Below are 55316 nucleotides of genomic sequence, written 5' to 3'. Positions count from 1 at the left end.
GCGCCGTTGCGGATGATTTCTTTGTTGGAAAGCAGGCTGTCAAAGGCTTCCTCATCCATGAAGGCATTGCGTGCAATCTCGAACCCGTGGAATGCCGCTTCGAATCCAGACCATTTGGCCTCTATCACTTTCCAGCTAAAGCCAGCCTGAAAAATGCAGCGCGTCATATGGGCCAGCCAGCGATCCTCTGGCAGTTTGGAGACCTTCGGATCTGGCTTTTGCAGTTTGGCTTCCAGAGCGTCAGTGCCGCCATGACGGGCGGCAGAAATTTCAAAAATTTCATCAAAACTGCGCATGTTAAGGGCCTTTTTCCAGGATCAGGTGGCTCTAGGGCACAAAGAAAGTGGCGGTTGCGGTGGCAACCACTTTGCCACTATCTTCCTCTTCCATCGCTGCGCGGGCAAAGACCAGGGATTTTCCGGCCCGCACAACCTCAGCACCACAGAGGATGGCTGTACCGGTGCCGGGACGCAGGAACTGCGTATGCAGATCCGTTGTAGCAAAGAGCTTCATTTCACCTGCATGGGCAACGGCAGAGAGGACCATGGCCGTATCTGCAAGGGCGGCAAGAGCTTGGCCTGAAACGATGCCACCGACCCGCGCCAGATGCGGGGCCAGCGGCATGCGCAGCACTACGGCTTTGGGCGTGAAGCTCTCTATCGAAAGGTCGAGTGCTTTCACCCATTCAGCAAAATTGTCCTGGAGGAGCTGTTCAGCATCCTGAAGGGGCAACTCGCTCTGTTCCGTCATCTGCTCTACCTCCTGGGGTTTCAAACAGACTAGCGACGGAAGGGTCGCAACTCCACCAGGGATTTACCCAGACGAAAGGGGGCGGCAAAGGCTACAAGGCAAAGGGCAAAAAGCTGCAACATCAAGATGTAGGCGTTTTCCTGAAGATATTCCCATTCTTCCTTAAGTCGGCGGATCTGCTCGATTAACTCGTCATAGGCCCGTGCCAGGATCAGGAAATCACCGGCGATTGTTGGAACTTTGCGCCGCATGGTCTCTACCGCGGCCTGGGTCGGCTCATCCAGCGCCGCAAAGACCAGAAAGGCCTCCGGGTCAAAGGCCTCGGCCTTTGCTGCCATCTCTTTCATTTGGTCCGCGTCATTGCGACCGCCAAACAAGAAGCTCAGCCCCTGCAGCGGTGAAACCTCATCCGTGACAGCAACAAAGAGTGGCAGTTCCGCATTGCCTGCGGTCGAGGCCGAGAGAAACTCGATTTTCTCGCATAGGACCGCGATGTCGCCATCATAGGCCGGGTCGCAAAACCGCAGGCGAAAGCGGGCAGCATCCCGGTCAAAGGCGGCGATGGCGGCATAGGCCACATCAATCTGGCGTTCCAGATGGCTACTGTCGGATTTATAGATCCCCGCGATGACCGCCACCAAAGCGCCAAAACCCCCTAGGATCACCCAGACCAGGTCTGCAAGTTTCCAGGCTCTGTGTCCGGCGGGTTTGCGAAACAGGAGCGCTGTGCCGCCAAGACCCGCCAGAAAGAAAGCCAGAATCAAAACCAACTGGTTTTCGGCGATAAAACTCATGATGTGCTCCTGGCTGAGGCTTTGCCCCTCAGACTAGGAAGCACATCTCTATCGAGCAACAGGCTTCACAGCAGTGTTAACTGCAGTCTTGGTCTATTTGTGGCCCCAGTCATCTGGATTCTCAGAGTTATTTGGGCTCAACCCCAGGACATCGCCCTTGGTGGAACAGCCCAGGCCCAGGACGGTGCGGTTGGCATAAGAGAAATAGGCAGTCACCTGGTTGATCTCCAGGATTTCACCATCGTCATACCCGGCCGCACGCAGCGCCTTCACATCCTCCTCATGGAGAGAGGCTGGGGCCTCGGTCAGTTTGCGGGCATAGGCCAGCGCGCATTTCTGCGCGGCATCCAGAGGCGCCTTCTCAGGGGTGCGCTCTTCGATTGCGGATCGGATTGCCAGTCCTTTCTCCTCATCTCGCAAGAGGCGCTGCAGCCCGGCAAAGTGATGTTCGACGCAATAGGCGCAGTCGTTCAGTGAGGAGACCCAAACCCCGAGAACCTCTAGGAACCACTTGGGGATCTGATTGCCGGTGTGATGCAGCACATTCTTATAGAGAGCCATATGGCCCTCCATCGAATGTGGCCGCAGCGAGTGCATCATCATGATGTTGTCGACATTGCCACCCGGCCCGGTCACCCGGTCATAGAGTTTTCTCAGCTTCCCGGTGGCTTCCTCAAACGGAACGGTTTTGATCCAGGCCATGTGGTTCTCCCTTTGTTATTCAAGCGAGAATACGCAAAGGTAGCGCGTGAAGAAGCAAAAACGGCACGTCATCTGCTGTTTGATCAATAGCAATTGCGTTTATAGATTTTGGGCATTGCCGGAGTAGCCGGATATTGGGGAGAAAACGCAGTTGATGGAGAAAATGCACATCCGGCTTCCAGAGGATGCCTGGCATGGCTATTCGATGGAAAGCTTATGGGTGACGAGGCTCGGTCCCGATCGCTTTAGGCTGGAGAATTCACCCTTTTTCGGCAGAGGCTTGAGCTATAAAGATCAGGTTCAAGCCATAAAAGAAGATGATGCTTTGGTGTTTGAGCGCATCTTGGCCCCGTCGGGGCATTCGACGTATCGGATCATTTTGCTTGAAGAGGCTGAAAAAGATCTCTTCCATCGGTATTGGGCCCCGATTGCGGCGGAGGGCTGCACCTATGAGCAGGGAAGTTTTGGCTACGATCTCTATTCGGTGGATGTCCCAAAGAACACTGACTTAGAGAAGGTCTTTGTCTTTCTTGAAACGGGATTCCGAAACAAAGTTTGGGATTTCGAGGAGGGGCATTCCGGTCACCAGAACTAGCGAACTTCTATCCTGCGCAAGTGTCTGGAAGTTGCAGATCGCTTGCCTCCCTTGAAACCGCAGCGATGGCGGCGCGGATATCGCTTTCCCGGGTGCGGTGGTTGGCGATGGCGGCGCGCAGGACCTGAACCCCTCCTGCGCGGGTGGTGGAGAAGACGGCCTCGCCGCTTTCCTGCAGGTTTTGGGCAATCTCCGAATTCAGGCGCGACTGAGCCTCCGGCGGCAGATCGCGGCGGGCGGTGAAGGCGCAGATATTTGAAACCACCGGATGGGCCAGGGCCATATCCGGTTCAGCGGTGACCAGATCAGCCATCAGCGCCGCCTGACGGCAGTTTTCAGTGATGGCGCGGGCAAAGGCCTCTTCGCCGAACATTTCCAGCGCGGCCCAGACCTTGATCGCCCGGTTGCCCCGGCTGAGGTCGATGCCGTAGTCGCAGAACCAGGGCTCGCCCCCGGCCAGCCCCCGGGCAGCCCCTTCCAGATAGGCTGGGCGGGCGGCAAAACCGGCGCGGTGCTCATCCTCGCTGCGCATCAGGCACAAGCCGCAGTCATAACCGACGTAAAACCACTTGTGGAAATCCAGTGCGATACTGTCAGCACGCCCGATCCCGTCGCTCAAACCCCTGTAGGGCTGTTCCGCCAGCCGGGTCCAGGCGCCAAAGGCACCGTCCACATGCAGCCAGAGTTTCTCCTCTGCCGCGGCATCCGCAAGCGCGTTCAGATCATCGAACAGACCGAGGTCGACCGAACCCGCTGTGCCGACCAGCAGGAAGGGCAGGGCGCCGGCCTTGCGGTCCTCCTGCACCATGTGCCGCAGCGCCTCGGAGTCGATCCGGCCGTCAAGCAGCGGCACGCTGCGCAGGTTCCCGCTGCCAATGCCCAAAAGCTCCAGCGCTTTTGAGGTGGCATTATGCACCCCGGCACCGGCGTAGGCGGTGAGGCGGCGTCCGTCTTGGCCGTAGCGGCGCAGGCCCTCTAAAGCCCGCACCCGGGCGGCCTGGAAGCTCAGCACCGTTGCCTGAGAGGTGCCGGTGACAAAGACACCGCTGGCCCCCTCCGGCAGGCCCATCCTGCTGCGTGTCCAGTCAATGACAACCCGCTCCATCTCATTGGCGCCGTGATTGCGGCCGCCGAGATTGGCATTCACCGCCGCCGAGGCCATCGAAGCCAGCAGGTCAGAGGCCAGGCCGGTGCCCTGCACCCAGCCCCAGAAGCGCGGATGGATATTGCCGCCGTGATGCGGCAGCACGTCCTCCGTTAGGCGCTTGACCAGATCGCCGGACTGTCCAATGGCGTAGCGGGTTGAGAGATCCTCCGGCAGCGGCTGCCAGGGTCGCCCGGCGGCATCGGCCATCTGATCCACGGCCGCATCCAGCATCTGATGCGCCTTGGCCCGGAACGCCTCCCAATCCTGCGGGTCCAGTCCTGAATACGCCATGCTATGCCCCTTTGTTCAGCCGCGGCTGCCTCTTGCCATAAAAGCGGGGAGTTTTCCACAGGTCTTGCGGAGCCCTTTCCCATAGGCACAACACCTGCCATAATGACGGCAATCAAAACTAAGGAAGAGAGCAGCTCCCGCCGATGGCCAACGACCTTCTCAGCACGCCCGCATCCGAGACCTATGACGCCTCCTCAATCGAAGTGCTTGAGGGGCTGGAACCGGTTCGCCAGAGACCTGGCATGTATATCGGCGGCACCGATGAGCGCGCGCTTCACCATATGGTGGCGGAGATCCTCGACAACTCGATGGATGAGGCGGTCGCAGGCCATGCCAACCGTATCGAGGTGACGCTGCATTCCGATTTCTCGGTGACCATCTCGGATAACGGCCGCGGCATCCCGATCGATCCGCACCCCAAGTTCCCGGACAAATCTGCGCTGGAGGTGATCCTCTGCACCCTGCATGCAGGCGGCAAATTCTCAGGTAAGGCCTATCAGACTTCTGGCGGTCTGCACGGTGTCGGCTCTTCCGTCGTGAACGCGCTGTCGGATTCCATGGTGGTTCAGGTCGCCAAGAACAAGGAGCTCTTTGAGCAGCGCTTCTCCCGTGGCCTTCCACTGGGTGGGGTGGAGAAGATCGGCGCTGCACCGAACAAGCGCGGGACATTTGTGACCTTCCACGCGGATGAGGAAATTTTCGGCCATCATCGTTTCAAGCCCAAGCGCCTCTTTACCCTGGTGCGCTCCAAGGCCTACCTGTTCTCTGGCGTCGAAATCCGCTGGAAATCAGAGATTGACGATAATGAGACCCCGACCGAGGCCACTTTCCACTTCCCAGGCGGCCTCAAGGACTATCTGACAGAGGTGCTGGGCAAATCCTCCATCTACGCAGACCAACCCTTTGCCGGTAAAGTGGAATTCCGTGAGAAATTCGGCGAGCCGGGTTATGTGGAATGGGCGATCAACTGGACGCCATCGCGCGACGGGTTCACCCAAAGTTACTGTAACACCGTCCCAACGCCCGAGGGCGGGACGCATGTCGCGGGTTTCTGGTCTGCGATCCTAAAGGGCATCAAGGCCTATGGCGAGCTGGTCGGCAACAAGAAGGCGGGGCAGATTACCCGTGACGACCTGATGGCGGGCGGCTGCGCGCTGGTCTCCTGCTTTATTGCTGACCCGGCTTTTGTCGGCCAAACCAAGGACCGCCTCTCCACCGAATCTGCTAGCAAGATGGTCGAAAACTCGGTTCGTGACCATTTCGACAACTGGCTTGCGGCGGATACCAAATCGGCCGGCGCCATCCTCGATTTCCTGATCCTGCGCGCCGAGGAACGCCTGCGCCGCAGGCAGGAGAAGGAAACTCAACGCAAGAGCGCTACCAAGAAACTACGCCTGCCCGGCAAGCTCACTGATTGCACCTCCAAGGACCGCTCGGGCACTGAACTGTTCATTGTGGAGGGCGACTCGGCCGGTGGCTCTGGCAAGGGCGCGCGCAACCGGGTCAATCAGGCGCTCTTGCCGCTGAAGGGTAAAATCCTGAACGTGCTGGGTGCGGCCTCCAACAAGCTGGGCTCCAACGCTGAGATCAACGATCTTTGTGAGGCGCTGGGCGTTGGGCTGGGTACCAAGTTCAACCTGGACGATCTGCGCTATGACAAGATCATCATCATGACCGATGCGGATGTCGACGGCGCCCATATCGCCAGCCTGCTGATGACCTTCTTCTTCACCCAGATGCGGCCCCTAATCGATGGCGGCCATCTGTATCTGGCCTGTCCACCGCTGTTCCGCCTGACCCAGGGAGCCAAGCGCGTCTATTGCCTGGACGAGGCTGAGCGCGACAAATGGTTAGAGAAAGGTTTGGGCGGCAAAGGCAAGATTGATGTCTCCCGCTTCAAGGGGCTTGGCGAAATGGACGCCAAGGACCTGAAAGAGACCACCATGGACCCGACCACCCGCAAACTGATCCGCGTCACAATTGATGAGGATGAGCCCGGCGAGACAGGTGATCTGGTCGAGCGCCTGATGGGCAAGAAACCCGAACTCCGCTTCCAGTATATCCAGGAAAATGCGAAGTTCGTGGAGGAGCTGGATGTTTGATACCTCAGGAAAACAAAAGAGACGAAGATGTTTGATTTAAAGGCGCTACCACGAAAACCAGAAGACGCGCTAAGTGAGCTATTAATCGCGATGCTTGAAGTAGTTCCACACACCAACGAAAAAATAAGAGAACTAAATTACAAGCAAACTTCGGAAATTCGTTTATTGGCGCGCGCCGCCGCCATAGTAATTCAAAGAATAGATGACGAGGATTTACAGGAAATTGCGAAAGGCAATCTGGAATTTGAAGATCAGCAATCCGCCAATGAATATCGAGAAGATATTGAAAGAGTTCAAGAATCGCTGTATCTTTCGGGTTTTGAAAAACACTTCCTAGATCAAGATTGCATTTCCTCTTTCGATCAAGCTAAGTTATCTGATAGCGAAAAGGGAAAAATAAGAGATCTCCTCTCAAAGGCACGGATATTAACCGACGAGGCCGACTTTTTATCCCAAGATCACAAACGCAGAATCAATCATAGAATTTCTGATGTGGAGAATGAACTCTACAAGGAGATATCCGGTTTCAAAGCGTTTCTAGCTGCGGCGGCTGATGTATCAGGCTTGGTAAAAAAATTTGGCGAGGATGCGCAGCCGATTGCGGAAGCGATTGAAACAGCCAGGACAGTTACCGAAAGGAAAGTAGACGGATACAAAAAAATTGCTGAGCAAGAAAAGCCCAAGTCTCTTCCCAAGCCGGACAGCAAGCCTCTCCAATAACTATTCCTTGTTGAGGTGGGTTGAGACTTGCAGGGAAACTTTCTAAGGAACATTTTTCAGGCGGAGCCCAAGACACGCTTTCTTGCCTCCTTTCCCCGCAACAAGGCTCGTGCCTGACCTTTGGGGAGGCGTGAAGCGCCTTCGCCATGCTGGAAGCATGCCTCCGGCATGACGGGAAGGTCAGGCGCGGGCCGTGCGGCTAGCGCCTCACGCCCCAGGGGACATCCTGCGAGCGCCGCTCTTCGAACTGCATGGTTGGATGCGAAGGGCTCCGCCCGTCCGAACCTCAAACGCTCCCCCGGAGCGTTTGCCGCTGCGCGGACCGGTTCGAACTCCCGGACCGAAGGTCAGGCTGGGGCCTGACACACAGGGGATCGCTCGCAATAGTCACCGTCCAAAGCTTTGGCGTCAGCGAAGGGCCTGGCCTTTCTGAGCCCATCCCGCTTGGGCAGGCCTCGATTGGCCGAACTAACGCAGTTCAGTCAGGCATTGAGTTTGGGAAGGGGGTCGGGTGGTCCCCATCTTTCCATTGGGCAAACTTGGGCATGATCTCGGCAAAGACCTCTGATTCCAGAAAGCGCTGCAACCAGCCTTGCAGATCTGGCCAGGCTTGGGCGTCGAACCAATTTTTGTCGATAAAAGCGAATTGGCGCACAAAGGGCAGCAGGGCGAAATCCGCCAGCGTTGGCCTGGCAAAAATCCAGCCACCGGGATCCTGGCGCAGCTGTTGGTCCAGATCCGTAAGAAAGGCAGCGGCTTTGGCGCGGGAGACCTCCGGATCCTGATCCGGGTAGCGGCTGGCGTATTTGGTTTGATCCAGCGCTTTCTTGAAAGGCCCGTCTCCCTTGGCAATCCAGTCCCAACCCGCCTCTGGCATATCCAGCCAATACTGGGGGTCATTGCGGCGCAGGGCCCAGATCATGATGTCGAGGCTCTCATCAATCGCGCCCTCGTCGGTCACCAGACAGGGAATCGTGCCGCTGGCAGAGGCCGCCAGAAAGGCCGTGGGTTTGTCGCGCAGAGCAACCTCGCGCAGTTCTACCTGCTGTTTTGCCACATAAAGCGCCAGCCGGGCACGCATGGCATAGGGGCAGCGGCGGAAGGAGTAGAGGATGGGGCGCATGGTTGATTTTACTTGTGAAGCTGGGCGGATCCTATTGGGACAGAGCAAAGGCGGCAAGAGGTCGAGCACGGACCGGGGCAGTTTTGCCGGGAGAAAGGGTTTTCGCCGCTCCGCTGGTGGCTGGGGCTTTTCATTGCGGCTGTCGGGCGCTACCACTTGCGCAATTGTGCTAAAAGCAGGAGGCCTCTGGCCATGGCCCACTTCCCAAAAATCTGGTTTTTGCGTCATGGGCAGACGGAGTGGAATGCGGAGCGTCGCATTCAGGGACAATTGGAATCGCGGCTGAGCCATCTAGGTCTGGAACATGCGCGGCGACAGGCCGACCTTATGGCGCCGATTTTGCAGCAAAACCCTGCTTGCTATGCCTCACCCTTGGGACGGGCACAGCAAACCGCGGAAATTGCGCTTCGGGGCCTTGGGTTTCGAACTGATGCCCGCCTGGCAGAGGCCGATGCGGGATTGCTTCAGGGCATGACGCTGGACGAGGTGGAGCGCCGCTATCCGGACATTTACCGGGCAAACCCTTGTCATCTGGATTTGTTTTGCGCCGCACCCGAGGGGGAGGGCTTTGACAGCTTTTTCAACCGTATCCATGATTTTATGACTACGCTTGAAGGGCCGAGCGTGGTGGTAGCCCATGGTTTGCTGGGGCAGGTTATGCGTGGGATCGTTTTGGGTTTGCCCCGGTCTGAAATGGCCAAACTGAGCAATGAACAGGGCTGTATCTACCTTTTGGAAGAGGGTTCAGAGCGGCTTTTGAAGTAAAGGTATTTTTCTTTGAAAAAAGTGCCTTCCCCCTCTTGCGCCCGTTCCCGTCTTTGTCTAAATCCCACGTCAACGGGTCGTTAGCTCAGTTGGTAGAGCGCTTCGTTTACACCGAAGATGTCGGGAGTTCGAGCCTCTCACGACCCACCATATATTTCCCTGAAAATGTTGATACTTGTTCAGATGGATGGGGCATTTGCAAAGTGTTTCCTAGTTCGCTGAACCTAGGCCAGCTTTAGCGGGCTTGCCGAATTTGGACGAAACCCAGAATGTCTGCTGCATTTTGAAGGTGGTCAGGAGCGAATCTGGCATATGTCTGGCAGGTGATCGCCACATTGGAGTGGCATTGTGCAGAATCCAGCAACGGGGCGAGTTTCCCCTTTTCCATTGCGTTCAGGCCACGCATTCGATCTTGGCCATGCCGAGTTCGTAGAAGCGGTTCATGAGAGCGATGGGGATGTGGATTTCGGCGGCCTGGCGGTCTGGGTCTCGTGAGCCGATGCGTTCGCCGAAGGGTTTCGTGCATCGCATCCACTGCCCGGCAGTGCTTTGCAGAGCGAGGTCACGAAAGGGTTGGCCCCGACCCGACTTCGGGCACGATAGTCGGTCCATCGCTTCCAGATGGCTTGCCCAGGGTGCCGGGTGGCGCGCCAGATCTCGTTCTGAGCCATCGCGGCCGAACAGTCTTCTTTTCAAAGGCGCCCGTTCTTGCGGATGTGGATAACGACGGCGGCGCCTCGATCCAGGATGGCCGCAGGGCAGCGGCGTGTGTCCTAGGCGCTCTCGCCGGTAAGGGTGTTGATCTATTCCTCTTGCGGCACCTGGCTCAGCGGTTCGGGCAGGACCGGACTGTCGCACTTGTCGCTGGAGGTGAACTCCACCGTCCAGATGCCGCCGGTGCCGGTGTTCATCAGGTTCAGCGTGCCTGCCGCGCGATGGCCCGCCACCAGTCCTCCAGATGGCCACCGGGAAAACCGACCACCACATATCTGACACAGGCCAAATCAACGGCGATGACAAACACCTAATCCTAGGTGTGAAATCGAGTGGCACGAGTGATATTCTCCAGGGTGCCAAGGCCAACAAACTTATAGGCGGTGTTGTTTCTCGAACAGGACGATGGGATTTCGTTCCGGTATTGGGGCTAGCAGAGTTTAGATAGTCTGATCATTTCAGTATGAATGGTCTATATTGCAGTGCGAAGCGACACCTTCGCGGAGGCAGCGAATATCAGCTTGTCTCTCTGGCGCTAGGAAGGTGATGACCGCTTTGCGCTGGCTGGTTTCATCTGGCGGTTGCGACCAGGCGAGGTTTCGCCGCAGCCGTGCAGCCGCATCGCCGCAATTCGGCTCAGAGCCCCTTTTACCGAATGCTGCGCTCGGCACGTATGGCAACTTCCCCAAAACGGTTTCGATAGTCCGTCGGCAATATGCCTAACAGCTTCACGAAACTACGCCGCATTTTCTGTTCAGTTACAAACCCTGAAAGGGCTGCGATCTCCTTGATAGACTTTCTACTGCCCTCCAAATACACCCGAGCAACAGCAAGCCGTCGCTCCTCCACAAAGCTTGCGGGTGTCTTTCCAAATTCTTGTGTGAAATCACGATGCAGCGTACGTTCCGTCACCCCTGCGATCTCGGCCATTCTTGACACGCTCTATAAAGCAGTAGGGTCTTGTTCGATTTGACAATAGAGGTCGCACAGGCGCTTGCTTGTTGTCGCTTGTGCCTTGAGTGGTTCCGAGTACTGGGATTGTCCTCCCTGCCTTTGCATGAACACTACCATTTCGCGGGCCACACTGAGAGCAACACGCCTTCCGTGATCTGCTTCAACAAGCGAAAGGGCTAGGTCGATGCCTGTCGTCACACCCGCCGAACAATGAAACTTGCCGTCATGGGTGAAAATCTCGTCCAGATGCCAATCTACACTTGGAAACCGCTCGCGAGCGAGGTTAACGCGCTCCCAATGCGTCGTGGCCTTCCTACCGTTCAAGAGGCCAGCGGAAGCGGTGAGGAGGCTACCTGAGCAGATCGATACGAAACGCTCCATATGAGGTGCCACCCGCTTCAGAAAACGCTGCAGTAGTGGATCATCAAGCCGTTGATCGATGCCGGGGCCGCCAGGAACAATAAAGACATCCGCGCGAGCAACCGTGGCGAAGGAAACATCAGCGCACAAGGTCAAACCGGTGTCCGTCGCAACATCTCCGCCGTCCTCGCTCCCAATTGCAATGTCGTAGGCTTTCCAACCCAGGACCTTGTTTGTGGATGCGAACACTTGAGCAGGACCGGCCACATCCATGAGCAGGACGCCATTGAAGCCCATGATGAAAACAGATTGAAGGCGTTTTGTCTGATTTTGAAGGTTTGCGATCATACCCGACATCAGTCATGGAGTATAGGCTGCTGTCAACAGATCCCAGCAAAACGATAACCATCACATGTCGCGTAAGTATATCAAGAAAGTTCCGGGCGTTCCCGCGTCGCCGTCTCCAATATCCAACGCTGTTGTCGTCGGAAACACTTGTCACATCTCGGGCCAACTGGCTGTATACGATGACGGCTACCGATCCGGCAGCGCAGGCGCGGAGGCTGATCGTGCCTTTGATCTGGTGTTCAAGATTGCTGCCGCAGCCGGTTTCTGTTCGGAAGACATCGCTTATGTCGATATCGCATTTTCCGACATTGAACGCGACCTGGCGGAGGTAAATGAAGTCTGCCGAACGCGGTTCTCACAATTTCCGGCAAGGACGGTCTACGAGGCCGCGAAGCTGCCCTTTGGTGCGAAAATAAAGATACAAGCCATCGCCATGAAAGACAGCGTGTGATGGCGGGTATTTCTGACCTGTCCGTCATACTTACGGTTCTCGCACTCTACGTCGCAATTGTCGTTAGCCCAGGTCCAAACTTCGCGCTTGTGTCGCGCTTGGCTCTAAGCAGAGAAGATAAGGCCGCATGGGGAGCGACTCTTGGCTTGGCTATGGCGGCTACTTTTTACGGGATGCTGGCGATGGTCGGGTTGTCGGCGTTCCTTCAGCAGGTTGGCTGGCTGACGCGGATGGTGCAGATGGGCGGTGGGCTCTATCTCATTTGGTTGGGTGTTCAGGCATGGCGCAACGCGGGCGCGGTGGCGAACACTGCCGAGACGGGCGAGCTCAGTCTCATTGCCGACCGACGCGAGACGTGGCGCGGCGTGCGCCTTGGCGCGCTGGTGAACCTGTCCAACCCCAAGGGGATTGCCTTCTTCGTCAGCCTTTATGCTGTCGCCGTTCCGCCCGACGCGGCGCTGTGGGCGAAGGCGACAATCCTTGTGTCCTCTTTCGCCATCGAGATCGCATGGTATGGGCTCGTAGTCGTTGCGTTGTCAACCGGCCGCGCGAGGCGCGTCTATGACCGATGCAGAGCCTGGATCGCGCGCGCGATTGGGGGCGTGTTGATTGTGTTTGGTATGCGCCTCGCAACCGAGCGAAACTGAAGTAGATACCGACGGCAAAGTGCAAGACACGCTAAGGAATTGGAAGACAATGACCGATAGAACGGGCGACGCCAATGCACAACAGGCATCATCGGCGGCTGCGGTACCCCGCGCGATCGAGCGAAACGGTCCGACATCTTTTCTCTTATGCCGCTTGACGGCTTACCAAGACCACGCCGTTCTACGTCTTGTTCGAAACCCGGGAAGTCTCGATTGAACTTTATGTTCGGGTAGGCACAGATAAGCAGCAGAATCATGATCGGGATAAACCTACATCGTCGCGACGGGCAGCGGCACCTTCTCGCGTAGCGATGACATTATGATCCTGCGCGGCGTGAATGTCTTCCCCAACCAGATCGAAGAGCAGCTCCTGGCCACTGGCGGCTTGGCGCCATACTACCAGATCGAGCTCTATAAATCCGGCCGAATGGATGCGATGCGGGTCTTTGCCGAGGCCGGTTATGATCGGGCTTCGATGACCCAACTGGCGCGCGAGTGCGGGATCTCCAAGGCCAATATCTACCACTACTATGACAGCAAGGATGCTGTGCTTTTCGGCCTCCTTGATACCTACCTCTCTGACCTGCGCGACCGGGTCTGCGGTGTCGAAGTCGCCCAGCTTGCCCCAGATGAGGCGCTGCGCCAGGTGGTGGCGGAGATCCTGCTCGCCTATCAGGGCGCCGATTATGAGCACAAGGTGCAGTCGGGCTCTATGGGGGCGTTGCCGGAGGATCAGCAAAAGCTCCTGCGCGGATACCAGCGCGAGATGGTGCAGTTCCTCCGCAATACACTGCAGGTCGTCGCGCCAGAGGTTTTTGCGAATGATGCGGAGAAACTGCGCTCTGCCACCATGTCGGTCTTTGGCATGCTGAACTGGTATTATATGTGGAACTCTGGCGCCGGTCCCAAGGCGCGTGAGGACTACGCCGAGCTGGTCGCCAACCTGACCCTGAACGGGGTGCGGGGGCTGTAGAGTAAAAACTGCTTCGTGTCCTGAGTTGCCATTCTAAAACTGGCAAAAGCGCTACGGATGTGCGATGGAGCTAGTCAAATTCAACTCAATCTATCCTTGAGGCGTAATTGACCCATAAGGCATTTCAATCAGTGGCGAATAGAATGGTTGGAACAAGTCTAAGCCACATTTGGATGGGGCAGGGGTCTGCTCTTTTTCTAGAGTTTGGGAACCTTTCTCACACGGGACAACGTCTGGGCGGTTCCTTCAAAAATCCTCGTGGTGTTTGGGGAGTCATGATCGAATGGAGTTGGCGAATTGACGGTAAGAAGAGTATAATCTGCGGGAGCTGGTCTGATGAAGAAGATTGGCAGCGTGGGTTTTCAGTGATTGGTGGGCAATCTGTTTCGGGCATTTCATTGCTTGGTAAGCTTCCAGAAATCCAAATCGACTTCGCAAATGGGGCGTCTTGCACTTCATTCATGACGGAAAAAGGCCAACCGTCTTGGGCTATTTTTGACAGAACAACAGATGAGTCCAAGACGGTCTTCTGTTGCTACGGCCGAATTGAAGTTGAGTGATCTTGCTAAGCGCAACTACCTCGAATGCTCCCCCATTGACGGCTCGAAGAGCGGCTGCGAAGTCCGCAGCAATCAGTCCATACGCCAGTTGTTATGGCTCCGCTTTGGCAGCGCCCGAACCGCCCCCACGGGGCGGGCGCTTTGCTTCCCGCACCTCGGTTCGGACGTGGTGATTTTCTGGAAGGTACAGTTTAAATAATGGGCTTTGTTACAGGCCTGTATTGTCGCCCTTCTGTTTAAGCGCCCTAAAAGCGCTATTTCGTCAACGATGCGCGCAGCACCTCCCATTGCCGCCGGGAAATGCGCTCTTTGGAGGCCAGCAGCCAATAGCTTTCATGATGTGGCATCACCTCTGTGCTCATCTGGATCAATGCACCACTTTCCAGATCGGCCTGACAGAGAGGTAGCGAGCCCAGCAAGACGCCCAGTCCCGCGCGAGCCGCGGAGAGGGCCGAAGCAAAGGTGTCATAGCGCAATGCGGTGGGCGAGGTGGTTGGCTGGCCGGTGAATTCGCGCCAGTTGCGCCAACTGGGGCGGGGGCCAGAGACGGACAGACGGGGCAGGTCGCGCCAATCCTCAGCTTTTTGTAAAAGGGGGGGCGCGGCCATGGGCGTGATACGTTCCTCAAACAGGGGCGCCTTATACAATCCCGGCCAATCGCCTGCGCCATAGCGGATCTTGACGGTGCCATCCTCTTCGGCGGCATCCCCCGACAGAACCATTGTATTGATGGTCACTTCTGCGCCGCTGGCTTCCAGCAGGGCGGGCAGGCGCGGTGTGATCCAGTGCTGCACAATGGAGGAACTGGCGGAGATCACGATCTTGTTCCGTCCGACCCCAAACAGCGCTTCGGAACTGTCGCGCAGGGAGTTCAGCGCGGCCTGCACATGCGGTAGCCAGGCCTCGCCTTCAGTTGTCAGATGGATGGCGCGGGTCTTGCGCACAAAGAGCTTGGTGCCCAGCTGATGCTCCAGATTGGCAATGCGCTGACTGATCGCGGGTTGGGTCAGCCCGGTTTCACGGGCGGCCGCTGTGAAGCTGCCCAGCCGCGCTGTGGTTTCAAAGGCCCGCACCCATTCCAGTGGAATAGAGTCAAATTTCGAGTCACCCGTCTTGGAATTATGCATAAGTAAATCTGAGTCTCATCTGCCTTTTTGCTGATTTGATTTTATAGGCGCAAGGGCGGAAACTGTCACCTGTGAACAGATCAGCTAGGACACCTCAAGCGATGACTTCCGTAACCCTTTCCCCCAATGGCGACTTCCTGACCTTTGATGCCGAGGGCCAATCCCGACGCTTCCACGCCATCTGGCTGCGTGACAATGCCTGGGACACAGAGACCCGCGCACCCGGCAATGGTCAGCGACTGATTGCCCTGCGCGACATTCCGGCCGAGACCAAGCTGGTGGCAGCAGAGATTGCAGATGGGGCATTGCGGGTGAGCTTTGCACCCGAAGACAAAACCGTTGATTTTGACCTGAACTGGTTGGCGGAAAACGCCTATGACAAACCGGCTCCTGCGGAATTGGGTTGGCTGGGAGAGGCTGTCACCCCCTGGAACAGCAGCCTGATGTCGGATGTGCCAGTTGGCGATTTTCAAGAGCTTGCAAAGGGCGGTGAGGCCCTGCGGGATTGGCTGGGAAAGGTCACCCGCTATGGTTTTGGCAAGGTCGAAAACGGCCCGACAGAGGATGGTTCGCTTTTCAGCGTCGTGGACCTGTTCGGTTATGTGCGTGAGACCAACTACGGTCGCCATTTCGAAGTGCGCACTGAAGTGAACCCTACAAATCTGGCCTTCACCGGTCTTGGCCTTCAGGCCCATACCGATAACCCTTACCGTGATCCTGTTCCGTCGATTCAGGTGCTCTATTGCCTCGAAAGCTCTGCCGCAGGAGGCGAAAACATGGTGGTTGATGGTTTCGCCGCAGCCCTGCGCCTGCGCGAAGAGAACCAAGACTATTTCAATGTTCTGGCCAAGTATTGCGCCCGGTTTGAATATGCTGGCGACGCAGACACGTGCCTGCAATCGCGCCGCCCGATGATTGAACTGGCCCCGGATGGAGAGTTGATCGCTGTGCGCTTCAACAACCGTTCGCTTGCAGCGGTGAATGATGTGCCATTTGACGATATGGCGACATACTATGCTGCCTATCGCCGCCTGGGTGAGATCATTGATGATGAAGCGATGGAGGTGACTTTCCGCCTGGAGCCTGGTGAGAGCTTTGTTGTCGATAACACCCGTGTTCTGCATGCGCGCAAGGCCTATTCGGGCACCGGCACGCGCTGGCTGCAGGGATGCTATGCGGACAAGGATGGTCTGCGTTCCAAGTTTGCAGCGCTTTCTGCGAAATAAAGGGTAGGACTATGAGCAAGCCAGATATCGCCAGCCTCGATCGCGACAATATCGTTGAGTTTCTTGGCTCAATCTTTGAACGCCGCGGCGGTGAGGAATACCTGGGAGAACCTGTGACCATGGGGGAGCATATGCTCCAGGGGGCTACAATCGCCGAACAGAATGGGCAGGCCGAAGAGATCATCGTTGGCGCGCTGCTGCACGACATTGGCCACTTCACTTCAGAGTTCGGAACCTATCACCCTGATGACACCGAAGACCGTCATCATGAGGATGCAGGCGCCGAGGTGCTGGAGCAGTTTTTCCCAAGCGTGATCACCGATTGCTGCCGGTACCACGTGGCGGCCAAGCGGTATCTCTGCGCGACCAAACCGGAGTATTTCAAGCGTCTTAGCCCGGCCTCGGTGCATACGCTAGAGCTGCAGGGTGGGCCGATGAACGCAGAAGAAGTGGCGGTTTTTGAAGCCAACCCAAATCTGAAAGAGATCATCGCCGTGCGCTATCTGGATGAAGCGGGCAAGCGTGCGGGCATGGAAACGCCGGACTACTGGCATTTTGCCCCAATGGTGCAGCGCATGGTGGACCGGCACTGTCCACCAGCGTCAGAATGATCATTTGTTCACAGAAAAAGCAAAGGCCGCCGGATCAGGTTCTGGCGGCCTTTTTTTGTTTCTGAAACTCCCCTGGCTCAGAGTTCGACTGGAGGCACCATTCCGATGATCTCATAACATTGGCGCAGGATCGGTGCGGTAATGGCACGGGCACGCTCGGACCCGCGCGCAAGGATCTTGTCGATCTCATCCTGATGCTGCATCAGGCGGGCCATTTCTGTGGAAATAGGGGCGAGTTTCTCAACCGAGAGATCGACCAGCATGGGCTTGAACTCGGAGAATTGCTTGCCGCCTACTTTGGCCAGCACCTGGTCCACGCTTTGCTCGCTAAGAGCAGCATAGATGTTGACCAGATTGCGGGCTTCGGCGCGCTCTTCCAAACCTTTGGCTTCTGAGGGCAGCGCGTCGGGATCTGTCTTGGCCTTGCGGATCTTCTTGGCGATGGTATCGGCGTCATCGGTCATATTGATGCGGCTGGCGTCAGAGACATCGGATTTCGACATCTTCTTGGAGCCATCTCGCAGGGACATCACGCGGGTCCCGGCACCTTCGATCACGGGTTCGGTGATCGGGAAGAAATCAACGCCGTAGTCGTGGTTGAATTTGGTGGCGATGTCGCGGGTCAGTTCCAGGTGTTGCTTCTGGTCTTCGCCAACGGGCACATGGGTGGCGTGATACACCAGAATGTCCGCCGCCATCAGCGCCGGGTAGGCGAAAAGCCCAAGCGAGGCATTTTGTGCGTTCTTGCCCGCTTTGTCCTTGAACTGGGTCATCCGCTGCATCCAGCCCATACGGGCGACGCAGTTAAAGACCCAGGCCAACTGGGCGTGCTCGGGCACCTGGCTCTGGTTGATCAGGATTGATTGTTCTGGGTCCAGACCGGCCGCGATGAAACCTGCGCAGAGTTCGCGGGTGGACTTCATCAGATCCTTGGGATCCTGCCAAACGGTGATCGCATGCAGGTCGACCATGCAATAGATGGTTTCCGCGTCGCGGGCTTGCCAGTCGACAAAGCGCTTCAGGGCACCAAGGTAGTTGCCCAGGTGCAGGTTGCCGGTTGGCTGAATGCCGGAAAAGACGCGCGGCGTGAATGCAGTGTCGCTCATATTGGCGTAACTCCCGTCTGGAATTATGGGTCTTAGTCGCTTACCCATGGGCCTAGGCATCGTCAACAGGTGCCGCACCGAAAGCCGCCGGAAAGCGCTTGCGCCTTAGAAAAACCCCTGACAACCGGCCCAAGACCAGGAGCAAGAACAGATGAGCAGTGATCCAAACCCCTCTCCGGTGAATCCCTTGCCAGCGGCGGTTGTCGCCCTTGTGCTTGTTGTGATGGGGATTGAGGCCGCTTTTTCCCTTGGTGTCCGTGGCATCATCGGTGGGCCAGAAGCGGTGGGTTGGCGATTGGAGGCCTTCCAGTCCTACGCCTTCTCATCACAGGTTTTCTGGTGGATGCAGGAAACCGGGCAATGGCCTGCGGAGCATCTGATCAGGTTTCTCTCCTACGCCTTTGTGCATGGCAGTTTCACCCATGCGCTTTTTGTCTGCGTCTTTATCCTGGCCATGGGCAAAATGGTCGGAGAGGTCTTTGGGGATCTGCCAATGGTGATCATCTTTGTCTGTTCCGCCATTGGCGGCGCGCTGGGCTATGCAATCTTCCTGGATGCCGAGGTGCCCCTGTTTGGTGGCTTCCCTGCGGTCTACGGCCTGATCGGGGCATTTACCTATATCCTGTGGCGACAGCTAGCCCTGGTGGGTGCTCAGCAAAGCCGGGCTTTTTCCCTAATCGCGTTTCTTATGGGAGCGCAGTTGCTCTTTGGTCTCATATTTGGCGGGCAAAAGGACTGGGTGGCAGACCTAAGTGGTTTTGCTACCGGGTTTGGGCTGTCCTTCTTTCTGGCGCCCGGTGGCTGGGCCAGCATTCGCCGCAATATCCGACGAGACTGAGACCCGCCTCAGGTCGCGGTCACGGCAAGATCAGCTCTTGCCGCGCCGCAGGTTGTTTTTGAACTCCGCCAGTCTAAAGGCGCCGATGAACTGACCAAAGGCAAAGTAGCTGACGATGCCGCTCAGAACCAACAGGGCCAGTGCCAGGTAGCGAAGCGGGCTGCCAAAGAGCCAGGGCTCCAGCGCCCAAGACAGGCCAACCAGGAAGGCGCCCATGACGAGGGAGGCCGCCAGAATGCGCCAGATGCGGGTTTTAAACCGTGCATCAAACCTGGCGCTATCCCCCATTGCTCCACTGCCGCGCAGCAAAAGGGCAACCATGCACCAGCCCGCAAAGGTGGTGCCAAAGGCTGCCCCGGTAAAACCGAACAGATAGGCACAGCCAATGGCTACCACAGCATTCACCAGCATAGCGATTAGCGCATATCTGAACGGGCTGCGCGTGTCCTCGCGAGCAAAGTAAAGCGGTTGAAGAACCTTCTGCATGACAAAGGCAGGCAGGCCGAGCCCATAGATCGCAACCGCTAGGGCGGTGGCTTGGCTGTCTTCAAAGTCGAATGCACCGCGTTCAAAGAGGACAGAGACCAATGGCAGCGGAATGACCATCAGGGCGACAGCTGACGGGATGGTTAGGGCAAGAGAGACCTCTCCCGCGCGGCTGAGCGCTGTTTTGGCACCGCTGGTGTCCTCAGCAGCCAACCTGCGTGAGAGGTCTGGTAGTAAGACAATACCGACGGCAATGCCCACCACGCCAAGAGGCAATTGATACAGCCGATCCGCATAGCTGAGCCAAGCAATTGCTCCGTCAAAGAAGCTGGCGACCTGACGTCCAACAAGCAGGTTGATCTGCACAACACCGCCCGCCAGCATTGCTGGACCGGCAATGATGGCAAGGCGTTTCAGATCCGGGGTCAGGCGAGGGCGGCGTGGGAGCAGAGCAAAGCCTGCCCGTTTTGCAGCAATCCAGACCAGAGCCATCTGTGCCAGACCCGCGATCAAGGTCCCCCAGATCAAGAGGATGCCCTGGGAGTACCCCTGCAGACCCGGTTCTGGTGCTTCGCCCAGATTTCCGAATAGCCCCGTTTCCCCCAGCAAGAGGGCCGTGACGAGGACTATGTTTAGCAAAACTGGTGCGGCGGCGGCGGCAGCGAACCGCCCCGAAGCATTGAGCACACCAGAGAGCAGCGCAGCCAGCGAAATGAACAGAATATAGGCAAAGGTAACCCGGCCAAAATCAACAGCCAGATCAAACCTGATGTCGCCTTGAAACCCGCTGGCCATGGCAAGGACCAGCCAGGGCATGATCAGTTGGGCCAGCAGGGTAAAGAGGATCAGAAGGGTGGCAAGACCCGAAAAAGCATCGCGGGCAAATCCAATCGGATCCTCATCCTTTTGAAGCTTCTTGGAAAACAGCGGCACAAAGGCCGTGTTGAACGCGCCTTCGGCAAAGAAACGGCGGAACATGTTGGGCAGGCTGAAAGCAACCAGAAAGGCCTCTGCCACGGCGCCGGTGCCCAGGAAGCTGGCGATCATGATATCGCGGGCAAAGCCCAGAATACGACTGGCGAGGGTCCAGAACCCAACGGTCATGAACCCGGAAAGAAGTTTGACTGGTTTCATGATCCGGCCCGCTTTGCACCTTCGGAAATGGCTTCACGAAGGCGTTTCTCCAGTGTTTTCTGCTTGGAGAGTGAATGGTACTTCAGGCCGAACATGTCTTTGACATAGAAGGTATCAACCACCTGTTCCCCATAGGTCGCAATCACCGCATTGGCGATGTAGACATTGGCGGATGCCAGACTGCGAGCCAGATCATAAAGCAGGCCTGGCCGGTCTCGCGTATCCACCTCGATAATGGTGTAGATCTCGGAACCCTCATTATCAAAGGTGATATGGGTGGGAACCCGAAAGGCTTTTTCGCGTTTCTTGATTTTGTCCCGCGATACAAGCGCGTCCCTGGCGATCACTTCGCCCTTCAGCGTTTTACGGATCATCTGGCTGAGCCGCTTGAGGCGCGAGGCTTCAAACGGGTGACCTTCTGCATCCTGGATCCAGAAGGCATCGGTCACATAGCCGTCTTTGGTGGTATAGCTACGTGCGTCCACGACGTTGGCCCCAACCAGGGCCAGCGCTCCAGAAACCCGCGCAAAGATGCCGGGATGGTCCCACATGGTAAAGCAGGCCCGCGTGGCGTCGCGGTCTTCATCCGGATCGAGGCGGATCACAACGCCACCTGGGTCGTTCTTTGCGTCTAGCTCCCGTAGCATTTCGGCAAAATCAATATGGGCCGTAACATGCAACCCCTGCCAATAGGGATCATAGTGCCGGGAGGTTTCCTTCTTCAGATCAGATTTGCTCCAGTCAGGCAGGGCGGCGCGCAGGGCTTTTTTGGCTGCCGCGCCCCGGTGTTCCCGGTTCAGGGCTTCCATACCGTTTTCCAGCGCTTCGCGGGTCTGGTTGTAAAGCGCGCGCAAGAGGGCAGCTTTCCAATTGTTCCAGGTGTCCGGCCCGACCCCGCGGATGTCACAAACAGTCAGAACCAGTAGCAAATCAAGCCGTTTCACTGTTTGAACGGCTTTTGCAAAACCACGCACCGTGCGGGGGTCGGCAATATCACGTTTCTGCGCCATATCCGACATCAACAGGTGGTAGCGCACCAGCCATTCAACGGTCTCACAATCGCTCTTGCTGAGACCCAGGCGCGGCGCCACTTTGCGGGCGATCTGTGCGCCAAGGATGGAATGATCCTGTTCGCGGCCCTTGCCGATGTCATGCAGCAGCATGGCCACCAACAGGACTTTGCGGTTCAACCCTTTGCGGATCACCTCGGAGGAGAGCGGCAACTCATCCTCCAGCTCGCCCTTTTCAATGGAGGTGAGGTTGGAAATGACCTGGATGGTATGCTCATCCACCGTGTAGGAATGATACATATTGAACTGCATCATCGCCACAATCGGCTCAAACTCGGGGATGAAGGCAGAGAGCACACCCAGTTCGTTCATGCGGCGCAGCGCGCGTTCTGGATTGCCATGCTTCAGCAGGAGATCAAGGAAAATCCGGCAGGCTTCCTTGTCGGCGCGCATCTCATCATCGATGAGGTCCAGATTGGCACTGACCAGTCGCATGGCGTCCGGGTGGATCAACATGCCAGTACGCAGACCTTCTTCGAAAATCCGCAGGAGGTTCAGTTTGTCATTCAGAAATGCATCAGGATCCTGAATATCCAAGCGATTGTGGATTACCTTATAGCCAGGTTTCACACGGGGGCGACGGCGGAAAATCCGCTCCAGCAGGGGCGCGCCTTTCTTGTGGCTCTCTTCCAGTTTGGTCAGCAGGATACGGGTGAGATCGCCTACCTTGGTTGCGTGACGGAAATAGTCCTGCATAAAGAACTCAACACCGCGCCGTCCGGCCCGGTCCTGATAACCCATGCGGCTGGCGACTTCGGCCTGCAAATCAAAGCTGAGTTGCTCTGTGGCGCGTCCCACCGTGAGGTGCATATGCGCGCGCGCTGCCCATAGAAAATTGGCGGCTGCGTCAAAGGATTGAAATTCCTCCACGTTGAACAGCCCTAATGGGACCAGCTCTGCCACGTCCTGAACCTGGTAGACATATTTGGCGATCCAATAGAGGGACTGCAAATCGCGCAGGCCCCCTTTGCCCTCTTTGACATTGGGCTCAACCATGTAGCGCTGACCCTGCTTCAAGTGCCTTTGGTCGCGCTCCGAAAGCTTTGCTTCTACGAACTCTTGCGCATCACTAGAGAACAGCTCCTTGCGCAGGCGTTTATCCAGTTCTTCTGCCAGTTCAGCATCACCGGTCAGATAACGCTGCTCCAGCATGGCAGTGCGGATCGTGAAATCCTCTTGCCCCAGGCGCAGGCAGTCTTTGATTGTTCGGCTGGAATGCCCAACCTTTAGTCGCAGATCCCACAAGATATAGAGCATGGATTCAATCACGCTCTCGGCCCAGGCGGTGATCTTGTAAGGCGTCAAAAACATCAGGTCGACGTCCGAGAAAGGCGCCATTTCCCCGCGTCCGTAGCCGCCAACAGCGATCACGGCGATGCGCTCCCCAACGGTGGGGTTGGACAATGGATGCAGGAACTTGGTTGCAACCTGAAATGCGGTCAGCACCAAACCATCCGTCAAATAACTATAGGAGCGGGTCAGGCTCTGCGCTTTGAACGGATCTTTGGCAAAGCCCTCGGCAATGGCAGCACGGCCTGCCTTATTGGCGTTCCGCAGCAGCTTAACGACTTCACCGCGAAGGGCCTGCGGTGGGTGTTCAGATGCAAGCTGCTCAAGCTCAGCTTGAACAGCTGCTGCGTCAAAGATGTCTGAGGCTTCGCAGATCAACCCCTGAGGAGGTGAAACTGCGAGGGTTTTCAGATCGTCTTCAAAATCCGGCGCCTGAGAAACTGCTGGGGGCTGCGTCAATGACCACTACCTTCTGTTCTTTGATTGTTGCAACGGCGAGGCCGCGGTCGTTGGTGCCATCAGGACGCAGGCGGAAAATGCCGCCGGTTCCCTGGAAGCCCGCTCCTTGGGTCAAGGCGGCTGCAGTCAGCGCGTTGGAGTTGCCGGCACCCACCAGGGCGCCAATCGCCGCGATGCCATCATATGCCAATCCGCCAATCGCATGGGGAGAAGAGCCATAGACCGAAGCGTAGCGATCCCGGAACCGGGTGGCGCGGGCTGGGTCTGGCAGGGTGAACCACCCGCCCTGAACGCCGGGCAACGCAAGAGTCTGTGCCGGAATATCCCAACGCGTAAGACCAACAAATTGGATATCACCAGGTTTCACTCCGGCTTCCGGCAGTAGTTGGGTCAGCAGAGGCAGGGCCCCGGCGGTTGTGGCGGTGAGGAACAGGACATCAGATTGAGCAGAGGCATCGCGAATTTGCGGAATCGCATTGATTACGCCCTGCTGTGAAAGCTCATATCCGATGCTGCCAGTGACAGTGACACCTGCCTGTGCGGCGGCGCGGCGTACCGCGGCCTCTCCGGCCTGCCCGGCGGCGTTGGTCCCACTTGCAATGACAAAGCTGTTCTTGCCCTGACGTTTGGCGAAATTGGCCAGGCGACGGGCGCTGTTGTCAAAGGTGGAACCTAGAATGAAAACATTGCCCCCCGCGATGGACGGCGTATTGGAGAAGGACAGCACGTTCACGCCGCGTTTTGCCGCCGCGATGCCGGCGGCGTTTGCGGCTTCGGCATAAACCGGCCCAAGAATGATCTGCGCACCGCCATTCACGGCTTCCGTTGCAACGGAAGCAGCGCGGGCCGGGTCACCGGCTGTGTCATAGATTGTCAGATCGATCTGAACACCTTGCAGATCGGCGATCGCGAGACGGGCGGAGTTTTCCAGGCTTTGGGCCAAGACACTATCACCGGATTGTGGCGAGCCTTTGGGAACAAGCAGAGCAACTTTGACGGGCTTCGAAGTATTGATAGATGGCCCATTTCCTAAGGCAACCGGGTTACAGGCCGCCAGAGAAAGAGCTGAAATACCGAGCAAAGCGGAGAATGCAGCCTTGCGGGCGTTTTTGAAAACAGCAAACATAATGGATTAGAAACTCCCCTTGTCCGGCGTCACTGCGCCGTGTTGGTTCAGGGGGGAATAATAAACGACCAAAAAGGCGGGTCCAGCGTGAATCATCAAATCGTCAATTTGTTGCCGGGATTGTATTTTGTGGCCACACCTCTGGGTACAGCACGCGATATTACACTGCGCGCCTTGGATGTATTGTCCTCTGCTGATCTGATCGCGGCAGAGGACACGCGGTCGCTGAGAAGGCTGATGGAAATCCATGGCGTGCCTTTGAATGGGCGACAGGTTCTTTCCTATCATGATCACAGCGGGACGAATGCCAGAGCGCGCCTTTTGACCGCTTTAGAACAAGGGCAATCTGTGGCCTACGCCTCTGAAGCGGGAATGCCCCTGATTGCAGATCCGGGGTACGGGCTCGCACGCGATGCGTCCGAGGCAGGGTTTCTGGTGACCTCCGCACCCGGAGCGACCGCTGTTACTACTGCCCTGGCCCTGGCCGGGCTGCCGACGGATGCATTCTTTTTTGCAGGTTTTCTGCCAAATACCACTGCTGCACGCCGACGACGTCTTGAAGACGTAAAAGAAATTCCTGGCACTTTGGCTTTTTATGAATCGCCCAAACGTCTGGCGGCCTCTTTATCAGATATGGCGGATGTCCTTGGGGATCGACCTGCCGCAATCTGCAGGGAATTGACCAAGAAGTTCGAGGAGATCCGTCGAGGTAGCCTGAATGAGCTTGTGACCTCCTTGGAGGATGCACCGGTGAAGGGTGAAATAGTCCTTTTGGTGGATCGAGCGGCCAAGAGCGAGGTGAGCGAAAATGACTTGGAAAGTGATTTGAAAGCCGCGCTGCGCGACAACTCCGTCAAGGATGCCGCTGCAATTGTGGCAGAGGCGCATGGGCAGCCGCGCCGAAAGGTCTATCAACTGGCTCTCAAACTCGCCAAGAGCGACTAGAATGTCAGACCCTCAACAGAAACGGGGCCAGAAACAAGGCCTGAAGCGGGGGCAAAACCGAGGATTGAGATCCCACCTGAGCGGTCTTTCTGCCGAACATCAGGCCGCACGGGCCTATGAAGCACTGGGGTTTGAGGTGGTGGAAGAGCGATGGCGTGGGGAGGCCGGTGAAATTGATCTGATCCTTCGCCAAGGGGCAACATGGGTTTTCGCCGAGGTGAAAAAGTCGACAGATTTTGAAACAGCCGCCACCCGCATTTCGCAAAAGCAAGTTCAGCGCATCAGGCAAAGTGCAACGCTGTATCTGGATCGGTTTCCGAATGAGCAGGTCGAAGAGGTGCGGCTGGATGCTGTTTTGATTGATGCAGAAGGGCAGGTCGAAATCCTCGAAAACGGTCTGGGGTTTGAATAACAGCGTTGCAATGGTTGAACATGGCGTCGCGCTGGGCCATCTATTGCGGGAACAAAAGGATAGGCCTATGAAAATCGCATTCCAGATGGACCCGATCATGGGGGTCGATATCAATGCCGACAGTAGTTTCCGTCTCGCAGAGGAAGCGCAGAAGCGGGGGCATGAGCTGTTTTTCTACAGCCCGGACCATTTGGCTTATCAAGAAGGCCGGATAACTGCACGAGGTCAGGATATGACCATTCAGCGCGTGGCAGGAACTCCGGCCATCCTGGGCCAGATGCGGGAAGTTGATCTGGCTGATTTCGACGTGGTCTGGCTGCGTCAGGATCCGCCATTTGATATGCATTACATCACTTCCACCCATTTATTGGATCGGTTGAAGGGGCAGACCCTGGTGGTGAATGATCCATTCTGGGTGCGTAACTACCCGGAAAAGCTGCTGGTGTTGGATTTCCCAGACCTCACCCCGCCCACGGCCATTGCTCGCGATCTGGATACGATCAAAGCCTTTAAGGCCAAGCATGGCGATATCATTCTAAAGCCGCTTTATGGTAACGGTGGAGCAGGTGTTTTCCGTCTTGATGCCAATGACCGCAACCTCACTTCTTTGCATGAATTGTTCACGGGTTTCAGTCGCGAGCCTTTGATCGTGCAAAAGTTCCTGCCGGACGTGAGCAATGGCGATAAACGCGTGATCCTGGTGGATGGTGAACCGGTTGGCGCGATCAACAGGGTGCCGGCAGCCGGAGAAACCCGGTCCAACATGCATGTAGGTGGTCGGCCAGAGAAAATCGGCCTCACGGAGCGCGATTTGGAGATCTGTGCTGCCATCGGCCCGCTTCTGCGCGAAAAAGGGCAGATCTTCGTTGGGATCGATGTGATCGGCGATTATCTGACTGAAATCAACGTAACATCGCCAACCGGCATTCAGGAACTGGAGCGCTTTGATGGCGTGAATATCGCCGAAAAAATCTGGCTGGCGATTGAGGCACGACTGGCCTGATCTTGTATTGGCCGAGCCGAGTTTAGAAAGAGATGCGGAAGCCTATGGCTTCCGCGATATGCTGACGCTGTAACCGGTCTTCACCATCGAGGTCAGCAATGGTGCGTGCGACGCGCAAGACGCGATGATAGCCCCGCGCAGTTAGGCCAAAATGATCTGCAGCCCTTTGCAAAAGATCGCGACCCTCTGCTTCCAGGGTTGTTACCTGATCCAGCAGCGTCCCTTCTGCATCGGCGTTCAAAGAAACTACCGGATACTCCTCATATCGCGCCATCTGGCGATCGCGTGCGGCAGCTACACGTTGCGCAACTTCCGCTGAGCCCTCGCGCGCTGGGGGGAGTTCTAGATCCGCAAAGGCGACCGGTGGGATCTCCACACGAAGATCAAAGCGGTCCAGCAGAGGGCCGGAAATGCGTCCCAGGTAGTCAGCGCCGCAATTGGGCGCACGGGAACAGGCGCGTGAGGCGTCCGCAAGTTGACCGCATTTGCAAGGGTTGGCGGCGGCCACCAGCATAAAGCGGCAGGGGTAGCGGATATGGGCATTGGCACGGGCGATTATGACCTCACCGTTCTCAAGCGGCTGGCGGAGGGTTTCCAGCACCGGGCGACTGAACTCTGGCAACTCATCCAAAAACAGAACCCCATTGTGGGCGAGGCTGATTTCCCCAGGTTGGGCCCGGCGGCCACCGCCAGCAATTGCAGCCATAGAAGCGGTATGATGCGGCTCGCGGAAGGGGCGAGAGCGATTGATTCCACCGCTTTCGATCTGTCCGCACAGGGATTGGATCATCGATGTTTCCAGCGCTTCTGCAGGTGACAGAGGGGGCAGGAGGGTTGGCAGCCTTGCTGCCAGCATGGATTTTCCAGATCCCGGCGGGCCCACCATCAAGAGATGGTGCCGTCCGGCCGCTGCGATTTCAAGCGCACGCTTGGCCTGTTCCTGCCCTTTTATGTCCCTCAGATCGCGCGTGTTCTGCGACGCCGCTACTTCACCGGGCTGGGCCGCCGAAATAAGCATATCGCCTGTAAAATGGCGCAGTGCTTCGCTCAGATTTGCTGCGCCAAAGGCAAGGGCTTCTCCGGCCCAAGCCGCCTCGGCGGCGGAGGCTTTGGGGCAGATTAGGGCCCTGGCTGCGCTGGCAGCATAGACCGCAGCAGGCAGGGCGCCAGCGACAGGCACCAGTAAACCATCCAGGGAAAGCTCCCCCAAAGCGACATAGTCTTCGGGGACTTCTGGCGGGATAAGGCCAATGGCAGCCAGCAGTGCAAGCGCGATGGGAAGGTCAAAATGGCTGCCTTCCTTGGGCAGGTCCGCCGGGGAGAGATTGACCGTAATCCGTTTGGCAGGCAGTGCGATAGACATCGCAGAGAATACCGCGCGAATACGCTCTCGCGCTTCGCTGACGGCCTTGTCTGGTAGCCCAACAATGGAGAAGGCGGGTAGCCCTGCTGCCAAGGAGCACTGTACTTCCACGGGGCGGGCTTCGATCCCTTGGAAGGTAACCGTGTGAGCGCGCGCGATCATAGACACCCTCCTGAAATCTCAAGGAGGAAGTCTAGCCAATCTCAGAAGAGAGTCGTTAACGCGTCCTCGTTTCAGCGGGAATTTACGTAGGTTTCCCGCCGAAACGCTGTAGGTGCCTGACTTTCTATATCACCGGCCAGTCGCCGCGCTCAAGGTTCAGCGCATATGGCTCTGGGTCGTATGTGACCTCCTGCGCTTGTTTGCGCCAGCTCTTCACAACCGGGTCTTGGATCAGATCCATGCAATAGGCGCGGGTCTCAGCCGAGACTGGCAAATCATAGCCGAGGATACGGATTGCTACGGGAGTATAAAACACATCCGCGAGAGAATAGGCTCCGAACAGAGGGCCATTTGTAGCATCGCTGAGCTTGCGTGCATGAGAAAACAGGGTTTCAATCCGGTTCAGGTCCTTCTGCACGGCCTCTGATGGCTCAAAACCCTGCCAGACATGAGAGAGCTGCATCGGGCAGTCAGTGCGCAATGCGGCAAACCCCGAACACATTTCAGCAACCAACCAACGCGCAGTCGCCCGCAGCGCCGGATCACTGGGCCAAAGCCCTGCTTGGGGATGACGTTCCGCCAGGGTTTCGGCCATGGCCAGGCTTTCTCCCACGACAGTGCTGTCCGGCATCTTTAGGGCAGGCACCAATCGGGCAGGGGCCAGATGGGCCAGATCCTGCGCCATCGTGCCAGAGTAAAGCCCCACTAGCGTCACCTCGTGAGGGATGGTGAATTTTTCAAGCATTAACCAGCCGCGCAAGGACCAGCTGGAATACATACGATCGCCAATATACAGTTCATAAGTCATAAGGGGAGGCTACCCCTGAATGATGTATTTAAAAATGGAATATTTGTTAGCTATTCCATCACAAAATTTGATTTATGATCTGTGTGCTCCAGTCGCCACTCGTGAATGAGATTTCGCTGACGGATAGATTGTCAATACGATGCCCAAAGGCTTCTTCTGGGGCCAGCGCCTCTGCCCGTTGGATTTGGGTGAGGATCTGGCCGAAATGGCCGACGACAATCAGGTTCGCACCTTCGTGACTGCTGATGAGTGTATCTATCGCATTGTTGACGCGCGCACAAACCTGGTTCCAGCTTTCACCTCCAGGAGGGGTTACATCGCCAGGGTTCTCCCAATAGGCACGAATGCGTTCCGGGTCTTCGGCATCAATCTCTTTCCAACTGCGCAATTCCCAAGCACCGAAATTGATTTCCCTAAGTGCGGGAACATGCGGCAAGCGGAGTCGTTCGCCTTGAATTGCACTTGCGGTGTCGACAGCACGAGAGAGGTCTGATGAGACGACCAATGCCTCCTGCGGGAGGTGCTGCTCAAGGCGAGAAAGGGCCGCCGTGTCTGAAAGGTCAGCCGGTAAATCCGACCATCCGACCATTGTCTTGGCATGCGTTGGCCCATGGCGGACAAGAAAGAGGCGCGTCAATCCAGCGCCCCCTTCAAGACCAAAGGTAGCCCGGCGGTCACTTGAATGACCCGATCCGCCTGGGCTGCGAGCGCGATGTTCAAGCGACCTTGCGACTCTCGAAAGCGCCTTGCCAGCGCATTATCTGGCACAATACCAAGGCCGGTTTCGTTGGAAACGATGATCAGTTCGGCCTCACATTCCGCGATTGCTGTCAGCAGCTCTGCCTGTGCTTCAGATAGATCGTTTTCAGCCATCAAATGATTGCTGAGCCACATCGTGGCGCAGTCCACGAGGCAGATTTCATCGGGTTGCAAATGGGCCAAAGCCGCTTTGGCCAGTAGCGGTTCTTCGAGGGTTTTCCAGCCACTGCCACGCTGTTTGAGATGACGATCCACTTTAATTTGCATTTCATCATCAAGTATTTGTGAAGTGGCCCAGTAACACTTTGATTTACCTGACTTAAAGCAAAGATTCTCGGCGAATTCAGACTTGCCCGAAGCAGCTCCTCCAAGAATGAATGTGACAGGTGCAGGCAAGTGCTTTATCCTTGATTTTGAACGGTTTCATCCTTTTGCCTACCCGTTGGACCTGTCCAAAACAAGGGGAGAAGACGTTTTTGGCCTCAGTGCGCATTGAGCTTTGTCGCGCCATTTGGTGAACCGGCTTAGCTCTCAGCCAATTTCGCCTTTGAAGCGGGTGCGATTGCGGGAGAACTTCCCGGATTTACCATGACTGATGAGACTGTGCCGTTGCGTAGCTTCGGACGTTCTGTGTTTCCAGCAGGAAAGCCTATCTGCCGAATTCTCCGCTGGAACAGCAGGTTTCAAGACCAGAGCTTTTCCAGGGGGATTACATGGCACTTGACCATATTGCGACGAATCCTTTGCCACGCAAGGCAATGAAGGCGGAACTTTTGGATGCCGAAACGGAACGCGCACTCGCCTATGCTTGGCGGGACCAGCGCGATGTAAAGGCGCTTCATCGGCTGACCAATGCCTATATGCGCCTGGCAATTTCGATGGCTGCGAAATTTAACCGCTATGGTGCGCCCATGAATGACCTGATCCAGGAAGCTGGATTGGGTCTGATGAAAGCTGCTGACAAATTCGACCCAGACCGTGGGGTGCGGTTTTCGACCTATGCGGTCTGGTGGATCAAAGCCTCGATACAGGACTATGTGATGCGGAACTGGTCCATGGTGCGGACAGGCTCGACCTCCTCGCAGAAAACCCTGTTCTTCAATCTGCGTAGGGTTCAGGCGCAGCTTGAGCGGCGCGCCTATGCAGATGGGCACCGATTGGACCGGCACCAGCTGCATCAGAAAATTGCTTCTGAAATCGGGGTGCCGCTGCGCGATGTCGAAATGATGGATGGTCGGCTGTCTGGGAGTGATTTTTCGCTGAATGCCAATCAGGCAAGCGATAACGACGGCCGTGAATGGATTGACGCCCTGGAAGACGAACATGCTGAAGGGGCAGAGCAGGTCGAAGGAACACATGATCGGCGGCAATTGCGCCAGTGGCTGGTCGAAGCGATGCAAAGCTTAACCGAGCGAGAGAGATTTATCATCGTGGCCCGCAAGCTGCAGGAACCGTTTCGAACACTGGAGGACCTTGGCCAGGAGTTGAACCTCTCCAAAGAACGCGTGCGGCAGCTGGAAGCGGCAGCTTTAAAAAAGATGCGCAAGGCCCTTGCAAGTCACGCACGGGAGGTCCAAAACCTGCTTTCATGAGAAAGCGTAGTTTTTTTGTCAGAATTGGCGCAATGGTTTTGGGTCTTGGCCTGGGACTCGTGGTGCAAGCCCCTGAAACACAAGCGGATGAAGCCGCCGCAATTGAAGCCATAGTGTTGCAACTTGCGGGTGCGGATGTGATTGCACTTGGTGAGATCCATGACAATCCTGCACATCACCAGGTTCAGGCCCAATTGATTGCAACGCTGAAGCCCGCGGCCATTGTTTGGGAAATGGTTGCACCTGAGCTGGCGGCAGAGCTGAAACTTGAAACCCTGCAGGATCTGGATGCGTTGGAAGCATATTTGCAATGGGATAGGTCAGGCTGGCCGGAGTTTGAAATCTACGCCCCGGTGTTTCAGGCGGCAGAAAACGCGCGCCATTTTGGTGCTTGGGTCCCGCGTGGCGCAGTGGGCGCAGCAATGGAGGCAGGTATAGCCTCATACTTTGGCGCGGAGGCTGACAGATTTGGGCTCACCCAACCTCTCGATCAAGAAGCGCAGAGCCAGCGTGAGGCGGATCAGCTGGCAAATCATTGCAATGCGATGCCAGTGGAAATGTTGCCGATCCTGGTGGATATCCAACGCCTGCGGGATGCCAAATTGGCACAGGTTGCTGAGCGCGCCTATTTTGAAACCGGAGGTCCTGTGGTGGTGATCACCGGGAATGGCCATGCGCGCAAAGATCACGGCCTCTTTGTATATCTGTCAAAGGCCCAGCCAAGGCTCGATCTGCGCGCGTTCGGTCAGGCGGAAGAGGGCGGCATTCAAGGGGATTTTGATGTGACGCTCTCAAGCCCCGGGATCACGCGCCCAGACCCCTGTCTTGCGTTTTCCAAACAAAACTAGACCACTATTCCTGATCCCTAAGGCTTTGTGACAGCTTTGGAGATAGGAAAACTGTTTCCCTCTGGGCGGCGCAGGCAGTACTGTCTGCTTGGCCTCATGGGGTAGGTCCGAAAAGGGTAGAGTAAGATGCTGGCAGGAAAGCGTATTCTTCTGATTATTGGCGGTGGCATCGCAGCCTATAAATCGCTGGAACTGATCAGACGACTTCAGGACGCAGGGGCGAGTGTTGTGCCAGTTCTGACCAGGGCCGGAACCGAATTTGTTACCCCATTGTCAGTCTCGGCGTTCGCTGGAGTGAAGGTTCATCAGGACCTATTTGATCTGACTTCAGAAGCAGAGATGGGGCATATTCAACTCTCGCGAAGCGCAGATCTCGTGGTTGTAGCTCCTGCTACTGCGGATCTGATGGCGAAGATGGCGCGGGGCCATGCGAATGACCTGGCTTCCACCTTACTTCTGGCGACAGATACCCCAGTTCTTTTGGCGCCTGCGATGAACGTCAGGATGTGGGAGCACAAGGCAACACAACGCAATCTCTCTCTCCTGAAGCAGGATGGCGTGAAGGTGGTAGGACCCAATGAAGGCAATATGGCCTGTGGTGAATTTGGACCGGGCCGCATGGCGGAGCCCCAAGAGATCCTAACTGCCATTGCCAATCATTTTAAGCAGGGGCCGTTGCAGGGGAGGCGTGTCTTGGTGACCTCCGGCCCGACCCATGAACCCATCGATCCAGTTCGCTATATCGCCAACCGGTCGTCCGGCGCGCAGGGCAGTTCGATTGCGGCCGCGCTGCGTGATTTGGGCGCCGAAGTTATTTTTGTAACAGGCCCCGCAGAGGTGCCTCCGCCGCAGGGTGTCACTGTCGTTGCGGTGCAAAGCGCGCTGGAGATGGAGGCTGCGGTCAAAAGCGCCCTACCTGTGGATGCAGGTGTTTTTGCAGCGGCTGTCGCGGATTGGCGCGTTGCCAGTGCTTCGGATCAGAAACTCAAGAAATCAAAGGACGGTCTGCCTGAACTGGTATTCAAAGAAAACCCGGACATTCTCAAGACCATTTCGCATCTGGAGGAAGGGCGCCCTCCTTTGATGGTTGGATTTGCTGCCGAAACCAATGATGTGCTGGAGAATGCAACAGCAAAGCGCCTGCGCAAAGGCTGCGATTGGATCGTCGCCAATGATGTCTCACCGGCAACCGGGATCATGGGCGGCAGTGAGAATGCTGTGACCTTGATTACCGAGGGCGGCGCAGAGTCCTGGCCACGAATGGACAAGGTCGAGGTTGCCCAGAAACTGGCAGAGCGGATCGCAACAGAACTTGGCGCCCTATAGGAATTTCTTGGTGCCAATCTAGAAGTAAGACGCCAGGGCCTCGCGACCTTAGTTGTACAATGTTTCTTGGCTGCCGCCCCGCTTGAAGTGGTCAAAGAGGGGCGACAGCAATAGAGAAATCCAGGGCCAAGCTCGCATTTCTACGGGTTGGCGTTGTCCCGGGGGGAAACCCTGGAGATCGCTAGATCAGTTTGACGATCTGCTTGCCCTTGTTGCCCCCTTTGAGCATCGACATAAAGGCCTTTGGGGCGTTCTCCAGACCTTCCGCAGTATCTTCCAAAAAGCGGACTTCGCCTTTGGCGACCAGTGGCCCAACCTCTTTCAGGAATTCCGGATAGCGATCAAAGTGATTGGAAATGATAAATCCATTCACCGAGAGGAATTTTACCAGGATATTGCGCCAGATATTGGGGCCGGTCAGCACGTTGTCGCTGGCTCCAGCGCCAAGAGCTCCGGCGTTGTACCAGGAAATCATGCCGCAAATCGGAATGCGTCCATGACTGTTCATTAGGGGTAGAACTGCTTCCAGCACTTTACCGGCGACATTCTCAAAATAAATGTCGATCCCCTGCGGACAGGCGTTTGCGAGTTCCTTGCGCAGCGATTTGGCATCATCATAGGCGTAGTGATCAAGGCAGGCGTCAAAGCCAAATGTCTCAACCGCCAGTTTGCACTTCTCTGCCCCTCCGGCAATGCCGACAACACGCAGCCCCGCTTGCTTAGCCAGTTGTCCAACCATGGAACCGACGGGACCGGTTGCTGCGGCAACAACCAGGGTTTCACCTGCTTTTGGACGGCCATAGGCCGACAAGCCATGCCATCCGGTAAACCCTGGCATGCCCAGAACGCCAAGCGCAGCTGTGATCGGACCCTGGTTTGGATCGAGTTTACGCAGCTCTTTTGCTGGCAGGCAGCCGTGGCTTGCCCAGCCGAACATGCCAAAAGCAAAATCTCCAGGTGCAAAATGGGGGCTGTTGGACGCGATTACCTCGCCGACGCCGCCGGCTTCCATACGGCCACCAATCGGGACGGGCGCCGCATAGGATTTTGCATCATCCATGCGTCCGCGCATATAGGGGTCAAGCGACATATAGTGTACCCTGACAAGGACTTCGCCCTCTGCGGGCTCTGGCAGGGCATGGCTTTCCAGTCGGAAGTTCTCCGGGTGTGGAGCACCAGAGGGGCGGCTTGCCAGGACAATTTCTTGCATCATTTCACTCATACGGATCTCCCTTTGGTTGGCCGAGGACGATAGGTCATCAAGCTCAACTAAACCCTGCGGTTCAGTTTTTATTTTGGCAACAGCGCTGCTTTAGTGACCTTGCGGCAGAGATGCTGCTTCGCAAAGTGTTGAGATAGGGTTTTGCGCGGGATTGACCCTTGGCAAAAGAGGGTTCGACGCGTATAGGCACCCTTTGACCGACATCTCCCCGACGTGACAGGATTCTGCAGATATGATTGGCAGCGCAAACCTCAATGTGATGATCAAAGCCGCCCGCAAGGCCGGCCGTTCCCTGGTAAAAGATTTTGGCGAAGTCGAAAACCTGCAGGTGTCTCGCAAGGGCGCTGGGGATTTTGTTTCCAAAGCTGATATTGCCGCTGAGAAGATCCTAAAAGATGAACTCATGGGCGCGCGCCCGTCTTATGGCTGGTTGGCTGAAGAGGGCGGTGAGACCCCAGGCGAGGACCCAACCCGCCGCTGGATCGTTGACCCGTTGGACGGTACCACCAACTTTCTGCACGGTTTGCCCCATTGGGCGATCTCCATCGCTCTGGAGCACAAGGGAAACATTGTCTCCGGTGTCATCTATGACCCCGCCAAGGATGAGATGTTCTTTGCAGAGAAGGGCGCTGGCGCCTGGATGAATGAAACCCGCATTCGTGTCTCTGCGCGTCACCGCATGATCGAGTCTATTTTTGCGACAGGTTTGCCATTTGGCGGGCGTTCCGACCTGCCAGAAACCCTGCAGGATCTAGCACGCCTTTTGCCCGCAACTGCTGGTGTGCGTCGCTTTGGATCTGCTGCACTGGACATGGCCTATGTCGCAGCTGGCCGCTACGAAGGCTTCTGGGAGCGCCGCCTGAATTCATGGGATCTGGCCGCTGGTATCATCATCGTCAAAGAGGCCGGTGGTCTTGCTGAGGCAATCGACCCAGAGGAAAGCATTCTGGAAAGCGGAGAAGTGATCTGCGCCAATGAGCCAATTTATGAGACTTTTGCCAAGGTAATCCGAGGTTAGTCATCTAGACAATTGGAGAATTCAAAACGCGGTCTCAGTACCGCGTTTTGCTTTTCTGGTAGTCACCTAAGCGGGTGGTTGTGAATTCAATTCGGTCTGGCTTGGTTGTTCCAGGACCAACCCAATTTGGTATTTTAGAAATGCGCGCTCACGAATGGAGCGCAACGCATGATATTCGGTGCTTTCAAAGACCCGATCAACTGCGGCCCGGTCTGGGTAGCGAACGATGGTGACCACGTCTGGCAGTGCTTCACCCACAATTGTTTGAGAAATCTCAAATCCTTGGATAATTTCAGCGCCAACCTCTTCGAGCAGAGGTTTGGTGGTGCCGATATATATGTTCAGCGCTTCGATGTCATTTGGGTTGGGGGTGGTAAGCGCAAAAACAAGAACAGACATCTTAGTTTCCTTCTTCATAGTCGCTCTTTGCCAGATCGGGACTGGTCATAATCAGGGGCATAGCAGTTGCCGCTGCCCCGATTGAATGAGTCAGATCTGCTAGCTTCCTTTTACCTATTTACCCCAGGGCCCAGGCGAACGTCGTTTACGCGGTAGTTTTGGGATGTGGCTGGCGCTGTAGGTATATTCATTCCCCGGATAGGGAGGGGATCCATCCGTTTCATTCCAGAACGCCGGACCACCCCTGAGCAACCACAAAGGAATGGTCAGTATGAGCCCGACAACAAACCCTCCCGCATGTGCCCAATAGGCCACCCCACCTTGCTCAGGGCTGGACCCGATGCCTCCAATGAACTGGATGACAAACCAGAGGCCCAGCATGATGAATGCAGGAATTGTGATTATTCGGAAATAGACGATCAGGAACAGCAAGATATCGACCTTGGCTTTTGGGAAAAGCAACAAATAGCCTCCCATCACCCCGGCAATCGCGCCAGAGGCGCCTACGGTTGGTACAAGCGAATTCGGCGCACTCCAGACGTGGATCAAACCGGCGCCGATGCCGCTGGCGAGATAGAACAGCAGGAAGGGGATATGCCCCATCTCCTCTTCCATGTTGTCGCCAAAGATCCAGAGGAAAAGCATATTGCCCGCCAGATGCATCAAACCTGCATGGACAAAAATGGAGCTGAGCAGGGATTGGCCATCGCCACTTGTGGTGACATGGGCCGGAATGATGGCATAGGCCTGGTAGAAATGGGCCAGCTCAAAAGGGCTGCTATAGGCGTAGCTATAGTACAGATAGGCGAGGATATTGCTTGCGATGAGCCCGTAGAGAACATAGGGCACCCGCCCGGAAGGATTGTGATCACGCACTGGAAACATGGTTTGACGCTGGGCTTGTTTCAGCCCAGCGTCAAGGGGCAAGGGAGCTTTTGGGTTGGATACCCTAGCCAGCTCCACCCAGCAGCGAGGCATTGCCGCCAGCAGCCGTTGTGTCGACGCAGACATGCCGTTCTGCCAGAACGCGCGCACGATCCGGGTGGCCTGGGATCAGGGGCAGGATCGCACCGTCACGCTTGGCCAGCGTGCGCTCAATCTCACGCCCGGTCAGTTCATCCCCCCACCATAGGACCCCGGCGATACCTTGGATGAATTCCAACCGGTGCAGGTCGAACATGCCATGGGCTTCGATTGCGGTGCCACCCAGGCCAATCACTTCTTTGGCCTGTGCCGCTGCAACCTCAGGACCGGGTCCCATGCACAGAAGTGGCGGGCGGGCAGAGGTGGTCAGGCGATTGGATTCGCCTGTTGGGCCGGGCAGGGAGGTTGTGACCGGACGACCGGGGATGCCGCTTTCACCGGGGAGATCAGCAATCGTGTTGCCCCAGCTCTCTTTGCTTTTCTGACGATCCGGCGCGCAATAGCGGGCCAGATAATTGGGGCCACCCGCCTTGGGGCCGGTGCCGGAAAGGCCTTCACCACCAAAGGGCTGGCTCCCGACGATTGCTCCGATCTGGTTGCGATTGACATAGATATTGCCGGCATGGACCTTGTCGCAGACATATTGCACCCGGTCATCAATCCGGGTGTGCAGACCAAAGGTCAGCCCATAGCCCGTTGCGTTGATGCCGCTGATCACCCGGTCGAGATCCTGGGATTTGAAACGCGCCACATGCAGTACAGGCCCAAAGATTTCTTCTTTCAGATCTCCAATCCCGGAGACTTCGATCAGGGTCGGAGCGACAAAGGTGCCGCCCTGTGGTGGTCGCAACTCTTTGAGGACGCGACCGTCACTGCGTGCCTGGTCGATATGGGCGAGAATGCCTGCGCGAGCATTGGCGTCGATGACCGGGCCGCTGTCCGTGGACAAATGCCATGGATCGCCGAGGTTCAGCAGGTCCATCGCGCCTTCCAGCATGGTCAGCACGTCATCGGCGATATCCTCTTGCAGGTAGAGGCACCGCAGAGCGGAGCAACGCTGTCCTGCGGACTGGAAGGCGCTTTCGATCACGGATTGGACGGCCTGTTCGGGCAGGGCTGTGCTGTCGACGATCATGGCGTTCAAACCACCTGTCTCAGCGATCAGGGGCGCGCCGGGCTGAAGGTTCTCGGCCATGGTGCTACGAATGCGCAGGGCCGTGGCGGTAGAGCCAGTAAAGGCAACACCGTTCACGCGCGGATCACCTGTCAGAGCGCCCCCGATCTTGGATCCGCGACCGGGCAGCAGCTGCAGGGCCGCACGGGGTACTCCGGCTTCGTGCAGAAGGGAGATTGCACGGAATGCGATGATCGGCGTCTGCTCTGCGGGTTTGGCAAGGACTGCATTGCCGCAGGCCAGCGCTGCGGCGACCTGGCCAGAGAAGATTGCCAAAGGGAAGTTCCATGGCGAAATGCAGGTAAAGGTGCCTGCGGCCGGTGCATCCGGAATGCGGGCCGCGTAGTACCGCAGGAAATCCACCGCCTCGCGAAGTTCGGCCACCGCATCCGGGATGCTCTTGCCTGCTTCGCGTGCCAGGATTGCAAAAAGCTCTCCGAAATTCTGCTCATAGAGGTCGGCAGCCCGGTTCAAAATCTCTGCGCGCTCAGCGGCAGGGGCATCCCAGGGGGCGGCAGAGGCAAGCGCGAGTTCCACATCAGCAGCGGAGGAGGGTGAGACCTTGCCAGTGACCGAGAGATCGGCGGGATTGGTCACATCTTCCGCCGCTTCCGGCTCCGCCTCGCCAGCCAGCAGAGGAGTCACCTCCCAGCGCATGCGCCGCCAAGAGGCGCGGGCCGCCTCAATACGTTCCAGTGTCGGGGCGTGACCCAGATCGAAGCCGATGGAATTTGGACGTTCCGGAGCATACAGATCAGGGCCTGTCGGGATCTGGTTCGCACAATCAGAGGCCGCGACAAAGGGATCCGCCGCTACAATGCTGGGTGAGACGTTTTCGTCCACGATCTGGTTCACAAAGGAAGAGTTGGCACCATTCTCCAGAAGACGGCGCACCAGATAGGCCAGAAGGTCACGATGCGCACCGACAGGGGCGTAAATCCGGCAACGGGTCTGGTTCTGCTCCAACACCATATTGTGCAGGGTTTCCCCCATACCGTGGAGGCGTTGGAACTCATAGGCCTCCTTGTCTTCGGCCATATGCAGTATGGCGCTGACCGTATGGGCATTATGGGTGGCAAACTGAGGATAAATCCGGTCCGTCAAGCCCAGAAGTTTGCGCGCATTGGCAATATAGGAGACATCGGTCAGGGCCTTGTTGGTATAGACTGGGAAACCATCGACACCTTCGACCTGGGCAAGTTTGACTTCGGTGTCCCAATACGCGCCCTTGACCAGGCGAACCATAAAGCGGCGGTCATATTTTTCTGCCATTGCATATAGCGCATCAATTGCTGCGGCTGTGCGGGGGCCATAGGCCTGCACCACCACGCCAAAACCGTCCCACCCTGCAAGCGCGGGATCCGCCACGACCTCTTCAATCACTTCCAGCGACAGAGACAGGCGATCCGCTTCTTCAGCATCGATGTTAAGGCCCATCTTGGCGGCCTTGGCCAAGAGGGCGAGCGCCTTGATCCGGGGGACCAGCTCTTCCATGACCCGCTTTTCCTGGGCCAACTCATAGCGAGGGTGCAGAGCCGAGAGCTTGATGGAAATACCGGGGTTCTTGCGGATGTCGTCGCTCGAGCATGCTGCTGCAATCGCCGAGATCGCTTTGGAATAGGCCAGGTGGTAGCGCGCTGCATCCGCTTCGGTGCGCGCGGCTTCGCCCAGCATGTCATAGGAATAGGTATAGCCCTTTTCTTCCATACCTGCCGCCCGTTTCATGGCGCTTTCAATGGTTTCGCCCAGCACAAACTGACGCCCCATTTCCTTCATCGCTCGGCCAACAGCCGTACGGATCACTGGCTCACCCAGCCGCTTGATGGCTCCGCGCAGGGCACCAACAGGGCTGCGGTCCTCGTCCAGAACCCGGCCGGTCAGCATTAGGGCCCAGGTTGAGGCATTGACTAGAGAGGACGAGGATTTGCCCAGGTGCTTGCCCCAATCCGAAGGGGCGATTTTATCTTCGATCAAGGCATCGATGGTATCGGCATCCGGCACCCGCAAGAGGGCTTCGGCCAGGCACATCAGGGCAACGCCCTCATCAGTGGATAGCCCATATTCCGCAAGGAAAACCTCCATCAAACCGGGGCTTGAATGGCCGCGAATATCGCGCACCAGGGCTGCCGCATTGGCGGAGATCTTTTTCCGGTCAGCCTCACTCAGTGCAGCCATAGCGTACAGTTCGTGAAATTTTTCCTGCTGATCCACATAGGTTCCGGCATCAATCTGGTGACGCAATTTGTTCAACTGGCTCATACCTGGGTCTCCAAATGGGTTGCGATAGGCGTTTGATGCAGTTTACATCGAAGTATTCAGGACAATCGACTTTTGTTTCTGAATCTTTGGTTCATTTGCGTCGAGGTTTCGAAAATGACAGTCCAAATGAGTGCCGTGCAGCTGGATCGCTATGACACGGAGATTCTCAATGTGTTGGCTGCAGAGGGGCGGATTTCCATAGCGGATCTGGCCCGCCGGATTGGCCTGTCAAAATCTCCAACCCAGGCGCGGCTGCGTCGGCTAGAAAGCGAAGGGGTGATCACCGGGTATCGGGCTTTGGTGGACCCAATCAGACTGGGTCTGGACCATGTCGCTTTTGTTGAGGTGAAGCTTGACGACACGCGAGAGGCAGCTCTGACCAAGTTCAACGCCGCGATCACCAAGGTGCCTGAAATCGAGCAAGCCCATATGATGGCGTCGCATTTTGACTATCTGCTCAAGGTGCGAACGCAATCGATGACGGCCTATCGCCAGGTGCTGGGTGAGAAGATTTCCTCGCTGCCGCATGTTGCCTCTACCTCGACCTATGTGGCGATGCAGGCGGTGAAAGAGGACGGCCCATTAGGAGGTTTCTAAGGCGCGCTACTGGGTGCTGAATGGTGCTGAGCTGCATTTTACACTAAAACTTGACTTGAAATTAAACCTTTTTGCCGCAGCATAGTGTTTATGGTGACGCGTTTTGTTTTCCCCCAGGGTATGTTTCCCCGCAATCGTCTGGCAAAGCTAAGGGCTGTGAGTGCAGTTGTTTTTGCCAGTCTTCTGGGGCTTTCCCCTTCTTTTGCGGAAGCAGAGACTTGCCCCGGCGCGCCAGATCATAGCGGTTCGCTTGAAGCATTGATCACACAGGTCCAGCGTGCTGAGAATGAGGGGGAGGCTTTCGAGATCTCCAATCAGATGTGGGCGTTTTGGGCCGATGCCCCGAATGCACAAGCTCAGGAAATCCTGGATCGGGGAATGAACCGAAGAGCGTCCTATGATTACCTTGGCGCGCTAGAGGATTTCGATCAGCTGATCTCTTATTGTCCGAACTACGCCGAAGGCTACAACCAGCGTGCTTTTGTCCATTTTCTGCAACGCGATTTCGCGCAGGCCCTAGCTGACCTGGAGCAGGCAATAGAATTGTCCCCGCGTCATGTGGCTGCCCATAGCGGGAGGGCCTTGTCACTCTATGGACTCCAGCGGATCCCCGAGGCCAGGATCGCTCTGAGAGAGGCTCTCTTGCTCAACCCTTGGCTTCCAGAGCGTAGGCTGGCTGTTCCAGGTGGCCCGCTGGCAGCGCCTTCGGATCAACTCCCGTCAGAGCAAGGCGAAGACATCTAAGGCAAGTCATCCCTTGAGAGGAGCAGAAAACCCGGTCCGGCTTGTTTTCTCTTATCTCTCTGTAATTTTGGAATTTTCGCTTGGCGACAGATTTCGCCTCGGCTATATGGAGCAAGGATGCGGGCGTGGCGGAATGGTAGACGCATCGGACTTAGATTATTGAGTGCGCCGGTTGGAAACTCTGGTGTAGAACTGCTCAAATTCGGGGAAACCTGTCAAATGGCAATCCCGAGCCAAGCCCCCGAAAGGGGGAAGGTGTAGAGACTAGACGGGCAGCGCCTAAGGCGAAAGCTAGGGTGAAGGGATAGTCCAGACCACAAAGCCCCTAGGGGTGGCGGTGAAAGCCGTAGCTGGTAAGAAAATCCGTGGGGCGCAAGCCCGTGGGGGTTCAAGTCCCCCCGCCCGTACCAATTAAATATCGAAAACCCCAAATTTTTTTGGGGGGAGATTTGATCCCCTTTTTGGGCTCCACTCTGATCGTCACTGGGATTCACGTACAAGCCATCGATTTGAGCGACGGAATACGCAGGGCGTGAGCCAGGATAGGGGTGTTGCTGAGCTATCCGGCCTTCGCGAACCATCTTGTAAAAAAATTCCCCGCCCAAAGGGCTGGGCGGTGACCGAATAGCCTGAACGCTGGTGACAAACTTTGCTCCTGCTGGAATGTGAGCTAAGGTCATGGGGCCTCCGGATGCGCTGGGCGAAACGGAGGTTCCCGTTTCGGGGCAAATTTGCGGGGTTAGTTAGACTGTTTGAGGGGCGCCTCTGTGGCTTCCCTGAAGGTCTTGCGTAAGCCAAAATTATCGCAGTCACTTCCTCTGGCGGCTTGATTCACGAGTGCGGCTAAAAGTCGATGCAGTCGCTCTTGGCGGGCAAGCGAACAAGCCAAAGTGAGGGACGGTTATGGTTGTGCTGAACGGCAAATTTGTAGCTCAAGATGGCTATGCAGGACCTTGTTGCAGAACCCAGAAACTGAGCGAGTTTTCCCTTTCCCATTGCGTTCAGGCCACGCGTTCGACCTTGGCCATTCCGGGTTCGTTGACGCGGTTCATGAGAGCTTTAGGCATGTGGATTTTGGCGGTCTGGGTCGCCTTTGAAGCATCACTCGGTAGAGGCATTGCCAATGCGATCGATATCCTACTGGGTGGGGAATACGCCTGGCCGACCTGCAAAGATGACGGCCAGGAAAGAGAGCTTTTCAGCTATAAGACAGCCGCGATTTCAGCAGGAGCCTGAAGATGCTCCGCTGGGAGACGTTTGGTCGGCACTTTGGCTGTAATACGTGTGTTCCGGACGGAGCGCTGCTGGATCAGCGTTTGCAGGGCCACATATTCCTTGCCATCAAATTCGATGGGTTTGCTCAACACGTTCACAGAATAGCCCAGTCGTTTTAGCGCGATCGGCATCAATCGTGGGGATAGTGTCAGGACCGAATGAGCCCCAAGAAGTGCCAGGTAGCCATTTACATGCCCAAGCAGGGCTTTGGTTACTTTGGGGCTGCCAACAAATCGGGTCATTTCCCAGATTTCCGGACTTGGCGAAATTGTCGCTTTCATATCCTCATCGGACATGCTGGTCGAAAGGCGACCAGCCAGAAAATCCGCCAGCATGAAGGTCAGATCACTGGAACCTTTGCGAGGCGTATTCTTGTCCGTGCGTAGCAAACGAGCACCACCAACACATTTGCCGTTTTCATAAGCGATGGCATAGAGGGCATTAGGGTTGTCGTACTCGTCCCATTCGGCTGATTCTGTATGGGTGAGATCCCAGCCAAGCCGATCAACAAACTCCTGCTTGCGCAGGCGGGAAAAATCCAACAAATTCTGGTAACTAACCTGGTGTGGATTGGGGCCGACTATCGAAATCATGGTTCGCTCCTAAATTGAGTAGTAGGAGCAGAATACCTTTAGGGGTGTGGTAGGCTATCTATACTGTTCGATAGGGGCTGAACACACCCTCCCGGATTGAAATCACAATGGCATGGGCATCATTCTTAGCACCAATTTCTTTATGTGCATTGATCCGCCTTGCCCTGGCGCCATGGTAACTTAATCCCAAAGTCTCGGCGACCTCATTGAGAGATCCACCCGCAGCAACAGCTTCAAGATACTCCATCGTGCATTGTGAGTAGGAGGGAGTGCGTCGTTCCTGTGCCACGCTCAAAGTCGCGAGCTTGAGGGCATCCATACAGCGATCCAGCACTGATTGTGGCGGCTGTTGCCCCGTCTTGTGGGAAATGCTGGCTATCGATTTGCGGCCTTCAACTTCAATGGCAAAGCAGGTGCCGTCTTCAATCCCAAACTGCTTGGCCAAAAGGAATGTGGTGTTATCCCAGCCTTGCTCTTCAAGTTCGATCCAGCTGGTAACACCGTTTTGGGTTAACCCGAATTGCAGTGTCGAATCGCGGAGTGCGAGATCTGCATCATAGTAGGCTTCCAGAAACGCAGCGGGATAGGTGAAGTGAGAATACTTCGGATGCCCATTGTCAAAAGCGATGCCGATGGCGCATCCAAATTCAGAAAAGTGGCTTAGAGTATCAAAAGCCATTTTGACATGGGGATTCATCCCAGGCTCCTCTTAAAGGTTCGCGCCAAAGTAGTAAGTGGCCATGTATAAATCAATGGCAATTTTGATAGATGCGCATAAAGGTGCCAAAACAGGGCCAGCCCCCCTTTATTTGCTGGCGATTGTCTTGTCTTTTCAGGGGGGGGCGGAAGCTACTTTTCTTGTTTTCTTTGGTCCGTTAGCCCGTGCTGACGTACAAAATCAGCGATTTGGTTAATTTGATCTTGTGTGACTTCTTTTGGGAGCGGTTTTGTGCTGTTTGACTGATGGGTGCCGGTCGAACCTTCAATAAGGTAGGCGCGGTCGACCATTAAGACAGCACAAATGGCATCCAGGCGTTCGTCGCTGGGGGCATTGATCCGGCCAGTGGTGACTCTGGAAATATAAGTTGCTGGCCAGCCAAGGTGCTTGCTGAGCGCATCCGCGCTCCATTTGCTTTCGGCCAGGGCTTGTTTCAATCTGGTCCGGGCGTCGTCGTTCATTCTTTAGTCCGTCGTTGATCTGCAACCAAAGGGTAGATTGAGTGAGGCTTTCACGCAAGTTTTTGACAGAGCGGGTGAGAATCCTGAGGTGGATGTGTGAAGCCCGGCAAAGGCAACAAGAGGGGCAACTCGGTCGATGGGCCTTATTGGGCCGGGAATTGATGTGCTTGCGCCCGCCTTAAGGGCGTCAAACGGCGGACAAGAGGCGGGGCAGTCGAAATTCTATGCAGTTGGCCAGAAGGAACAGCGGAAAAAACAAAGAGTTAGAGCGAATATGGAGGTTTTTTTGAAGGAAAGGTGAGAAAAAGCTATTTCACCGCTTGACGATCCCTGAGCCCTGAGAATATTACAGCCCAACATTCAGCAGCGACGCTGAATGGGCAGCGAGCGGTTGTAGCTCAGTTGGTTAGAGTACCGGCCTGTCACGCCGGGGGTCGCGGGTTCGAGCCCCGTCAACCGCGCCATTGCTGTCTGTTTGATTTGAGCAGTTCAAATCCCGCCCCGGAGGGGATGTGTCGCAAGGCACGATGAAGAGAAAAATGCGCGGTTGTAGCTCAGTTGGTTAGAGTACCGGCCTGTCACGCCGGGGGTCGCGGGTTCGAGCCCCGTCAACCGCGCCACTTTCTTTTTACTATATTGCCCTTAGGGGTAAGATGCGCGGTTGTAGCTCAGCTGGTTAGAGTACCGGCCTGTCACGCCGGGGGTCGCGGGTTCGAGCCCCGTCAACCGCGCCACTTTCGCGTTTTCCAATTGTTTGTCGATATGGTCAGGCTAGGCAACGACTTCTTGTTGTCGTGCTGCTTATGAGATGGCGGGTAGCCCTCTGGAGAGACTCCCACTTGTGAGGCGATGGGGGGGGCTTTCACGCTCGAAAATGCTCTGCAAGGTATCTGATGAGATGTGGGTTGCCACAACCTAGGCTGCGCAGCGCCAGTTCAGTAGCTCATCTTTGCAAAGGATTCTCTGACCTGGCAGGCTGGCGCAGCTGGTTTTTTGATCCATTCACGCAAAAAGGATCAAGCAAGGCTTGAGGGCAAGGTTCGTGGTCCGCCGGCGAAGCCGTTATGGGGAGGGGGCGACCGGGTCGGCTTCGATGTCGTGGCGCCATTGAGTTAGATCGGTATCAATCCAAGCCTTTAGACGTTCCATGTCTGGCGTTTTGTTTGCTTCAAGATAGCGCATCATTACCCTGACGCTATGTTGATAGCCCGCACGGTAACTTTCTTCCGGGTCGCTTTGAGTACCTTCAAAACCCGGCGGGCGCTTGTACTTGCTTTGTGACATTCCTCGTCTCCAGTTGCGAGTTTGCGTGTGTAACCTCGTCAGTATTGGAGCGATTGGATAATCAAAGCTTAAGATCTTTGCTCTGTGCAGGCAGAAAGTTTGCTATGCGCACGAGAGCAATTCGGCTTGCTGCAAAACCGTAGAGCTAGAGTGAACATCGAAGGTCGGGCAGGGAGGGCCTCCCCACCCGTTCCGATTCTTATTTGCGGGTGAGGGCCTCTAGGATGCGAGCCCAGGAGCGGATCCCCTTGTGGAAGCTTTTGAGGTCATATTTCTCATTCGGGGAATGGATGGCATCGTCATCATTGGCGTAGCCGATCAGCATCGATTCCATCCCCAGAATGGATTTGAAGAAGCCGGCAATAGGGATCGAACCGCCCATGCCACAGAAGACCGCTTCGCGGTTCCATTCATCGCTCAAGGCGCTACGGGCTTTTTCGAATTCTGGGCGGGTGATGTCCATGACCGAGGCTTTGGACCCTTCCTTGTCATTGTCCCAAACGATTTTGCAGTCCGGCTTCAGCTGGGCCTCGATATGGGCGCGGATCTTGGCCTGCAGCGCATCGGGGTCCATGTCGCCCACCAGACGGCAGGTGATCTTGCAATGCGCTTCCGACGGGATGACGGTCTTGGAACCGGCTCCGTTGTAGCCTCCCCAGAGGCCATTGATCTCCAAGGTTGGGCGCGCCCATTGCTGTTCAAGAATGGAGTATTTCTTTTCCCCATGGGCTTGGGTGTATCCAGCGGTGTCGAGATAGTCCTTTTCGTCAAAGCCAGAAGCTTCCCATTGGCGCAGTAGTTCGGCAGGAACCTCACTTACACCCTCATAGAAGCCTTCAACCGCAACCGCGCCGCTCTCTTCGTCATAGAGGGAGGCAACAATGCGGGAGAGTTCCCGCAGCGGGTTGAGGCCGGGGCCGCCATAGTGACCGGAGTGCAGGTCGATCTTGGGGCCAACCAGAGTGAACTCTTCCTTCAGCATGCCGCGCAGCTGTGACGCAATGGAGGGGACGCCACGCGAAACCATAGAGGTGTCACAGATCAGGGCGAAATCCGCCTTCAGCTCTTCGGCGTGCTCTTCCATGAAGGGCACCAAGGAGGGGGAACCACTTTCCTCTTCGCCCTCAAAGAAGAAGGTGATGCGGCAGGGCAGGGAGCCGTGAATGGCCTTCCAGGCGCGGCAGGCCTCAACAAAGGTCATCAGCTGGCCCTTGTCGTCGGAAGAGCCACGGCCACGGATAACGGTGCCGTTTTCGGTTTCCTCTAGTTGTGGTTCAAACGGTGGTGTGGTCCAGAGGTTCAGCGGATCAACAGGCTGCACGTCGTAGTGACCGTAGAACAGGACATGGGGGGCGTCGCTGTTTTCTTCGCCGATGTGGCCAACCACCATGGGGTGGCCGGGGGTCACGCGTTTCTCGGCCTTAATACCAATGCTGTTGAGGTCTGCGACCAGCCAGTCTGCAGCCTTGTCACAATCAGCCTTAAAGGCAGGGTCAGTGGAAATCGACTGAATGCGTAGCAGCTCCAGCAAGCGCTCCGTTGCTGTCTCGAGGTCATAGTCGATACGATTTAGCACATCATCAAGCTGCATGGCTGTTCTCCCGGTGTCTAAAGTTGCCTTGTGAAGGTTTTGCCGGACCCTAGCAGCGGGTTTTCCGAGGGGCCAGATCAAGGCGCAGAAAATACTTGGGACTTTGCGACGGGCTGCTTCTGTCGGCCCGGGTGGGGTGACTCGATCTCAAAAGCGGTTTGAAACACTTTTCCCGAATTCGGGCCTTCTGTTTCCAAAGGGCTGCGCAGACGTGCATTTGTCGCAGCCCGGATGCCGCAAATGGGCGAGAGGATGGCGCGAGGGTCCTTGCCGGGGGCGAAGTATAGGTTTATTTGACCTGTATCAAAGTTGCTTGGGGGCTATGGGCGTATCCGATATGGAAACGAACATCTTTGATACTCATTCAAGTCAGACGAATGGGTATCTATTTGCCAAAGCGCCCTTCTGCGCCAACTAACACAGCCTGCGCCAAATTGCGCCTCAGATAGCTATGGAGAAGCCGGTGGACTATACCGCGAAACTTGATGCTGCCATTGATCGTCTGCATGACGAGGGCCGGTACCGCACCTTCATTGATATCGAACGTCAAAACGGCCAGTTTCCCCATGCGGTCTGGACCCGTCCGGATGGCGAGCAGCAGGACATCACCGTCTGGTGCGGCAATGACTATCTGGGCATGGGACAAAATCCCGAAGTTCTGAAAGCCATGCATGAAGCGATTGATGCCACTGGTGCGGGATCCGGTGGAACGCGCAACATCTCCGGCACAACTGTCTATCACAAGCGTCTTGAGGCAGAGCTTTCGGATCTCCACCGCAAAGAGGCTGCACTTCTGTTCACCTCAGCCTATATCGCCAATGATGCAACGCTTTCGACCTTGCCCAAGCTGTTCCCCGGTCTGATCATTTACTCGGATGCTCTGAACCATGCTTCGATGATCGAAGGCGTGCGTCGCAATGGTGGTGCTAAGCGTATTTTCCGCCACAATGATGTGGCGCATCTGCGCGAGCTGCTGGAGGCGGATGACCCCAAAGCGCCCAAACTGATCGCATTTGAATCCGTCTATTCAATGGATGGCGATTTTGGTCCAATCGAAGAGATCTGTGATCTTGCAGATGAATTCGGCGCCCTCACTTACATCGATGAGGTGCACGCGGTTGGCCTCTATGGTCCGCGCGGTGGTGGTGTGACTGAGCGCGATAATCTGGCCCATCGGATCGACATCATCAATGGAACACTGGCCAAGGCCTATGGCGTGATGGGCGGCTATATCGCTGCTTCCGCGAAGATGTGCGATGCGATCCGCTCTTATGCACCTGGCTTTATCTTCACCACTTCGCTGTCGCCTGCGGTTGCTGCAGGGGCGGCTGCGTCAGTTGCTTACCTAAAAAAGGCACCGGAACTGCGCGAGAAGCACCAGGAACTGGCCAAGGTCCTCAAGCTTCGTCTCAAGGGGTTGGGCTTGCCGATCATCGATCATGGCAGCCATATCGTTCCGGTCATGGTCGGAGATCCTGTCCATACCAAGAAGTTGAGCGATATGCTGTTGTCCGAGTTCGGGCTTTATGTGCAGCCGATCAATTTCCCAACAGTGCCGCGTGGGACAGAACGGCTCCGGTTTACCCCGTCTCCGGTGCATGGCCCCGAAGAGATCGATCGTTTGATCAAGGCGATGGATAGCCTCTGGTCGCATTGTGCGCTAAATCGTGCCGAAATGGCGGGCTAACACACTGTTTTGTGTTCAAAACAGTTGAGTGTGTTATCATTCCATCAATAAAAGGCACAAACGGATCACTGGGGTGATTCGTCTTTTGCCAAAGATGTCGAATACGGCAGGCTAAGATGGGACACAGGCATGATTAGGCGCCTCACTCTGCGCAAGGCCAAGGAGCATGATGCGGCTCCTGCCCCCAAGAGCTTTGATGACTATGAACTTCGCCTCGGCGATGTGATGCGGGGCGAGCGCGCGACCATGGGGAAATCCCTATTGGACGTGCAACGAGAGCTGCGCATCAAAGCCTCCTATATTGCCGCCATCGAAAACGCTGATCCTACCGCCTTTGATACGCCTGGCTTCATCGCGGGTTACGTGCGCTCTTATGCGCGTTATCTCAATATGGATCCGGAAGCGGCCTTTGACACCTTCTGCCGCGAGAGCGGATTTGAAGTGGCGCATGGCATGTCCGCAGAGGCCTCCTCACGCCGCCCTGAGCCCGGCCCCATTTCTTCCGGTGGTGCAGGCCTTGGTAGCGGGGCTTTCAATGGTAGCAATGTCCCCTTTGCACCAGCTGCAGGTAGTATCTTTAGCCAGATAGACCCGCGCGCTATTGGCTCACTTGCCGTTTTGGCCGCTTTGATTGCGGGTATTGGCTGGGGCGGATGGAGTGTTCTGAAAGAAGTGCAGCAGGTGCAATTTGCTCCGGTTGAGCAGACGCCACTGGTTCTTGCTGATGTCGATCCCTTGAACTCTGCCCAATTGGGTGAGGAAGGAGCGCTTACCGCAAACCCTGCGCTTGAGGCGCTGGATCGGCTCTATCGTCCGCAAGCGCTGGATGTTCCGGTGTTGACCGCACGGGATGCACCAATTGCGACCTTGGACCCAAGCAGTCTGGGCAATTTTGCGGTTCCTGAACTTCCCAGCTTTACTCTCGCTGAAGCGAGTATACCTGATTCCGGTGCGTCTCTGCAGGCTGCGGTACCGCAGGTTGTCGAAGAGCTGGCAAAGGGCGTGGAAATGTTGGCGGTGCGGCCTTCTTGGGTGCAGGTCACCGCGGCTGACGGATCCGTCATCTTCGAAGCGATCATGAACGCAGGGCAGAGCTTTACCGTGCCTTTGACCGAAGAGGCGCCGCGTCTGCGCACAGGCGAGAGCAGCGCGATCTATTTTGCGGTCAATGGCGCCCATTATGGCCCTGTTGGTGATCGTGGTCAGGTGAGCAAGAATATCGACCTCTCGGTGGATGGTCTGAAAGGCCGATTCCAGCTGGCGGACCTCACAGATGGCCGCAATCAGGCCTTGGCCACAATGGTGGCAGAGCTGAAAGAGACACCGGTTTCAGAGTAGTTTCTGCGCTCAGCTAGGCACCCAAAGTCTTGAAATAGGGCATTTGGTGCAGGTCTCCTGTCTGAAAACGCTCGGTTGACCTTCAAAGGTGGTTCTCGTCAGGATCGCTTTTCCTTTTGCAGCATTCTTTGTCTCACTCCCCGTTTCTGCTGTTGTCCCCATTGCAGCGCCAGCACCGAAGACGTATCTAACAGGCAACCTTGGTCAACCGGGACAGAGTTGCATGTCTATCAACCACATTCGCCCCTGGCGCAACATTGAGCGCCGCAAAAGCCGTCAGATCATGGTTGGAAATGTGCCTGTTGGCGGCGATGCTCCTATCGCTGTCCAAACCATGACCAATACCCTGACCACGGATGTTCCGGCGACCATTGCGCAGGTGCAGGCCGCAGCCGAAGCCGGCGCTGATCTTGTACGGATTTCCGTCCCGGATGAAGCCTCTGCCAAGGCTCTGAAAGAGATTGTGCGCGAAAGCCCGGTGCCGATCGTTGCGGATATCCATTTCCACTACAAGCGCGGCATTGAGGCGGCTGAGGCAGGTGCAGCCTGTCTGCGCATCAATCCAGGCAATATTGGCGATGAAAAACGTGTCGCCGAGGTCATCAAGGCGGCGCGCGACCACAATTGTTCCATTCGAATTGGCGTGAATGCCGGGTCGCTGGAAAAGCACCTCTTGGACAAATATGGTGAGCCATGCCCAGATGCCATGGTTGAATCCGGGTTGGACCACATCAAGATCCTGCAGGATCACGATTTTCATGAGTTCAAAATCTCGGTGAAAGCCTCTGATGTCTTCATGTCAGCGGCTGCTTATCAGCAGTTGGCGGAGGCGACGGATGCGCCGATCCACCTTGGCATCACCGAAGCAGGCGGCTTTGTGTCTGGAACGATCAAGTCCGCCATTGGTCTGGGTCAGCTCCTCTGGATGGGCATTGGCGATACTCTACGTGTCAGCCTCTCTGCGGATCCGGTGGAAGAGGTGAAAGTCGGTTTTGAAATCCTCAAATCCCTGGGTCTGCGCCATCGCGGCGTCAATATCATTTCCTGCCCCTCCTGCGCGCGGCAGGGTTTCAACGTGATCAAGACAGTGGAAACACTGGAAGAGCGTCTGGCCCATATCCACACGCCACTCAGCCTCTCGATCATCGGCTGTGTAGTGAATGGACCTGGGGAGGCGCTGATGACCGATGTGGGCTTCACCGGCGGCGGTGCCGGCTCTGGCATGGTTTATCTGGCGGGCAAGGCCAGCCATAAGATGAGCAATGAGGCCATGGTGGACCATATCGTAGAAGAAGTGGAGAAAAAGGCCGCTGAAATCGAAGCCTCCAAGGAGGCGGCAGAGTAGCGAAGCACCTGCGCTTATCGCGCAAGGGCCGCGCTCATCTGCGATCAGTGGTATAATGTAAAAGGGCGCCTGAAAGGCGCCCTTAATTTTTGGGATGCGACTTTTGCGTAGGCTACTAATGCAACAGCCTGAACCTAGCTGTTGTCGCGGCGCTGCTCTTCCACGATGAGTTGCAATTGATCTGCGGGCAGGTATCCGCGCAGCAACTCATTGCCCAGAACAAAGCTAGGGGTGCCAGAGATCGCCATCGCCTGCGCCAGGGCACGGGTGCGGCGCAGCTCTTCGGTGACCTCATTACTGTCCATATGGGCAATGATCGCCCCTGCATCCAATGACAAGCCTTCGCCCAAACGACGGAGAGTAACCTCATTCGGCTCACTGCCCAGGGCAATCAACGCGTCATGAACCTGTTTATAGGCATCGTCGCCCGCTAGCTGTTTGGTGGCCACGGCAAAGCGAGAGGCAAGAACAGAAGCCTCACCAAGGATTGGGAACTCCTTGATCACAAACCGAATATTGCCATCTGCTGCCAGAAGTTTTTCGACCTCCGGTGCGGCGCGACGACAATAGCCGCATCGGTAGTCCATGAACTCAACAAGGGTGATGTCCCCATCGGGATTGCCACCGACCCAAGAATAGCCATCGTTCTGAATTTCTTGCAGGTTATTCGCGACCAGGGCGACATCGCGATTGGCCTCTGCCGCTGCCTGGCGCTCTTCCAGAAGATTGACGGCTTCCAGAATGAGTTCAGGGTTCTTCAAGATATAGTTGCGCACTTCCGCACCAAAGGCGGCGCGCTCAGCATCTGACATCGCACCGATATCAAAAGCCTGTGCTGCAGGGCCCGTAAACATCAGCGTAGCGGCGGTTGCTGCTCCACAGAGCATGCGCGAAAACAAGGTCATCGTCTTCTCTTCCTCTTTTCATTCTGTTCAAAGGCTACCAGCACATCCTGCGCCCGTTGCCAGGCGGCAGAGCCGCGAGGCAAAAGGGCGCTGGCACGTTTTGCATGTAGCCCGGCATCATCCAGGCGTCCAGCCAGGGCGTAGCGTTCTGCGGTCACCAGGGCGGCCTGACCCATCTGCCCGGTCTTGGCGTAGGCCTGTGACATATCTCGCAGCAGTAGAGCATTTCGAAAGTCCAGGCTACGAGAGCGCTCCATAGACTTCAGCGCGGCCCTGGGCTGCCCAGATGCCAACTGGGCCCGACCATAACTGGCCAGCAATAAGGCATTTGAGGGCGCCAACTGGACCGCACGGCCATAGGCGGATTTGGCAGCGGCCCATCGCCTGTTTTCCATCAGGATTTGCCCCTTTAACTCGTAGAAATAGGCATCATTGGGCCGGATTTGTTGCGCGCGACTAAGGGCCGATAAGGCCTTTTTCATGTCCCGACGACGATGGTGTGCAATTGCTTCACGCATCAGGCGGATATCTTTGTGGTTTTCCTCATTGGCCCGGCGAAAGGTCCATTTTGGCGCACGGGTAAAAGCAGAGAGCTTTCCTTTCAGCCGGGCAAACCAGTAATCTGCCTCGGGCGCGGGTTTTCCTCTGTCTCCATATTGCGCCAGGTAGGCCTCGGCAGCGCGGGATCTATCCCGCGACAACGGGTGCGAGCGCATATAGGGGTCCTGATCGGCCGAGCTGAGGACCTCCTGACCGGCAAAAAGACGATGAATATCTACAAGGCCCTTGGGGCTGATCCCTGCCGCATTCAGCGCCGCGGATGCAGCGCGATCCGCAGCGGATTCTTCGGCGCGGGTGTGGGATAGAAAACTGCGCAAAGCAGAAGATTGCGTACCAAATGCAACACCCGCTGCAGCTTCTCCACCTCCGGCTGCGGCAGCCAAAACAGCCAAAGCAGCACCAAGGCCAGCTGCATTGCGCGCTGAGCGCATGTTTTGCATCCTGCGCGCCAGGTGCCCATTGGCGATATGCGCGGCTTCATGGGCGATAACGGCTTGCAGCATCTCGCGGCTTGTTACCTTAAGGATCAAGCCGTGATGCAGGAAAATAGTATTTGGATCAATGACAAAGGCATTGAGGCTGGGGTCGTTGACGACAAGGATACGCATCCTTTTCGCATTCAGACCCGTTGCACGCAGCACTGGTTCGGCCAAGCGGCGCAGACCATATTCGATATCAGGATCCCGCAGAAGTGAAATCGAGGCGGCCTGCAACTGGCCTGCAATCAGGCAGCATAAGCAAAAAACCAGTGCCGGGATTGACGCCAGCCGAGAGAAACGGTCAAAGATCATGCGCGCACCATGGGAGATCAGCATGCGAAACTCAAGCAGGTCCAACGTCGATCCCTTCATTGTGATGGATGTGATGGAAGCCGCCCGCAAAGCGGAAGAAGCAGGACGCCGGATTATTCATATGGAGGTGGGCCAACCCTCTACCGGGGCGCCCTCTGCCGCCCGGCGGGCGCTGGCGGATGTTTTGGAGAGCAATTCTCTCGGCTATACAGTTGCACTGGGGCTGCCGGAGCTGCGTCGCCGTATCGCGCAGCTCTATGGTGAATGGTATAATGTCGATCTCAATCCTGACCGGGTCGTGGTTACTCCGGGATCCTCCGGGGCTTTTCTTCTCAGCTTTTCAGCGCTCTTCGGCAGTGGTGATCGGGTCGGGATTGGCGCGCCGGGCTATCCCTCATATCGGCAAATCCTAAAGGCACTTGGCCTCACACCGGTTGATATTCAAACCGCGCCCGAGAACCGGCTGCAACCGGTTCCAGCTGATCTTCAGGGCCTGGATCTGGCAGGTCTTATGGTGGCCTCACCGAACAACCCAACAGGCACCATGCTGGACCACGCTGCGCTGGGAGGGTTGATCGAGGCCGCATCAGAGGCAGATATTTCCTTCATTTCGGATGAGATTTACCATGGGTTGGAATATGAGGCCAAAGCAGTTTCCGCATTGGAATTGACCGACGACTGTTATGTGATCAACTCCTTCTCAAAGTTCTTTTCGATGACAGGCTGGCGGGTTGGCTGGATGA

General features: G+C 56.4%; 52 protein-coding genes, 5 tRNA genes and 1 pseudogene (2 of these 58 running past the window's edge). 29 read left to right on the top strand and 29 right to left on the bottom strand.

Features of this window, described 5'->3' with window-relative positions:
• From RSK20926_RS11190 to RSK20926_RS11175, 4 genes are all read right to left on the bottom strand, one after another.
• Positions 1-296, bottom strand: partial view of a DNA-3-methyladenine glycosylase I gene (locus RSK20926_RS11190; RefSeq protein WP_008206771.1) — the beginning only. It extends 361 nt beyond the left edge of the window; only the first 296 of its 657 coding nucleotides appear in the window; it begins with the start codon at positions 294-296; the stop codon falls past the left edge of the window.
• 31 nt (positions 297-327) lie between these two features.
• Positions 328-750, bottom strand: coding sequence for a PaaI family thioesterase (locus tag RSK20926_RS11185; RefSeq protein WP_008206769.1), 423 nt, complete (start codon positions 748-750; stop codon positions 328-330).
• A gap of 29 nt (positions 751-779) precedes the next feature.
• Positions 780-1544, bottom strand: coding sequence for a hypothetical protein (locus RSK20926_RS11180; RefSeq protein WP_008206767.1), 765 nt, complete (start codon positions 1542-1544; stop codon positions 780-782).
• Positions 1545-1637: 93 nt separating this feature from the next.
• On the bottom strand, positions 1638-2246 hold the full coding sequence (locus tag RSK20926_RS11175; RefSeq protein ID WP_008206765.1) for a carboxymuconolactone decarboxylase family protein: 609 nt from the start codon (positions 2244-2246) through the stop codon (positions 1638-1640).
• Positions 2247-2400: 154 nt separating this feature from the next.
• Here RSK20926_RS11175 and RSK20926_RS11170 point away from each other — a divergent pair, with 154 nt between their 5' ends.
• Positions 2401-2841, top strand: coding sequence for a DUF4265 domain-containing protein (locus tag RSK20926_RS11170; protein WP_008206763.1), 441 nt, complete (start codon positions 2401-2403; stop codon positions 2839-2841).
• Between the two features lie 7 nt (positions 2842-2848).
• Here RSK20926_RS11170 and RSK20926_RS11165 read toward each other — a convergent pair whose 3' ends face one another.
• A complete protein-coding gene (locus RSK20926_RS11165) occupies positions 2849-4279 on the bottom strand; it encodes a pyridoxal phosphate-dependent decarboxylase family protein (RefSeq protein ID WP_008206761.1) in 1431 nt (476 codons plus the stop codon).
• A 143-nt stretch (positions 4280-4422) separates the two neighbouring features.
• Between RSK20926_RS11165 and parE the strand changes: the two genes are divergently transcribed.
• Together parE and RSK20926_RS11155 are read left to right on the top strand one after the other, a co-directional pair.
• Complete coding sequence (gene parE, locus RSK20926_RS11160; protein WP_008206760.1) at positions 4423-6381, top strand: DNA topoisomerase IV subunit B; 1959 nt, start codon at positions 4423-4425, stop codon at positions 6379-6381.
• Positions 6382-6408: 27 nt separating this feature from the next.
• Positions 6409-7101, top strand: a complete 693-nt coding sequence (locus RSK20926_RS11155) for a hypothetical protein (RefSeq protein ID WP_008206758.1) — start codon at positions 6409-6411, stop codon at positions 7099-7101.
• Positions 7102-7579: 478 nt separating this feature from the next.
• Here the strand turns inward: RSK20926_RS11155 and RSK20926_RS11150 are convergent, their stop codons facing one another.
• Positions 7580-8224 carry a glutathione S-transferase gene (locus RSK20926_RS11150; protein ID WP_008206757.1) on the bottom strand — a complete coding sequence of 215 codons (645 nt, stop codon included), beginning with the start codon at positions 8222-8224 and terminating at the stop codon, positions 7580-7582.
• 192 nt (positions 8225-8416) lie between these two features.
• Between RSK20926_RS11150 and RSK20926_RS11145 the strand changes: the two genes are divergently transcribed.
• Positions 8417-8989, top strand: coding sequence for a histidine phosphatase family protein (locus RSK20926_RS11145; protein ID WP_008206756.1), 573 nt, complete (start codon positions 8417-8419; stop codon positions 8987-8989).
• 74 nt (positions 8990-9063) lie between these two features.
• Positions 9064-9139, top strand: a tRNA-Val gene (locus tag RSK20926_RS11140).
• 243 nt (positions 9140-9382) lie between these two features.
• Here the strand turns inward: RSK20926_RS11140 and RSK20926_RS23175 are convergent.
• From RSK20926_RS23175 to RSK20926_RS11130, 3 genes and pseudogenes are all read right to left on the bottom strand, one after another.
• Positions 9383-9900: pseudogene (locus RSK20926_RS23175) on the bottom strand (IS5/IS1182 family transposase); the annotation flags it as partial.
• A 451-nt stretch (positions 9901-10351) separates the two neighbouring features.
• Positions 10352-10633 carry a helix-turn-helix domain-containing protein gene (locus tag RSK20926_RS22090; RefSeq protein ID WP_008206750.1) on the bottom strand — a complete coding sequence of 94 codons (282 nt, stop codon included), beginning with the start codon at positions 10631-10633 and terminating at the stop codon, positions 10352-10354.
• A gap of 12 nt (positions 10634-10645) precedes the next feature.
• Complete coding sequence (locus RSK20926_RS11130) at positions 10646-11365, bottom strand: GlxA family transcriptional regulator (protein WP_157133095.1); 720 nt, start codon at positions 11363-11365, stop codon at positions 10646-10648.
• Between the two features lie 64 nt (positions 11366-11429).
• On the opposite strand from RSK20926_RS11130, the gene RSK20926_RS11125 reads away from it, so the two are divergent.
• The 4 genes from RSK20926_RS11125 to RSK20926_RS11110 all read left to right on the top strand — a co-directional run bounded on the left by RSK20926_RS11125 (position 11430) and on the right by RSK20926_RS11110 (position 13996).
• A complete protein-coding gene (locus RSK20926_RS11125) occupies positions 11430-11816 on the top strand; it encodes a RidA family protein (RefSeq protein ID WP_008206747.1) in 387 nt (128 codons plus the stop codon).
• On the top strand, positions 11816-12463 hold the full coding sequence (locus RSK20926_RS11120; protein WP_008206745.1) for a LysE family translocator: 648 nt from the start codon (positions 11816-11818) through the stop codon (positions 12461-12463). The genes RSK20926_RS11125 and RSK20926_RS11120 overlap by 1 nt, the downstream gene beginning before the upstream one ends.
• A 319-nt stretch (positions 12464-12782) precedes the next feature.
• Complete coding sequence (locus tag RSK20926_RS11115) at positions 12783-13436, top strand: TetR family transcriptional regulator (RefSeq protein WP_008206743.1); 654 nt, start codon at positions 12783-12785, stop codon at positions 13434-13436.
• Positions 13437-13579: 143 nt separating this feature from the next.
• A complete protein-coding gene (locus RSK20926_RS11110; RefSeq protein WP_157133094.1) occupies positions 13580-13996 on the top strand; it encodes a hypothetical protein in 417 nt (138 codons plus the stop codon).
• A gap of 254 nt (positions 13997-14250) precedes the next feature.
• On the opposite strand, the gene RSK20926_RS11105 is transcribed toward RSK20926_RS11110, so the two are convergent.
• Positions 14251-15123 carry a LysR family transcriptional regulator gene (locus RSK20926_RS11105; RefSeq protein WP_008206738.1) on the bottom strand — a complete coding sequence of 291 codons (873 nt, stop codon included), beginning with the start codon at positions 15121-15123 and terminating at the stop codon, positions 14251-14253.
• Positions 15124-15224: 101 nt separating this feature from the next.
• Here RSK20926_RS11105 and tmpA point away from each other — a divergent pair, with 101 nt between their 5' ends.
• Positions 15225-16349, top strand: coding sequence for a 2-trimethylaminoethylphosphonate dioxygenase (gene tmpA / locus RSK20926_RS11100; RefSeq protein WP_008206737.1), 1125 nt, complete (start codon positions 15225-15227; stop codon positions 16347-16349).
• Positions 16350-16360: 11 nt separating this feature from the next.
• Positions 16361-16960, top strand: coding sequence for a (R)-1-hydroxy-2-trimethylaminoethylphosphonate oxygenase (gene tmpB / locus RSK20926_RS11095; protein ID WP_008206735.1), 600 nt, complete (start codon positions 16361-16363; stop codon positions 16958-16960).
• A gap of 77 nt (positions 16961-17037) precedes the next feature.
• Here the strand turns inward: tmpB and trpS are convergent, their stop codons facing one another.
• The gene (gene trpS / locus RSK20926_RS11090; RefSeq protein WP_008206733.1) at positions 17038-18066 is read right to left on the bottom strand and encodes a tryptophan--tRNA ligase; all 1029 of its coding nucleotides are present in this window, start codon (positions 18064-18066) and stop codon (positions 17038-17040) included.
• Positions 18067-18217: 151 nt separating this feature from the next.
• On the opposite strand from trpS, the gene RSK20926_RS11085 reads away from it, so the two are divergent.
• Positions 18218-18904 (top strand): rhomboid family intramembrane serine protease, encoded by a 687-nt coding sequence (locus RSK20926_RS11085; protein WP_008206732.1) that lies wholly within the window; start codon positions 18218-18220, stop codon positions 18902-18904.
• A gap of 30 nt (positions 18905-18934) precedes the next feature.
• Here the strand turns inward: RSK20926_RS11085 and murJ are convergent, their stop codons facing one another.
• Genes murJ through RSK20926_RS11070 form a run of 3 tightly spaced genes read right to left on the bottom strand, consistent with a single transcriptional unit; the run spans position 18935 to position 24469 of the window.
• Entirely contained in the window at positions 18935-20524 is a 1590-nt protein-coding gene (gene murJ / locus RSK20926_RS11080) for a murein biosynthesis integral membrane protein MurJ (protein WP_008206730.1), read from the bottom strand.
• Positions 20521-23343: a [protein-PII] uridylyltransferase gene (locus tag RSK20926_RS11075; protein WP_037254758.1), complete on the bottom strand. Its 2823-nt coding sequence runs from the start codon at positions 23341-23343 to the stop codon at positions 20521-20523. Before RSK20926_RS11075 ends, murJ begins: the two co-directional genes overlap by 4 nt.
• Entirely contained in the window at positions 23303-24469 is a 1167-nt protein-coding gene (locus RSK20926_RS11070) for a penicillin-binding protein activator (protein WP_008206728.1), read from the bottom strand. Before RSK20926_RS11070 ends, RSK20926_RS11075 begins: the two co-directional genes overlap by 41 nt.
• A gap of 87 nt (positions 24470-24556) precedes the next feature.
• On the opposite strand from RSK20926_RS11070, the gene rsmI reads away from it, so the two are divergent.
• From rsmI to gshB, 3 genes are all read left to right on the top strand, one after another.
• Entirely contained in the window at positions 24557-25414 is an 858-nt protein-coding gene (rsmI, locus tag RSK20926_RS11065; RefSeq protein ID WP_008206727.1) for a 16S rRNA (cytidine(1402)-2'-O)-methyltransferase, read from the top strand.
• A 1-nt stretch (position 25415) separates the two neighbouring features.
• Positions 25416-25826 (top strand): YraN family protein, encoded by a 411-nt coding sequence (locus RSK20926_RS11060; protein ID WP_008206726.1) that lies wholly within the window; start codon positions 25416-25418, stop codon positions 25824-25826.
• A gap of 67 nt (positions 25827-25893) precedes the next feature.
• The gene (gene gshB, locus RSK20926_RS11055) at positions 25894-26829 is read left to right on the top strand and encodes a glutathione synthase (RefSeq protein ID WP_037254852.1); all 936 of its coding nucleotides are present in this window, start codon (positions 25894-25896) and stop codon (positions 26827-26829) included.
• Positions 26830-26851: 22 nt separating this feature from the next.
• On the opposite strand, the gene RSK20926_RS11050 is transcribed toward gshB, so the two are convergent.
• From RSK20926_RS11050 to cobU, 4 genes are all read right to left on the bottom strand, one after another.
• Positions 26852-28354, bottom strand: a complete 1503-nt coding sequence (locus RSK20926_RS11050) for a YifB family Mg chelatase-like AAA ATPase (RefSeq protein ID WP_008206723.1) — start codon at positions 28352-28354, stop codon at positions 26852-26854.
• A gap of 124 nt (positions 28355-28478) precedes the next feature.
• Positions 28479-29162, bottom strand: coding sequence for a glutathione S-transferase (locus RSK20926_RS11045; protein WP_008206722.1), 684 nt, complete (start codon positions 29160-29162; stop codon positions 28479-28481).
• 58 nt (positions 29163-29220) lie between these two features.
• A complete protein-coding gene (locus tag RSK20926_RS11040) occupies positions 29221-29799 on the bottom strand; it encodes a histidine phosphatase family protein (protein WP_008206719.1) in 579 nt (192 codons plus the stop codon).
• The gene (cobU, locus tag RSK20926_RS11035; protein ID WP_037254755.1) at positions 29796-30317 is read right to left on the bottom strand and encodes a bifunctional adenosylcobinamide kinase/adenosylcobinamide-phosphate guanylyltransferase; all 522 of its coding nucleotides are present in this window, start codon (positions 30315-30317) and stop codon (positions 29796-29798) included. Before cobU ends, RSK20926_RS11040 begins: the two co-directional genes overlap by 4 nt.
• 317 nt (positions 30318-30634) lie before the next feature.
• Here cobU and RSK20926_RS11030 point away from each other — a divergent pair, with 317 nt between their 5' ends.
• From RSK20926_RS11030 to coaBC, 3 genes are all read left to right on the top strand, one after another.
• Positions 30635-31513 (top strand): RNA polymerase factor sigma-32, encoded by an 879-nt coding sequence (locus RSK20926_RS11030; RefSeq protein WP_008206714.1) that lies wholly within the window; start codon positions 30635-30637, stop codon positions 31511-31513.
• Positions 31510-32361, top strand: a complete 852-nt coding sequence (locus RSK20926_RS11025; protein WP_008206712.1) for a ChaN family lipoprotein — start codon at positions 31510-31512, stop codon at positions 32359-32361. The genes RSK20926_RS11030 and RSK20926_RS11025 overlap by 4 nt, the downstream gene beginning before the upstream one ends.
• A 126-nt stretch (positions 32362-32487) precedes the next feature.
• Positions 32488-33687: a bifunctional phosphopantothenoylcysteine decarboxylase/phosphopantothenate--cysteine ligase CoaBC gene (gene coaBC / locus RSK20926_RS11020; protein WP_008206710.1), complete on the top strand. Its 1200-nt coding sequence runs from the start codon at positions 32488-32490 to the stop codon at positions 33685-33687.
• Positions 33688-33868: 181 nt separating this feature from the next.
• Here coaBC and RSK20926_RS11015 read toward each other — a convergent pair whose 3' ends face one another.
• Positions 33869-34909, bottom strand: a complete 1041-nt coding sequence (locus RSK20926_RS11015; RefSeq protein WP_008206709.1) for an NADP-dependent oxidoreductase — start codon at positions 34907-34909, stop codon at positions 33869-33871.
• Between the two features lie 232 nt (positions 34910-35141).
• On the opposite strand from RSK20926_RS11015, the gene RSK20926_RS11010 reads away from it, so the two are divergent.
• A complete protein-coding gene (locus RSK20926_RS11010; RefSeq protein WP_008206708.1) occupies positions 35142-35927 on the top strand; it encodes an inositol monophosphatase family protein in 786 nt (261 codons plus the stop codon).
• A gap of 66 nt (positions 35928-35993) precedes the next feature.
• On the opposite strand, the gene RSK20926_RS11005 is transcribed toward RSK20926_RS11010, so the two are convergent.
• The 3 genes from RSK20926_RS11005 to putA all read right to left on the bottom strand — a co-directional run bounded on the left by RSK20926_RS11005 (position 35994) and on the right by putA (position 40683).
• The gene (locus RSK20926_RS11005) at positions 35994-36326 is read right to left on the bottom strand and encodes a DUF1330 domain-containing protein (RefSeq protein ID WP_037254751.1); all 333 of its coding nucleotides are present in this window, start codon (positions 36324-36326) and stop codon (positions 35994-35996) included.
• A gap of 114 nt (positions 36327-36440) precedes the next feature.
• Positions 36441-37211, bottom strand: a complete 771-nt coding sequence (locus RSK20926_RS11000) for a rhomboid family intramembrane serine protease (RefSeq protein ID WP_037254749.1) — start codon at positions 37209-37211, stop codon at positions 36441-36443.
• Positions 37212-37275: 64 nt separating this feature from the next.
• Positions 37276-40683 (bottom strand): bifunctional proline dehydrogenase/L-glutamate gamma-semialdehyde dehydrogenase PutA, encoded by a 3408-nt coding sequence (gene putA, locus RSK20926_RS10995; RefSeq protein WP_008206705.1) that lies wholly within the window; start codon positions 40681-40683, stop codon positions 37276-37278.
• Between the two features lie 126 nt (positions 40684-40809).
• Between putA and RSK20926_RS10990 the strand changes: the two genes are divergently transcribed.
• The 3 genes from RSK20926_RS10990 (at position 40810) to RSK20926_RS22835 (ending at position 42434) form a co-directional block, all read left to right on the top strand.
• Positions 40810-41280, top strand: coding sequence for an Lrp/AsnC family transcriptional regulator (locus RSK20926_RS10990; RefSeq protein WP_008206704.1), 471 nt, complete (start codon positions 40810-40812; stop codon positions 41278-41280).
• 90 nt (positions 41281-41370) lie between these two features.
• Positions 41371-42024 carry a tetratricopeptide repeat protein gene (locus tag RSK20926_RS10985; RefSeq protein WP_008206702.1) on the top strand — a complete coding sequence of 218 codons (654 nt, stop codon included), beginning with the start codon at positions 41371-41373 and terminating at the stop codon, positions 42022-42024.
• Positions 42025-42351: 327 nt separating this feature from the next.
• Positions 42352-42434: transfer RNA gene (locus RSK20926_RS22835), tRNA-OTHER, on the top strand.
• Positions 42435-43226: 792 nt separating this feature from the next.
• Here RSK20926_RS22835 and RSK20926_RS10980 read toward each other — a convergent pair.
• The 3 genes from RSK20926_RS10980 to RSK20926_RS10970 form a co-directional block, all read right to left on the bottom strand.
• Positions 43227-43892 carry an acyl-homoserine-lactone synthase gene (locus tag RSK20926_RS10980; RefSeq protein ID WP_008206699.1) on the bottom strand — a complete coding sequence of 222 codons (666 nt, stop codon included), beginning with the start codon at positions 43890-43892 and terminating at the stop codon, positions 43227-43229.
• Between the two features lie 58 nt (positions 43893-43950).
• The gene (locus RSK20926_RS10975; protein WP_008206697.1) at positions 43951-44589 is read right to left on the bottom strand and encodes an autoinducer binding domain-containing protein; all 639 of its coding nucleotides are present in this window, start codon (positions 44587-44589) and stop codon (positions 43951-43953) included.
• Between the two features lie 152 nt (positions 44590-44741).
• A complete protein-coding gene (locus RSK20926_RS10970; protein WP_008206696.1) occupies positions 44742-45071 on the bottom strand; it encodes a helix-turn-helix domain-containing protein in 330 nt (109 codons plus the stop codon).
• A gap of 387 nt (positions 45072-45458) precedes the next feature.
• Here RSK20926_RS10970 and RSK20926_RS10965 point away from each other — a divergent pair.
• The 3 genes from RSK20926_RS10965 to RSK20926_RS10955 all read left to right on the top strand — a co-directional run bounded on the left by RSK20926_RS10965 (position 45459) and on the right by RSK20926_RS10955 (position 45805).
• Positions 45459-45535 (top strand) — tRNA-Asp (locus RSK20926_RS10965).
• A gap of 79 nt (positions 45536-45614) precedes the next feature.
• Positions 45615-45691: transfer RNA gene (locus RSK20926_RS10960), tRNA-Asp, on the top strand.
• Between the two features lie 37 nt (positions 45692-45728).
• Positions 45729-45805 (top strand) — tRNA-Asp (locus RSK20926_RS10955).
• 328 nt (positions 45806-46133) lie between these two features.
• On the opposite strand, the gene RSK20926_RS10950 is transcribed toward RSK20926_RS10955, so the two are convergent.
• Positions 46134-46355 carry a hypothetical protein gene (locus RSK20926_RS10950; RefSeq protein WP_008206691.1) on the bottom strand — a complete coding sequence of 74 codons (222 nt, stop codon included), beginning with the start codon at positions 46353-46355 and terminating at the stop codon, positions 46134-46136.
• A 199-nt stretch (positions 46356-46554) separates the two neighbouring features.
• The gene (locus RSK20926_RS10945) at positions 46555-47946 is read right to left on the bottom strand and encodes a M20/M25/M40 family metallo-hydrolase (protein ID WP_008206690.1); all 1392 of its coding nucleotides are present in this window, start codon (positions 47944-47946) and stop codon (positions 46555-46557) included.
• Positions 47947-48409: 463 nt separating this feature from the next.
• Here RSK20926_RS10945 and hemA point away from each other — a divergent pair, with 463 nt between their 5' ends.
• From hemA to ispG, 3 genes are all read left to right on the top strand, one after another.
• The gene (gene hemA, locus RSK20926_RS10940) at positions 48410-49633 is read left to right on the top strand and encodes a 5-aminolevulinate synthase (RefSeq protein WP_037254846.1); all 1224 of its coding nucleotides are present in this window, start codon (positions 48410-48412) and stop codon (positions 49631-49633) included.
• Between the two features lie 129 nt (positions 49634-49762).
• Positions 49763-50971 carry a helix-turn-helix domain-containing protein gene (locus RSK20926_RS10935; protein ID WP_008206687.1) on the top strand — a complete coding sequence of 403 codons (1209 nt, stop codon included), beginning with the start codon at positions 49763-49765 and terminating at the stop codon, positions 50969-50971.
• Between the two features lie 223 nt (positions 50972-51194).
• Entirely contained in the window at positions 51195-52316 is a 1122-nt protein-coding gene (ispG, locus tag RSK20926_RS10930) for a flavodoxin-dependent (E)-4-hydroxy-3-methylbut-2-enyl-diphosphate synthase (RefSeq protein ID WP_008206685.1), read from the top strand.
• Positions 52317-52450: 134 nt separating this feature from the next.
• Here the strand turns inward: ispG and RSK20926_RS10925 are convergent, their stop codons facing one another.
• On the bottom strand, positions 52451-53221 hold the full coding sequence (locus RSK20926_RS10925) for a DsbA family protein (RefSeq protein WP_008206683.1): 771 nt from the start codon (positions 53219-53221) through the stop codon (positions 52451-52453).
• Positions 53218-54633, bottom strand: a complete 1416-nt coding sequence (locus tag RSK20926_RS10920; RefSeq protein WP_008206681.1) for a M48 family metalloprotease — start codon at positions 54631-54633, stop codon at positions 53218-53220. The genes RSK20926_RS10925 and RSK20926_RS10920 overlap by 4 nt, the downstream gene beginning before the upstream one ends.
• On the opposite strand from RSK20926_RS10920, the gene RSK20926_RS10915 reads away from it, so the two are divergent.
• Positions 54596-55316, top strand: partial view of a pyridoxal phosphate-dependent aminotransferase gene (locus RSK20926_RS10915; RefSeq protein WP_037254743.1) — the 5' portion only. Its footprint extends 434 nt past the window's final position; the window shows 721 of its 1155 coding nt (coding positions 1-721); it begins with the start codon at positions 54596-54598; its stop codon lies off the right edge, out of view. The genes RSK20926_RS10920 and RSK20926_RS10915 overlap by 38 nt on opposite strands.

The organism is Roseobacter sp. SK209-2-6 (genome assembly GCF_000169455.1).
Taxonomy (GTDB): Bacteria; Pseudomonadota; Alphaproteobacteria; order Rhodobacterales; family Rhodobacteraceae; genus Pseudophaeobacter.
Note: the sequence above shows the minus strand (reverse complement) of the source record. Positions and strands in the feature narration are given on the sequence as shown.

What these genes read in the sequence shown, in the direction of transcription:
- RSK20926_RS11185 (WP_008206769.1), bottom strand. Translation starts at nt 750, where the DNA reads ATGACGGAACAGAGCGAGTTGCCCCTTCAGGATGCTGAACAGCTCCTC.
- RSK20926_RS11180 (WP_008206767.1), bottom strand. Translation starts at nt 1,544, where the DNA reads ATGAGTTTTATCGCCGAAAACCAGTTGGTTTTGATTCTGGCTTTCTTT.
- RSK20926_RS11175 (WP_008206765.1), bottom strand. Translation starts at nt 2,246, where the DNA reads ATGGCCTGGATCAAAACCGTTCCGTTTGAGGAAGCCACCGGGAAGCTG.
- RSK20926_RS11170 (WP_008206763.1), top strand. Translation starts at nt 2,401, where the DNA reads ATGGAGAAAATGCACATCCGGCTTCCAGAGGATGCCTGGCATGGCTAT.
- RSK20926_RS11165 (WP_008206761.1), bottom strand. Translation starts at nt 4,279, where the DNA reads ATGGCGTATTCAGGACTGGACCCGCAGGATTGGGAGGCGTTCCGGGCC.
- parE (WP_008206760.1), top strand. Translation starts at nt 4,423, where the DNA reads ATGGCCAACGACCTTCTCAGCACGCCCGCATCCGAGACCTATGACGCC.
- RSK20926_RS11155 (WP_008206758.1), top strand. Translation starts at nt 6,409, where the DNA reads ATGTTTGATTTAAAGGCGCTACCACGAAAACCAGAAGACGCGCTAAGT.
- RSK20926_RS11150 (WP_008206757.1), bottom strand. Translation starts at nt 8,224, where the DNA reads ATGCGCCCCATCCTCTACTCCTTCCGCCGCTGCCCCTATGCCATGCGT.
- RSK20926_RS11145 (WP_008206756.1), top strand. Translation starts at nt 8,417, where the DNA reads ATGGCCCACTTCCCAAAAATCTGGTTTTTGCGTCATGGGCAGACGGAG.
- RSK20926_RS22090 (WP_008206750.1), bottom strand. Translation starts at nt 10,633, where the DNA reads ATGGCCGAGATCGCAGGGGTGACGGAACGTACGCTGCATCGTGATTTC.
- RSK20926_RS11130 (WP_157133095.1), bottom strand. Translation starts at nt 11,365, where the DNA reads ATGATCGCAAACCTTCAAAATCAGACAAAACGCCTTCAATCTGTTTTC.
- RSK20926_RS11125 (WP_008206747.1), top strand. Translation starts at nt 11,430, where the DNA reads ATGTCGCGTAAGTATATCAAGAAAGTTCCGGGCGTTCCCGCGTCGCCG.
- RSK20926_RS11120 (WP_008206745.1), top strand. Translation starts at nt 11,816, where the DNA reads ATGGCGGGTATTTCTGACCTGTCCGTCATACTTACGGTTCTCGCACTC.
- RSK20926_RS11115 (WP_008206743.1), top strand. Translation starts at nt 12,783, where the DNA reads ATGATCCTGCGCGGCGTGAATGTCTTCCCCAACCAGATCGAAGAGCAG.
- RSK20926_RS11110 (WP_157133094.1), top strand. Translation starts at nt 13,580, where the DNA reads ATGGTTGGAACAAGTCTAAGCCACATTTGGATGGGGCAGGGGTCTGCT.
- RSK20926_RS11105 (WP_008206738.1), bottom strand. Translation starts at nt 15,123, where the DNA reads ATGCATAATTCCAAGACGGGTGACTCGAAATTTGACTCTATTCCACTG.
- tmpA (WP_008206737.1), top strand. Translation starts at nt 15,225, where the DNA reads ATGACTTCCGTAACCCTTTCCCCCAATGGCGACTTCCTGACCTTTGAT.
- tmpB (WP_008206735.1), top strand. Translation starts at nt 16,361, where the DNA reads ATGAGCAAGCCAGATATCGCCAGCCTCGATCGCGACAATATCGTTGAG.
- trpS (WP_008206733.1), bottom strand. Translation starts at nt 18,066, where the DNA reads ATGAGCGACACTGCATTCACGCCGCGCGTCTTTTCCGGCATTCAGCCA.
- RSK20926_RS11085 (WP_008206732.1), top strand. Translation starts at nt 18,218, where the DNA reads ATGAGCAGTGATCCAAACCCCTCTCCGGTGAATCCCTTGCCAGCGGCG.
- murJ (WP_008206730.1), bottom strand. Translation starts at nt 20,524, where the DNA reads ATGAAACCAGTCAAACTTCTTTCCGGGTTCATGACCGTTGGGTTCTGG.
- RSK20926_RS11070 (WP_008206728.1), bottom strand. Translation starts at nt 24,469, where the DNA reads ATGTTTGCTGTTTTCAAAAACGCCCGCAAGGCTGCATTCTCCGCTTTG.
- RSK20926_RS11060 (WP_008206726.1), top strand. Translation starts at nt 25,416, where the DNA reads ATGTCAGACCCTCAACAGAAACGGGGCCAGAAACAAGGCCTGAAGCGG.
- gshB (WP_037254852.1), top strand. Translation starts at nt 25,894, where the DNA reads ATGAAAATCGCATTCCAGATGGACCCGATCATGGGGGTCGATATCAAT.
- RSK20926_RS11050 (WP_008206723.1), bottom strand. Translation starts at nt 28,354, where the DNA reads ATGATCGCGCGCGCTCACACGGTTACCTTCCAAGGGATCGAAGCCCGC.
- RSK20926_RS11045 (WP_008206722.1), bottom strand. Translation starts at nt 29,162, where the DNA reads ATGACTTATGAACTGTATATTGGCGATCGTATGTATTCCAGCTGGTCC.
- RSK20926_RS11030 (WP_008206714.1), top strand. Translation starts at nt 30,635, where the DNA reads ATGGCACTTGACCATATTGCGACGAATCCTTTGCCACGCAAGGCAATG.
- RSK20926_RS11025 (WP_008206712.1), top strand. Translation starts at nt 31,510, where the DNA reads ATGAGAAAGCGTAGTTTTTTTGTCAGAATTGGCGCAATGGTTTTGGGT.
- coaBC (WP_008206710.1), top strand. Translation starts at nt 32,488, where the DNA reads ATGCTGGCAGGAAAGCGTATTCTTCTGATTATTGGCGGTGGCATCGCA.
- RSK20926_RS11015 (WP_008206709.1), bottom strand. Translation starts at nt 34,909, where the DNA reads ATGAGTGAAATGATGCAAGAAATTGTCCTGGCAAGCCGCCCCTCTGGT.
- RSK20926_RS11010 (WP_008206708.1), top strand. Translation starts at nt 35,142, where the DNA reads ATGATTGGCAGCGCAAACCTCAATGTGATGATCAAAGCCGCCCGCAAG.
- RSK20926_RS11005 (WP_037254751.1), bottom strand. Translation starts at nt 36,326, where the DNA reads ATGTCTGTTCTTGTTTTTGCGCTTACCACCCCCAACCCAAATGACATC.
- RSK20926_RS11000 (WP_037254749.1), bottom strand. Translation starts at nt 37,211, where the DNA reads ATGTTTCCAGTGCGTGATCACAATCCTTCCGGGCGGGTGCCCTATGTT.
- putA (WP_008206705.1), bottom strand. Translation starts at nt 40,683, where the DNA reads ATGAGCCAGTTGAACAAATTGCGTCACCAGATTGATGCCGGAACCTAT.
- RSK20926_RS10990 (WP_008206704.1), top strand. Translation starts at nt 40,810, where the DNA reads ATGAGTGCCGTGCAGCTGGATCGCTATGACACGGAGATTCTCAATGTG.
- RSK20926_RS10985 (WP_008206702.1), top strand. Translation starts at nt 41,371, where the DNA reads ATGGTGACGCGTTTTGTTTTCCCCCAGGGTATGTTTCCCCGCAATCGT.
- RSK20926_RS10980 (WP_008206699.1), bottom strand. Translation starts at nt 43,892, where the DNA reads ATGATTTCGATAGTCGGCCCCAATCCACACCAGGTTAGTTACCAGAAT.
- RSK20926_RS10975 (WP_008206697.1), bottom strand. Translation starts at nt 44,589, where the DNA reads ATGAATCCCCATGTCAAAATGGCTTTTGATACTCTAAGCCACTTTTCT.
- RSK20926_RS10970 (WP_008206696.1), bottom strand. Translation starts at nt 45,071, where the DNA reads ATGAACGACGACGCCCGGACCAGATTGAAACAAGCCCTGGCCGAAAGC.
- RSK20926_RS10950 (WP_008206691.1), bottom strand. Translation starts at nt 46,355, where the DNA reads ATGTCACAAAGCAAGTACAAGCGCCCGCCGGGTTTTGAAGGTACTCAA.
- RSK20926_RS10945 (WP_008206690.1), bottom strand. Translation starts at nt 47,946, where the DNA reads ATGCAGCTTGATGATGTGCTAAATCGTATCGACTATGACCTCGAGACA.
- RSK20926_RS10935 (WP_008206687.1), top strand. Translation starts at nt 49,763, where the DNA reads ATGATTAGGCGCCTCACTCTGCGCAAGGCCAAGGAGCATGATGCGGCT.
- ispG (WP_008206685.1), top strand. Translation starts at nt 51,195, where the DNA reads ATGTCTATCAACCACATTCGCCCCTGGCGCAACATTGAGCGCCGCAAA.
- RSK20926_RS10925 (WP_008206683.1), bottom strand. Translation starts at nt 53,221, where the DNA reads ATGACCTTGTTTTCGCGCATGCTCTGTGGAGCAGCAACCGCCGCTACG.
- RSK20926_RS10920 (WP_008206681.1), bottom strand. Translation starts at nt 54,633, where the DNA reads ATGAAGGGATCGACGTTGGACCTGCTTGAGTTTCGCATGCTGATCTCC.